Annotated in this window: 55 protein-coding genes, 1 tRNA gene and 1 other RNA gene (1 of these 57 running past the window's edge); 35 read left to right on the top strand and 22 right to left on the bottom strand. The window is 30.4% G+C overall.

Annotated features, from left to right (window positions below):
- Positions 1-642, top strand: partial view of a phosphomannomutase/phosphoglucomutase gene (locus CQA75_RS04080; protein ID WP_137623780.1) — the end only. Its footprint begins 729 nt before the window's first position; only the last 642 of its 1371 coding nucleotides appear in the window; its start codon lies beyond the left edge, outside the window; the stop codon is at positions 640-642.
- Between the two features lie 38 nt (positions 643-680).
- Positions 681-1058 (top strand): DUF1090 family protein, encoded by a 378-nt coding sequence (locus CQA75_RS04075; RefSeq protein WP_137623779.1) that lies wholly within the window; start codon positions 681-683, stop codon positions 1056-1058.
- 48 nt (positions 1059-1106) lie between these two features.
- Here the strand turns inward: CQA75_RS04075 and rsfS are convergent, their stop codons facing one another.
- Positions 1107-1436 (bottom strand): ribosome silencing factor, encoded by a 330-nt coding sequence (rsfS, locus tag CQA75_RS04070; protein ID WP_137623778.1) that lies wholly within the window; start codon positions 1434-1436, stop codon positions 1107-1109.
- A gap of 28 nt (positions 1437-1464) precedes the next feature.
- A complete protein-coding gene (gene nadD, locus CQA75_RS04065; protein WP_137623777.1) occupies positions 1465-2010 on the bottom strand; it encodes a nicotinate (nicotinamide) nucleotide adenylyltransferase in 546 nt (181 codons plus the stop codon).
- A gap of 60 nt (positions 2011-2070) precedes the next feature.
- Here nadD and gap point away from each other — a divergent pair, with 60 nt between their 5' ends.
- Genes gap through CQA75_RS04040 form a run of 5 tightly spaced genes read left to right on the top strand, consistent with a single transcriptional unit; the run spans position 2071 to position 7282 of the window.
- Complete coding sequence (gene gap, locus CQA75_RS04060; RefSeq protein ID WP_137623776.1) at positions 2071-3069, top strand: type I glyceraldehyde-3-phosphate dehydrogenase; 999 nt, start codon at positions 2071-2073, stop codon at positions 3067-3069.
- A 1-nt stretch (position 3070) separates the two neighbouring features.
- A complete protein-coding gene (locus tag CQA75_RS04055) occupies positions 3071-4270 on the top strand; it encodes a phosphoglycerate kinase (RefSeq protein WP_137623775.1) in 1200 nt (399 codons plus the stop codon).
- A complete protein-coding gene (locus tag CQA75_RS04050; RefSeq protein ID WP_137623774.1) occupies positions 4271-4942 on the top strand; it encodes a triose-phosphate isomerase in 672 nt (223 codons plus the stop codon).
- A gap of 3 nt (positions 4943-4945) precedes the next feature.
- Positions 4946-5770: an enoyl-ACP reductase FabI gene (gene fabI, locus CQA75_RS04045; protein WP_137623773.1), complete on the top strand. Its 825-nt coding sequence runs from the start codon at positions 4946-4948 to the stop codon at positions 5768-5770.
- 3 nt (positions 5771-5773) lie between these two features.
- Positions 5774-7282 (top strand): hydrogenase small subunit, encoded by a 1509-nt coding sequence (locus CQA75_RS04040; RefSeq protein WP_137623772.1) that lies wholly within the window; start codon positions 5774-5776, stop codon positions 7280-7282.
- A 32-nt stretch (positions 7283-7314) separates the two neighbouring features.
- Here the strand turns inward: CQA75_RS04040 and CQA75_RS04035 are convergent, their stop codons facing one another.
- From CQA75_RS04035 to CQA75_RS04015, 5 genes are read right to left on the bottom strand one after another with little or no spacing between them, the layout of a single operon-like run.
- Positions 7315-8646 (bottom strand): MmgE/PrpD family protein, encoded by a 1332-nt coding sequence (locus CQA75_RS04035; RefSeq protein WP_137623771.1) that lies wholly within the window; start codon positions 8644-8646, stop codon positions 7315-7317.
- An 8-nt stretch (positions 8647-8654) separates the two neighbouring features.
- The gene (gene purB, locus CQA75_RS04030) at positions 8655-10022 is read right to left on the bottom strand and encodes an adenylosuccinate lyase (RefSeq protein ID WP_137623770.1); all 1368 of its coding nucleotides are present in this window, start codon (positions 10020-10022) and stop codon (positions 8655-8657) included.
- A complete protein-coding gene (metC, locus tag CQA75_RS04025; RefSeq protein ID WP_137623769.1) occupies positions 10019-11191 on the bottom strand; it encodes a cystathionine beta-lyase in 1173 nt (390 codons plus the stop codon). Before metC ends, purB begins: the two co-directional genes overlap by 4 nt.
- A 12-nt stretch (positions 11192-11203) precedes the next feature.
- Positions 11204-12700 carry a C4-dicarboxylate transporter DcuC gene (gene dcuC, locus CQA75_RS04020; protein WP_137623768.1) on the bottom strand — a complete coding sequence of 499 codons (1497 nt, stop codon included), beginning with the start codon at positions 12698-12700 and terminating at the stop codon, positions 11204-11206.
- A gap of 2 nt (positions 12701-12702) precedes the next feature.
- Complete coding sequence (locus tag CQA75_RS04015) at positions 12703-13065, bottom strand: RidA family protein (protein WP_137623767.1); 363 nt, start codon at positions 13063-13065, stop codon at positions 12703-12705.
- A gap of 121 nt (positions 13066-13186) precedes the next feature.
- Here CQA75_RS04015 and CQA75_RS04010 point away from each other — a divergent pair, with 121 nt between their 5' ends.
- Positions 13187-13855 carry a helix-turn-helix transcriptional regulator gene (locus tag CQA75_RS04010; RefSeq protein WP_137623766.1) on the top strand — a complete coding sequence of 223 codons (669 nt, stop codon included), beginning with the start codon at positions 13187-13189 and terminating at the stop codon, positions 13853-13855.
- Here the strand turns inward: CQA75_RS04010 and CQA75_RS04005 are convergent, their stop codons facing one another.
- Both CQA75_RS04005 and CQA75_RS04000 read right to left on the bottom strand, forming a co-directional pair.
- Positions 13856-14326, bottom strand: a complete 471-nt coding sequence (locus tag CQA75_RS04005) for a Cj1386 family hemin-binding protein (protein ID WP_137623765.1) — start codon at positions 14324-14326, stop codon at positions 13856-13858.
- A 56-nt stretch (positions 14327-14382) separates the two neighbouring features.
- A complete protein-coding gene (locus CQA75_RS04000) occupies positions 14383-15807 on the bottom strand; it encodes a catalase (RefSeq protein ID WP_137623764.1) in 1425 nt (474 codons plus the stop codon).
- A 179-nt stretch (positions 15808-15986) separates the two neighbouring features.
- On the opposite strand from CQA75_RS04000, the gene CQA75_RS03995 reads away from it, so the two are divergent.
- From CQA75_RS03995 to CQA75_RS03985, 3 genes are read left to right on the top strand one after another with little or no spacing between them, the layout of a single operon-like run.
- Positions 15987-16304, top strand: coding sequence for a DUF2325 domain-containing protein (locus tag CQA75_RS03995; RefSeq protein WP_137623763.1), 318 nt, complete (start codon positions 15987-15989; stop codon positions 16302-16304).
- On the top strand, positions 16304-16990 hold the full coding sequence (locus CQA75_RS03990) for a hypothetical protein (protein ID WP_137623762.1): 687 nt from the start codon (positions 16304-16306) through the stop codon (positions 16988-16990). The genes CQA75_RS03995 and CQA75_RS03990 overlap by 1 nt, the downstream gene beginning before the upstream one ends.
- On the top strand, positions 16981-17472 hold the full coding sequence (locus CQA75_RS03985; RefSeq protein WP_137623761.1) for a flavodoxin: 492 nt from the start codon (positions 16981-16983) through the stop codon (positions 17470-17472). The genes CQA75_RS03990 and CQA75_RS03985 overlap by 10 nt, the downstream gene beginning before the upstream one ends.
- 28 nt (positions 17473-17500) lie before the next feature.
- Here CQA75_RS03985 and CQA75_RS03980 read toward each other — a convergent pair whose 3' ends face one another.
- Entirely contained in the window at positions 17501-19138 is a 1638-nt protein-coding gene (locus tag CQA75_RS03980; RefSeq protein ID WP_137623760.1) for a 4Fe-4S dicluster domain-containing protein, read from the bottom strand.
- 73 nt (positions 19139-19211) lie between these two features.
- Here CQA75_RS03980 and selA point away from each other — a divergent pair, with 73 nt between their 5' ends.
- Genes selA through CQA75_RS03960 form a run of 4 tightly spaced genes read left to right on the top strand, consistent with a single transcriptional unit; the run spans position 19212 to position 23609 of the window.
- Complete coding sequence (gene selA, locus CQA75_RS03975; protein WP_137623759.1) at positions 19212-20528, top strand: L-seryl-tRNA(Sec) selenium transferase; 1317 nt, start codon at positions 19212-19214, stop codon at positions 20526-20528.
- Entirely contained in the window at positions 20528-22330 is a 1803-nt protein-coding gene (gene selB, locus CQA75_RS03970) for a selenocysteine-specific translation elongation factor (protein WP_137623758.1), read from the top strand. The genes selA and selB overlap by 1 nt, the downstream gene beginning before the upstream one ends.
- A gap of 47 nt (positions 22331-22377) precedes the next feature.
- On the top strand, positions 22378-23088 hold the full coding sequence (locus tag CQA75_RS03965; protein WP_137623757.1) for a bifunctional thiol oxidoreductase: 711 nt from the start codon (positions 22378-22380) through the stop codon (positions 23086-23088).
- Positions 23089-23120: 32 nt separating this feature from the next.
- Positions 23121-23609, top strand: a complete 489-nt coding sequence (locus CQA75_RS03960) for a hypothetical protein (protein WP_137623818.1) — start codon at positions 23121-23123, stop codon at positions 23607-23609.
- Here CQA75_RS03960 and CQA75_RS03955 read toward each other — a convergent pair.
- The gene (locus CQA75_RS03955) at positions 23599-24894 is read right to left on the bottom strand and encodes an MFS transporter (protein WP_137623756.1); all 1296 of its coding nucleotides are present in this window, start codon (positions 24892-24894) and stop codon (positions 23599-23601) included. The two genes, CQA75_RS03960 and CQA75_RS03955, sit on opposite strands and share 11 nt — an antisense overlap.
- Positions 24895-25046: 152 nt before the next feature.
- On the opposite strand from CQA75_RS03955, the gene rdgB reads away from it, so the two are divergent.
- Complete coding sequence (gene rdgB, locus CQA75_RS03950) at positions 25047-25658, top strand: RdgB/HAM1 family non-canonical purine NTP pyrophosphatase (RefSeq protein WP_137623755.1); 612 nt, start codon at positions 25047-25049, stop codon at positions 25656-25658.
- A 42-nt stretch (positions 25659-25700) separates the two neighbouring features.
- On the opposite strand, the gene CQA75_RS03945 is transcribed toward rdgB, so the two are convergent.
- The 6 genes from CQA75_RS03945 to mqnE are packed head-to-tail and all read right to left on the bottom strand — an operon-like array spanning position 25701 to position 32298.
- Positions 25701-28154, bottom strand: a complete 2454-nt coding sequence (locus CQA75_RS03945) for an efflux RND transporter permease subunit (protein ID WP_137623754.1) — start codon at positions 28152-28154, stop codon at positions 25701-25703.
- On the bottom strand, positions 28155-28721 hold the full coding sequence (locus CQA75_RS03940) for an MlaC/ttg2D family ABC transporter substrate-binding protein (protein WP_137623753.1): 567 nt from the start codon (positions 28719-28721) through the stop codon (positions 28155-28157).
- Between the two features lie 8 nt (positions 28722-28729).
- Positions 28730-29419 carry an MlaA family lipoprotein gene (locus CQA75_RS03935; RefSeq protein WP_137623752.1) on the bottom strand — a complete coding sequence of 230 codons (690 nt, stop codon included), beginning with the start codon at positions 29417-29419 and terminating at the stop codon, positions 28730-28732.
- Between the two features lie 31 nt (positions 29420-29450).
- Entirely contained in the window at positions 29451-29894 is a 444-nt protein-coding gene (locus CQA75_RS03930; protein WP_137623751.1) for a phosphoribosyltransferase, read from the bottom strand.
- Between the two features lie 11 nt (positions 29895-29905).
- On the bottom strand, positions 29906-31225 hold the full coding sequence (locus CQA75_RS03925) for an NCS2 family permease (protein ID WP_137623750.1): 1320 nt from the start codon (positions 31223-31225) through the stop codon (positions 29906-29908).
- An 8-nt stretch (positions 31226-31233) separates the two neighbouring features.
- Positions 31234-32298, bottom strand: coding sequence for an aminofutalosine synthase MqnE (mqnE, locus tag CQA75_RS03920; protein ID WP_137623749.1), 1065 nt, complete (start codon positions 32296-32298; stop codon positions 31234-31236).
- Positions 32299-32509: 211 nt separating this feature from the next.
- Between mqnE and glmS the strand changes: the two genes are divergently transcribed.
- Together glmS and fumC are read left to right on the top strand one after the other, a co-directional pair.
- Positions 32510-34306, top strand: a complete 1797-nt coding sequence (gene glmS, locus CQA75_RS03915) for a glutamine--fructose-6-phosphate transaminase (isomerizing) (RefSeq protein WP_137623748.1) — start codon at positions 32510-32512, stop codon at positions 34304-34306.
- A 136-nt stretch (positions 34307-34442) separates the two neighbouring features.
- Complete coding sequence (gene fumC / locus CQA75_RS03910; protein WP_137623747.1) at positions 34443-35834, top strand: class II fumarate hydratase; 1392 nt, start codon at positions 34443-34445, stop codon at positions 35832-35834.
- 29 nt (positions 35835-35863) lie between these two features.
- Here the strand turns inward: fumC and CQA75_RS03905 are convergent, their stop codons facing one another.
- Both CQA75_RS03905 and ruvB read right to left on the bottom strand, forming a co-directional pair.
- Positions 35864-36907: an AI-2E family transporter gene (locus CQA75_RS03905; protein WP_137623746.1), complete on the bottom strand. Its 1044-nt coding sequence runs from the start codon at positions 36905-36907 to the stop codon at positions 35864-35866.
- Between the two features lie 4 nt (positions 36908-36911).
- The gene (gene ruvB / locus CQA75_RS03900) at positions 36912-37919 is read right to left on the bottom strand and encodes a Holliday junction branch migration DNA helicase RuvB (RefSeq protein WP_137623745.1); all 1008 of its coding nucleotides are present in this window, start codon (positions 37917-37919) and stop codon (positions 36912-36914) included.
- A gap of 89 nt (positions 37920-38008) precedes the next feature.
- On the opposite strand from ruvB, the gene CQA75_RS03895 reads away from it, so the two are divergent.
- Both CQA75_RS03895 and ssrA read left to right on the top strand, forming a co-directional pair.
- A complete protein-coding gene (locus tag CQA75_RS03895) occupies positions 38009-38419 on the top strand; it encodes a histidine phosphotransferase (protein WP_137623744.1) in 411 nt (136 codons plus the stop codon).
- Position 38420: 1 nt separating this feature from the next.
- Positions 38421-38780: a transfer-messenger RNA gene (gene ssrA / locus CQA75_RS03890) on the top strand.
- On the opposite strand, the gene CQA75_RS03885 is transcribed toward ssrA, so the two are convergent.
- Positions 38781-40865 (bottom strand): RNA degradosome polyphosphate kinase, encoded by a 2085-nt coding sequence (locus tag CQA75_RS03885; protein ID WP_137623743.1) that lies wholly within the window; start codon positions 40863-40865, stop codon positions 38781-38783.
- Between the two features lie 277 nt (positions 40866-41142).
- On the opposite strand from CQA75_RS03885, the gene nrfH reads away from it, so the two are divergent.
- The 4 genes from nrfH to CQA75_RS03865 all read left to right on the top strand — a co-directional run bounded on the left by nrfH (position 41143) and on the right by CQA75_RS03865 (position 44280).
- Entirely contained in the window at positions 41143-41634 is a 492-nt protein-coding gene (gene nrfH, locus CQA75_RS03880) for a cytochrome c nitrite reductase small subunit (protein ID WP_137623742.1), read from the top strand.
- 15 nt (positions 41635-41649) lie between these two features.
- Entirely contained in the window at positions 41650-43482 is a 1833-nt protein-coding gene (locus CQA75_RS03875; RefSeq protein WP_137623741.1) for an ammonia-forming cytochrome c nitrite reductase subunit c552, read from the top strand.
- 93 nt (positions 43483-43575) lie between these two features.
- Positions 43576-44130, top strand: a complete 555-nt coding sequence (locus CQA75_RS03870; RefSeq protein WP_137623740.1) for a hypothetical protein — start codon at positions 43576-43578, stop codon at positions 44128-44130.
- 60 nt (positions 44131-44190) lie between these two features.
- Positions 44191-44280 (top strand) — tRNA-Ser (locus CQA75_RS03865).
- 1 nt (position 44281) lies between these two features.
- Here the strand turns inward: CQA75_RS03865 and CQA75_RS03860 are convergent.
- Positions 44282-45268 (bottom strand): phospholipase A, encoded by a 987-nt coding sequence (locus CQA75_RS03860; protein ID WP_137623739.1) that lies wholly within the window; start codon positions 45266-45268, stop codon positions 44282-44284.
- Entirely contained in the window at positions 45265-45840 is a 576-nt protein-coding gene (locus CQA75_RS03855) for a molybdenum cofactor guanylyltransferase (protein ID WP_137623738.1), read from the bottom strand. The genes CQA75_RS03860 and CQA75_RS03855 overlap by 4 nt, the downstream gene beginning before the upstream one ends.
- A 61-nt stretch (positions 45841-45901) precedes the next feature.
- On the opposite strand from CQA75_RS03855, the gene CQA75_RS03850 reads away from it, so the two are divergent.
- From CQA75_RS03850 to CQA75_RS03800, 11 genes are all read left to right on the top strand, one after another.
- Positions 45902-47209 (top strand): NFACT RNA binding domain-containing protein, encoded by a 1308-nt coding sequence (locus CQA75_RS03850; RefSeq protein ID WP_137623737.1) that lies wholly within the window; start codon positions 45902-45904, stop codon positions 47207-47209.
- Positions 47210-47211: 2 nt separating this feature from the next.
- Positions 47212-47550, top strand: coding sequence for a hypothetical protein (locus CQA75_RS03845; RefSeq protein WP_137623736.1), 339 nt, complete (start codon positions 47212-47214; stop codon positions 47548-47550).
- A gap of 10 nt (positions 47551-47560) precedes the next feature.
- Entirely contained in the window at positions 47561-48286 is a 726-nt protein-coding gene (locus tag CQA75_RS03840; protein ID WP_137623735.1) for a phosphatidate cytidylyltransferase, read from the top strand.
- Positions 48283-49356, top strand: a complete 1074-nt coding sequence (gene dxr, locus CQA75_RS03835; protein ID WP_137623734.1) for a 1-deoxy-D-xylulose-5-phosphate reductoisomerase — start codon at positions 48283-48285, stop codon at positions 49354-49356. Before CQA75_RS03840 ends, dxr begins: the two co-directional genes overlap by 4 nt.
- Entirely contained in the window at positions 49356-50744 is a 1389-nt protein-coding gene (gene pgp1 / locus CQA75_RS03830) for a peptidoglycan D,L-carboxypeptidase Pgp1 (RefSeq protein WP_137623733.1), read from the top strand. The genes dxr and pgp1 overlap by 1 nt, the downstream gene beginning before the upstream one ends.
- A complete protein-coding gene (gene tsaD, locus CQA75_RS03825; RefSeq protein ID WP_137623732.1) occupies positions 50741-51748 on the top strand; it encodes a tRNA (adenosine(37)-N6)-threonylcarbamoyltransferase complex transferase subunit TsaD in 1008 nt (335 codons plus the stop codon). Before pgp1 ends, tsaD begins: the two co-directional genes overlap by 4 nt.
- Before the next feature lie 3 nt (positions 51749-51751).
- Positions 51752-52279: a prepilin-type N-terminal cleavage/methylation domain-containing protein gene (locus tag CQA75_RS03820; RefSeq protein WP_137623731.1), complete on the top strand. Its 528-nt coding sequence runs from the start codon at positions 51752-51754 to the stop codon at positions 52277-52279.
- Positions 52266-53519 (top strand): DUF2920 family protein, encoded by a 1254-nt coding sequence (locus CQA75_RS03815; RefSeq protein WP_137623730.1) that lies wholly within the window; start codon positions 52266-52268, stop codon positions 53517-53519. Before CQA75_RS03820 ends, CQA75_RS03815 begins: the two co-directional genes overlap by 14 nt.
- Positions 53506-54753, top strand: coding sequence for a DUF2920 family protein (locus CQA75_RS03810; RefSeq protein WP_137623729.1), 1248 nt, complete (start codon positions 53506-53508; stop codon positions 54751-54753). Before CQA75_RS03815 ends, CQA75_RS03810 begins: the two co-directional genes overlap by 14 nt.
- Positions 54750-56570 carry a motility associated factor glycosyltransferase family protein gene (locus tag CQA75_RS03805; protein WP_137623728.1) on the top strand — a complete coding sequence of 607 codons (1821 nt, stop codon included), beginning with the start codon at positions 54750-54752 and terminating at the stop codon, positions 56568-56570. Before CQA75_RS03810 ends, CQA75_RS03805 begins: the two co-directional genes overlap by 4 nt.
- A gap of 96 nt (positions 56571-56666) precedes the next feature.
- On the top strand, positions 56667-57671 hold a 1005-nt coding region (locus tag CQA75_RS03800; RefSeq protein ID WP_281276521.1), incomplete at its 3' end, for a flagellin N-terminal helical domain-containing protein.

Below are 57671 nucleotides of genomic sequence, written 5' to 3'. Positions count from 1 at the left end.
GATAGAATAGTGGCTTTAAGCAAAACTCATATTTTTTGCGGGGATGAGCTTTGTTATTTATTTGCTAAAAATATCCCAAATCCTAGAATTTTAGGAGAAGTAAAATGCAGCAAAAATCTTTTTGATGAGGTTGCCAAATTTGGAACTATTTTTATGGGAAAAACTGGACATTCAAATATTAAAAAAATGATGAAAGAAAAAGATATTGATTTGGCTGCAGAAGTAAGCGGACATATATTTTTCAAGCATAGATATTTTGGATATGATGATGGAATTTACGCCTTTTTAAGAGCTTTAGAACTTGTTTATAAAGGTTTTGATTTAGAGGGTATGATTAAAGAATTGCCTAAATTATACACTACGCCAGAAATTAAAATTCCAGTAAATGAAGAAGAAAAATTTCAAATCGTTAGCGAATTTCAAAAAGCAGTTGAAAAAGGTGCCTTAGAGGGTGTAAAAAGTCTTTGTGAAATTGATGGAGCAAGAATTGATTTTGGCTATGGTTGGGCCTTACTTAGAGCGTCTAATACAAGTGCATATCTTATCACTCGTTTTGAAGCAAATTCATTAGAGCAAGCAAATGAACTTCAAGATAAAGTAATGAATTTGTTTAATCAAATAAAAGCCAAACTTAAGAGTTAATTAAGTAGTATTTGAGATTTTATTTTAAGGAGTGATTGATGAAAAAAATATGGATTTTAATAGCCGCATTATGCACTATGGCGTTTGCAAATGAATGCGATAAAAAAATAGAACGCATCAATAAAGAAATAGAATTTGCAAAAATTCATAATGATAATGCGAGAAAATTAAGCCTAGAGCTTGCTTTAAAAGAAGTTAAAAATGACTGCAGTAAAGATCCTCTTTTTTACGATAAAAAGCTAGAGGCTAAAAAGCTAAAAGAGCAAGAAGTGGAAAAAATAGAAAAAGAACTTCATGCTTTAGACGAAAAAAAGGATTATATGAGTAAGGTTGAGTATAAGGCTAAGAAAAAGGCTTTAAAAGAGCAAAAACATCAAATTAAAAAAGAAATTGAAGAATATATTGATCATCTTTGATTTGAAAATTTATTCTCTATGGTTTAAAAATCATAGAGAATGTTTGTTTTAATTAGTTTTATTTTTTTTCAAACTTTCTAATAATTCTTCTATATTATAAATTCCTCTATGTTCAGGTGTTAAAAGATGGATTAAAATATCACCCAAATCAATCACACTCCATTCTTCACTACTGTCTATATTTAAAAATTCTTCACCTTTGCTTTTGAGTTTGGTTTTTAGCTCATCAATTAAAGATAAAGCGTGTTTTTCTCCCAAGGTTGCAGCTATAATAACGTATTTTACAAAATATTCTTCTTTGCTCATATCAAAAGTTTTTATATCTTCTGCTTTTTTTTCATCTAAAATTTTAACAATTAAATCAATTCTTTCTTGCATTTTTTTCCTTTAATTTTTTGAAATTGTATCAATTTTTTTGAAATTTTTTATAATAATTTCGCACTTCATCTTTAATTTTTTCACACACTTCATCAGTATTTAGGGTGTTTCTTATAAACGAAGAGGCTATTTTAATATCGGTTTTTAAATCTTTAAATTGTTCTGGAATTTCTATATTATCTCGTTTAGCGATGACAAATTCAACCAAAGAAGCTAATTTTTCAAATTGATGCCAAAGATGGAGTTTTTCTAAATGATCAGCACCAATTAAAAAATAAAATTGACTTGGCTTATAAATTTTATAAAGATATTCTACACTTTCTATGCTTGGAACTGGGCGTTTTTGCTTGATTTCAAAATCACAAATTTTTACTTTGTCTAAATTTCCCCATAGTTTGATCACCCATTCTAATCTTTTTTCCTCATCAGCAAAAAATCCTTTTTTAAATGGATTAATAAAAGTTGGCATGATAATTAATTGATCAATGTCAATGGTTTTTAAAGCTTCTTTTATGACAGCATCATGCCCTTTGTGCGGTGGATCAAAGCTGCCCCCAAAAAGTGCGATTTTCATCTATTTTTTAACCTTTTTTTAGTAGAATATTAACATAAAAAATTTGCAAAGGAAAATAAAATGGCCGTAAAAGTTGCTATTAATGGTTTTGGACGCATAGGCAGATGCGTTGCGAGGATAATTTTACAAAGGAATGATATAGAGCTTGTAGCGATTAACGATACTACCGATATAGAGCTTGCAAAATATCTTTTTAAACATGATACGGTCCATGGAGAATTCAAAGGAAGTGTAGAAAGCGAAGGTGATGATTTAATAATCAATAATAAAAAAATCAAGGTTTTTAAAAGTCGCAGTGTTAAAGATCTTGATTTTGCAAAATATGGAGCCCAAATTGTTCTAGAATGCACAGGAGCGCATTTAACAACAGAAAAATGTCAAGAATTTTTAAACATGGGCATAGAAAAAGTTATAATGAGTGCTCCCGCAAAGGATAATACCCCTACTTATGTTTTAGGTGTTAATTCTGATCTTTATCACGGCGAAAAAATTATTTCCAATGCAAGTTGTACTACAAATTGCTTAGGGCCAGTTTGTAGAGTTTTACAAGATAATTTTGGGATCAAAAAAGGCCTTATGACAACTATACATGCTTATACTAATGGACAAAGTATTATTGATGCTAAAGCTAGAGATAAGCGTCGCTCACGTGCTGCAGCGCAAAATATTATCCCAACTTCTACAGGCGCTGCTAAGGCCATGAAACTTGTTATGCCAGAGCTTGATGGAAAGCTTCATGGCCAAAGTATGCGTGTTCCAGTTGTTGATGTATCAAGCGTTGATTTAACTGTTTTGCTTGATCGTAAAGCTAAAAAAGAAGAAATTAATGACGCTTTTAGAAAGGCTTCGGATTCAAATTTAAAAGGTCTTTTAATGGTGGATGATGAAGAGCGTGTTTCAAGTGATTTTATCACTTGTTCTTATGGTGCGATTGTAGCCAGTGATTTGACTCAAGTTATAGCAGATGATTTGATAAAAGTGATTGCTTGGTATGATAATGAATGGGGTTATTCAAGTCGTTTAGTTGATATGGCCGTTTATATTGCAAATAGGAATTAAAATGAATGGCATTATTTCTATTAAAGATCTTGACTTAGATCATAAAAAAGTTTTTATAAGATGTGATTTTAATGTTCCTCAAGATGATTTTTTAAATATTACAGATGATAGACGTATTCGTTCAGCTATTCCTACTATTAGATATTGTTTAGATCGTGGTTGTAGTATTATTTTAGCTTCACATTTAGGCCGCCCAAAAGAACTTAATTCTAAATATTCTTTAGATCCTATTGCTAAGCGATTATCAAGGCTTTTGGATAAAGAAATCATAATGGCTAAAGATGTTATCGGAGATGATGCAAAAAACAAAGTTTCTACCTTGAAAGCGGGTCAAATTTTAATGCTTGAAAATTTACGTTTTGAAAAAGGTGAAACTAAAAACGACAAAAATTTAGCCAAAGAGCTTGCTTCTATGGCACAAATTTATATCAATGATGCCTTTGGGGTTTGCCATAGAGCACATGCGAGTGTTGAAGCTATCACTGAATTTTTTGATGAAGATCATAAAGGAGCGGGATTTTTACTCCAAAAAGAAATTGACTTTGCGATCAATTTGATTAAACGTCCAGTACGTCCCTTTGTTGCAGTCGTAGGGGGTTCTAAAGTGAGTGGAAAATTACAAGCTTTGACAAATTTGCTTCCTAAGGTTGATAAGCTGATTATTGGCGGAGGTATGGCTTTTACTTTTTTAAAAGCTTTAGGATATGATGTGGGAAATTCGCTTTTAGAAGAAGAGCTTTTAGAAGAAGCGCATAAAATTTTAACTAAGGGCAAGAATTTAGGAGTGAAAATTTATTTACCTGTAGATGTTGTTGCCGCTCCTTCTTGTTCTCAAGAAGCGCCTATGAAATTTTCACCCGTTCAAGAAATTCCTAGCGGTTGGATGGGACTAGATATCGGACCTGCTAGCGTAAGGCTTTTTAAAGAAGCGATTTCTGATGCACAAACAATTTGGTGGAATGGCCCAATGGGTGTTTTTGAAATTGATAAATTTTCAAAAGGCAGTATAAAAATGAGTCATTACATCAGCGAGGGACACGCTACTTCTGTTGTAGGCGGAGGAGATACGGCTGATGTGGTTGCACGTGCTGGTGATGCGGATGAAATGACTTTTATTTCAACAGGTGGAGGTGCTTCTCTTGAGCTTATAGAGGGTAAAGAACTTCCAGGTATTAAGGTTTTAAGAGCAAAGGAGAATTAAATGATTTTTGCTGCAAATTTAAAGTGTAATCATACTAGGGCAAGTTTTAAAAATTATGCTGACGTCTTAAATAAGACCATGGGTGCAAAATGTGATGATATTATCGTTTTTCCACCTAGTATTGCTTTTTTGGAGTTTCAAACCAACTTTATACAAGGAGCACAAAATTTTTATCCTTGTGTTAATGGAGCTTTTACAGGCGAACTTGGAAAAGAGCATTTAGACGAATTCGGCATTAAATGTGTTTTAATCGGGCATTCTGAAAGACGAATTTTAGGAGATGAGGCTTTGATAAAAACTAAGTTTGACTTTGCAAAAGAGCATCGTTTTAAGATAGTTTTTTGCATAGGAGAGGATTTAACAACAAAAAATTCAGGTAAAACCTTGGAATTTTTAAAATCCCAGCTTGATATAATTGATTTAAAATATGAAAATTTAATCATCGCTTATGAGCCTATTTATTCTATCGGAACAGGAGTAAGTGCAGATATTAAAGATATTAGCAGTGTTCTTGAGTATTTAGCCACTTTAACTCAAGCACCTTTGCTTTATGGTGGAAGCGTGAATGAAAGCAATATAAAAGAAATTTTAAGTATTAAAGAATGCGGAGGAGTTTTGATAGGCTCTGCTGCTTTAAAGGTTGAGAATTTTATAAAACTAATCAAAGGATAAAAGATGATAATGAAAGGTAAAAAAGGTCTGATTGTAGGAGTTGCTAACAATAAATCAATTGCTTATGGTATAGCAAAAGCTTGTCGCGAACAAGGTGCAGATTTAGCTTTTACTTTTTTAAACGATGCCTTGAAAAAACGCGTAGAGCCTATTGCTGAAGAACTTGGTTCTCATTTTGTTTATGAACTTGATGTTAATAATGAAGAACATTTATCTAGTATCGGAGATAAAATTAAAAAAGATTTGGGAAATATTGATTTTCTTGTGCATGCAGTTGCTTACGCTCCTAAAGAAGCTTTGGAAAATGATTTTTTACAAACTTCAAAAGAAGCTTTTGATATAGCAATGGGAACTTCTGTATATTCTTTACTTTCTTTAACCCGTGCGGTTTTACCCGTTTTGAATGAGAATTCTTCTATTTTGACTTTAAGTTATCTTGGCGGGGTAAAATATGTACCGCATTATAATGTTATGGGTGTAGCAAAAGCAGCACTTGAAAGTTCTGTGCGTTACTTAGCAAGAGATTTAGGTCTTAAAGGAATTCGTGTAAATGCTATTTCAGCAGGTCCTATAAAAACTTTAGCCGCTAGTGGAATAGGGGATTTTAGAATGATATTAAAATATAATGAAGTCAATGCACCACTAAAACGCAATGTTAGTATAGAAGATGTTGGAAATTCAGCGATGTATTTACTCAGCGATTTATCTCGTGGGGTTAGTGGAGAAATTCATTATGTAGATGCAGGATATAATATTATGGGAATGGGTGATGTTGAAAAAGATGAACAGGGTAATACTGTTCTTTGCTGGGATAATATAAAAGGATAAAACATGGCAAAGCTTAGCAATGAAGAATTAAAAATAATACTTCAAAATCGTATAGTTGAAATTGAAAATTCAGGTTTAAAAGATGAGAAGATTATCAATGAAGAAAGTGTAAAAACTATTGTTAAGCATTTATCTTTAGGAAATGAAATTCCATCTTTGGCTAAACAATTTTTTGAAATCGCTCCAAAAATGAAAGTAGTTTGGCTTCATCTTTGTGAGTGCACCGGTTGCAGTGAGAGTTTATTGCGTTCTGAATTACCGAGTTTTGATGAATTTATATTTGATTTTTTTTCTTTAGAATATCACGAAACTTTGATGGCTGCAAATGGAACAAAAGCCGAAGAACTTATAGAAGATATTTTAGATCAAGATTTTCTTTTGGCTGTTGAAGGTGGAGTTGCTGCGATTGATACCTTTTTCTTAACTATAGGTGCTAACGCTGAAAGTGGTTATGAAATTTTACAAAAATTAGCTAAAAAAGCTAAGGCTATTTATGCAATTGGAACTTGTTCTTCTTATGGAGGGATTCAAGCCGCATATCCAAATCCTAGTAAGACTTGTGGAATTTCTGAAGTCTTAACTCAAAAAGTGGTTAATATCCCAGGATGTCCTCCAAGCGATGTAAATATTGTTGCAAATTTGGCATTTTTTGCACTTTTTGGAATTCTTCCGGAATTAGATGAGCAAAATCGTCCTGTATGGGCATATGGTAAATGTTTGCATGATATGTGTGAAAGAAAAGCTAAATTTGAAAGCGGAATTTTTGCAGAACATTTTGATGATGAAGCAGCTAAAAATGGAGCCTGTCTTTTTAAAATAGGTTGCAAGGGTCCTTATACTTACAATAATTGTCCAAAAGTGAAATTTAATTCTAAAACCTCTTGGCCAGTTGCCTCTGGGCATGGTTGTATCGCATGTAGTGAAAAGAATTTTTGGGATGAATTCGGCAATTATGAAAAACCTATGGCAAACATTTTTTCTTATGCAAAATTGCAAAATAAAGATTTCTCAACTCAATTTATTTTAGAAGAGCAAATCAAGACTTTATCGAGTATAGATTTTGAATTTGAAACCAATATAAAGCTAATTTTGCAAAATATAGCTAAAAATAAATTAGGAGCTTTATTGGTTGAAAATTATAAAAAAAGTTTTGAAGCAAACTATGCCTTTATAGAGAAAAATTTTGACGAAAGCTCAAATATTTCAAGTGATTTTTGGAAATACCTTGAAATTAATTTTATTTTAGCTAAGGGAGAGTTTTTAAAAAATAAAGAAGATTTTTTAAATGCAGCGCAAAATTATACTTTTAAACACGCTAGTCCTTATGATTTTAAATTAAATTTAAGTGGTGAAAAACCTAAGCTTGATGTAAGTAAATCTTTTCGTATGCCTTTAATTTATCTTTGCGGTGGGCTTGATTTTGAAGGCATTGCTTTTAGTGTTTTAAAAGCTTTTGAACAGAGCGTTAAGGATGTGCTAGAATTTAACAATCCAAAAATTGTTAATCTATAAGTGGCTTTTGTTTTTTAAACAAAAGCCTTTAACTAGAGTGTAAAATCTTTTTGATTTTCTAAATTCATAATTTGTTTTAGCACATTATGAGCTTTTTCTTCTGTAAGGCTCATTTTGGCATTGTTTAAAAATTTTTCTTTTAATTCTTCAAAGCTTAAAGGGTTATCAAAATTTCCTCTATTAATAAAAACATCTTTTTGAATGACTTGTCCATTTTGCAAAGTTACTTTTATATGTCCTGGAAAATATTTTGGAAATCCTGTAGATTGTTTTTTCTCATAAGTGATTTTTTGTGCAAAATTTATAAGTTCTTTACGCGTTAAATTTTCATAAGAATTTAATGTAATTTTACCATCAAAAAAACCTAAAGCCATTAAAAAAGGTAAGGAAAATTTAGCTTCATAGGCAGTTTTTGGTTGATATTTTTTTTCAATTGGATCACAAACAAAAGAAATAGGAACCTCATCAACAAAACAATGGATATTTTTTATTTCATCGGCTTTTAAACCATCATTTTTTAAAGAAATAGCACACTCAATAAAACCATGCGTAAAATGGCAGCTTGGATAAGGTTTGATAGAAACTTGCATGATCTGCCAAAGTTGACCTAAAGCTTTATCAAGTTCTGTTTTATCTGAGTTTTCTTCTATGCCAAAGCATTTAAAAATATTATCTCTTCCTTCAAAAATACTCAAAGGCCCACTCATATTATTTTTAGCTAAATTTGCAACCAAAATACCATTTTTTACAACATTTGCTAAATGTAAAACTTTAGAATTAGATCCATTGGATAAAAATTCATTCACTCCACTTGCAAAACTTCCAGCAAGACCCAAGGCATTGATAATTTGCTCCTTGTTTAAATTTAGCAAAACCGCACTTGCACTTACACTTCCAAAAATTCCAGCAATAGCACTTGTATGAAAACCACGTTTATGAAAACTTCCTTTACTTGCGATACCCACTCTAGCGGCTATTTCCCAACCAATAATAAAAGCTTTTAAAATTTGTTTTGCGTCTTTGCAAACACTAAAACCATAGCTTAAGCAAAGTGGAGTTAAAAAAGCACTAGCATGTAAAATCGCTTCTGTGTGAGTATCATCAAAATCAAGAGCATGGGAAGCGATTGAATTAAGCATGGCTGCATTAATGGCATCTATTTTTTGCTCTTGTCCCCAAACGGTCGTATTTCCTTCGGTTTTTAAAGCATTTAAAGCATTTAAAACACATTCTTCTTTGTGGGCAGCTAAGGCTGTCCCAAAGCTATCAAGCATGAGTTCTTTAGCTCTGCAAATTACATTTTGAGGTATATCATCAAAATGTAATTTCATAATAAATTCAGCTAATTTTTCACTATAAAACATTTGCTTTCCTATTTCAAAATAGCACTATTTTTGATTTTTGCTAAAAATTCATCCACAAGTTTTGGTGCATAACCTACGTAAGTAGTTGCGTCAAGCAAAGCATCAATTTCTTTTTCTTTTAAAACCTTAGAAACTCTTTTATCGGCTAGTAAAACTTCTTTGAAGGTTTTTTGTTTTTCGATACCTAACATAGCGTTTTCATAAACGATTTCATGGGCATGTTGTTTGCCATAGTGATCACTTAGAGCAAACATAACACGTTCTGCTAAAACAAAACCATGAAGAGTATTTAAATTTTTAAGCATTTTATCTTTCTTAACTTCTAAATCACTTAAAGCAAATTTCATATTAGCTAAAACTACAGAAAGCATTAAAAACATTTCAGGCAAAAGCTTCCATTCCATTTTCCAAACCTGCCCATCTCTTTCGTGTTCGTGTCTTTCTATATCGCTAAGTATGGCTAAATTTGCTTTTAAAGCATTGCTTACCGTAACAGCATTTTCGCTGACTGCAGGATTTCTTTTATGAGGCATAGTACTAGATCCTACTTGACCTTTTCCAAAAGGTTCTGCTACTTCATCAATTTCATTGTGTGAAAGTATAAGAAGTTGATGAGCGATTTTATTGAAAGTTGCATTGATGTTACCTAAAACATATCCTAATTCTATAAAACGATCGCGTGCAGGTTGCCAAGAAATATTTGGCACACAAAGACCTAAATTTTCTAAAGTTAGTTTTTCAACTTCATTAGCCTTTTCGCTTAAGCTTGCTTTAGTTCCAACAGCCCCTACGATACTTCCAACATAAAGTCTTTTTTCAAGTTCTAATATTCTTTCAAAATGACGATCAAGTTCGCTAAGCCAAATAGAAACCTTGTGTCCAAAGGTTATTGGTAAGGCTTGCAAAGCCAAAGTTCTTCCCATCATCGCAGTATTTTTGTGAGTTTTAGCAAGTTTTACTAAGGCTTTTGCAATAGCTTTTAATTCTTGCTTAATAATTTGCATGGCTTCTTTAAATTGCAATACAATGCCTGTATCAATGATGTCTTGGGTGGTAACTCCAAAATGAACAAATTCGCCCAAATCATCTTTACAAGCTTTTTCTAAACCTCTTACTGTAGGGACTAGGGGATGCTTTGTTTTTTTAAATTCTGCAAAAATAAATTCCATGTCCATAAATTTATAATATGCTTTTTTAGCAATTTCATCGGCTGCTTTTTTAGGGATGATTCCAAGTTTTGCTTGAGCTTTTGCTAAAGCTGCTTCAACATCAAGCCATTTTTGAATGCGATTTTCTTCGCAAAAAACAGCACGCATTTCTTGAGTACTCCAAGAGTCTGCTAATAATTTATGATCAAATACACTTATTCCAGTCATTTTTTCTCCTTTTTAATTTTTTCAAAAGCTTGTTCTAAATCAGCTATAAGATCTTTAGCATCTTCTAATCCTATGTGAAATCTCACAAATGGACCTCTCTTACTCCAATCACTTGCGGTTCTAGGAGGGGTTGTTACCGTAGCTAAGCTTTCATATCCACCCCAACTTGCTCCTATAGAAAAATATTTTAAATAATCCACAAAAGCAATGGCATCATTTTGATTATATCCATCATTGAATTCTATAGTGATCATTCCATTGCTTCCTTTATGATCGCGCATAAAAATTTCATGATTTGGGTGAGATTTAAGTTTTGGATAAAAAATAGTTTTAATTTCTTTTCTAGTTTTTAGAAATTCAACTATTTCATCAGCACTTTTTTCATGGGCTTTCATTCTCACATCTAAAGTTCTCATGCCTCTAAGTACTAGATACACATCATCAGGACTTGTAGTAAAACCAAAAGCTTCTGGGAGCTCGTTGAAATTTTTCCATTCTTTTTGATTGCAAACTACTATACCCATGGTAACATCTGAATGTCCGCTTAGATATTTTGTTGCTGCGATAACAGAAATATCAACTCCAAGTTCTAAAGGATTTAAAAAATATCCACTAGAATAAGTATTATCAATGGCAACAGGGATATTATGAGAATGTGCGATTTTACAAAGCTTTGGCAAATCAATGATTTCATAAAGTATAGATCCTGGACTTTCACATAAAATAAGTTTAGTATTGGTTTTAATCTTTTCTTCCACATCACTTGCATCAGCCTTTAAAAAATCAACCTCAACTCCCATTTTTTCTAAAAATTTGCCACAAATGGTTCTAACCGGTCCATAAATTGCATCCGTAATTAAAAAATGTGCGTTTTTACTTGCATAATTTAAAAGTACCATAGCCAAGGCTGCAAGTCCAGTAGGAAAAAGCTGAGCTCTATAACCACCTTCTAATTCGCAAATGAGTTTTTCAAGTTCAAAATTAGTAGCTGTACCTCTTGCTCCATAGCTTAAAACTCTTTCAGTTTTTCTTAATTCTCTATATTTTTGCCAAGTTGCATGATCTTTAAAAAGTATAGTCGATGCACGCATTAAAGTTGGATTTACTGATCTTACTTCAGCATTTTGATCGCCTCTTCCTTGATGGATTAACTTAGTTTTTGGTTTCATTTTTTCTCCTTTTTAAAGATAAATATAAGTCATTATGATATTTACAATACTTGCTACTAGCATAGGAATAGCTGTTCTTTTTATCACTGCAAAGGGACTAACTTTTGTCATGGCAGATATAGCTAAAATTGCAGGAGCAATAGGGCTGACACATCTTCCAAAACCTGTCATGATTTGAATAGGCGCTATCATGGAAATGGTTTCAACTCCAAAATGCTTTGCTATATTTGGGATAAGTGAAGCAAAACTGAAAAATGCCGCATTTCCAGACCCCATTAAAAAAGCACAAAAAGCGAGAAGTATAGAAATAACAACAATAATAGCTAGTGCTCCAAAACCTGCATTTTTTAAAATTTCTATCAAAGTATCTACAAAACCAACCGATAAAAGTCCGCTAGCGAATACTTGACCGCAAACAATAAGCGAAACTGTAATCACAAACAAATGTCCCATGCCTTTAAAGAAAATCATTATTGAATTTAAAGTTTCAATAACGCTTTTATAGCGTATCATCTCAAAAACAATAGCTATAAAAGTTGAAATCATCATAGCAACAGAAACATTGATTTTAATGCTTGATTGATAATGAATTTGTAATAAAGCCAAAATACTATCAAGTACAGAGCTAAAACCTAGGATTAAAATTAAAGGTACGATAGGTAAAAGAGCATATATTCTAGGTGGTTTTTTGACTTCTTTTGCTTTATTTTCGTTAAGTTCTTCTTCAACTTTTTTAGGATCGAAAACAAAATGTTCTTTTTTATCAAAAAAATAATTGCAAAGATAAATAGAAATTCCTACAGCTATAATGATGGGTAAAGTTGTGGGAAGCTGATAATGAACGAAATAGAATGCAGGATCGATCTTAGCTACATTTGAAGCCATGATGACATTGCTACTTCCAGGCCCATGATCGATATATTGACAAATTGCAATGACGCTTAAAGCAGAAAGTTTGGAAACTCCCGTTCTAACCAATATCGGATACATAGTTACCATTAACAAAAGCGCTAAACCAGCATGAGAAGGTATAAAAAGAACCAAAAATTGAGAAATAAAATATGCAAGTATAAGCAAAATATAGGGTGATTTTACCATTTTTAATGGTTTTTCAAAAACTTTAAAAAGAGCATAAGAAGCACCAACATGATCCATGTAAGCAGAAAAACCTGCTATACACATCAAAGTAAGCCCAAGACCTGCTAAAGTGCTTGATAAAGTTTGATTAAAAACTTCAAAAATATTAAAAAAACCTAAATTTAAAGATCCTTTTTCAAGGATAGGGTGCCCTAATTTATAAAAATCTATACTTTTTAAATAAGTATAAATGTGAGGATAACTTATTTGAATATTTGATTCTGGAAATATACGGATTAAAAACGAAGTAATTGTTGTTATGCCAAGTAAAAAAAATCCACTTAAAAGCAATGCCATATGGGCATTGACTTTTTTATAAAGCATGAAAATAAGTAAAAAAATACTTAAAAGTGAAAAACCAAGACCTAGCATATTTATCCTTTTAAAGCGATAACTTCTATCTCCACTTTTGCTCCTTTTGGTAAATCTTTAACTGCAAACGCACTTCTTGCAGGATAGGGAGCTTGAAAAAATTCAGAATAAACCTCATTAAAAGCAGTAAAATCTGAGATGTTAGCTAAAAAGCAAGTTGTTTTTAATACTTTATCGTAAGAAATTCCATTTTCTTCTAAAATGGCTCCAATATTTTTTAACGATTGTTTGGTTTGTTCTTTTATATCTTCACTTTCTATTTCTCCAGAATTAGGATTTATAGGAAGTTGTCCTGAAATAAATAACAACCCATTAGCCTCTCTATAAGCTGAATAAGGTCCAATAGCTTTTGGATAATTTGACATTTTTTTCTCCTTGAGTATTAAATTATTATTGTTATAATAGAATATTATCATTTTAAGAATAATTTGTCAATATTTTATTATTATGATAATAAAATATTATTTATTTTTTAAAGGAAAGCTTATGGATGAAAAACAGAAGGAACAATTTATCAAATTAACAAAATTTTTAGGGCAAGTTTTAGGCAAACAATACGAAGTTGTTTTTCATGTCATAGATAAAAAAGGTGCTTATATCGCTGCTATTGAAAATAATCATATTAGCGGTAGAACCCTAGAATCTCCTTTGAGTGCTTTTGCAAGCGAACTTATACAAAAAAAAGCTTATTTAAACAAAGATTTTTTACATGATTATAAGGCTTTAATTGGAAAAAATAAACTCGTAAGAGGTTCGACTTTTTTTATAAAAAACGCTGATAAACTCGTGGGAATTTTATGTATAAATCATGATACAAGCGTTATAAGAGAGGTAATTTGCAAAATCATAGATATAGAAAAATTAGACGATATGGACGAATTTCTAAACCAAGATGAAAGCAGTAATTTAGAAATTAATGGTTTGGCCAATGTAGAAACGTTGAGTCGATCTATAGAAGAAATTTTAGCTCAAAATATTGATATGAGTTATTTAAATTCAAATTATCAACTTAGCATTACTCAAAAAGAAGAAATCGCAAAAACCCTTTATGAAAAGGGTATTTTTAATATCAAAGGTGCTGTATCTATCGTTGCAAAATTTTTAAAAATTTCAGAACCTAGCGTTTATAGGTATTTAAAAAAGTTTAAAAAATAATCATTTTCTTTTTATGAAATTCAATACAGCAAAAGAAATTTTCTTTAAGAAACTTTTTTTAGAATTTTTTAACAAAAAGGCTGAAATTTCTTTGCGTCCAAACATTAAAGCAAAGGTGTAAGGAGTCATACCCAATCCATTATTTTCATCAATATTTGCACCATGTTCTACCAAAAGCTTACACATAGGTAAATATCCTTTAAAACAAACTCCAGCAAGCGGGGTTTGTCCGCGATCATTTTTTTCATCAACCTTTGCACCTTTTTCTAAAAGCATTTTTGCGCTTTCATAAGAGTTATTATAAGCGGCTAACATAAGTAAGGTATCGCCTTTATGAGTTTTTAGATTGACATTTAATCCTGCTTCTATCATTATTTTAAGATTTTTATGGTCATTATTTCTAGCAAAATTAAAAGCCATATTGCATAATTGCTCAAATCTTTTTTCTTCTTCTATACTAAGAGTTGTCATCTTTTTTCCTTAAAATTAATAATCTTTATTTTACCGCCTAAGGCGGTAAGTAAAAATTATTTTTTTAAAGCTTTTTTAACCCCATTGGCATAATCAGGTGAAATTTTTTCAAAATGCTTTAAAGCTCTATCTATAATTTTTTCATTAACATCTTCCATGGAATTAGCAATATTTTCAAAAAGTTGTTCTTTTTGGTTTTCATTCATAAGATTAAATAAAGCTCTTGGTTGGGTGTAAAAATCTTCATCAAGCGGGGCATGTCTTTGTGCTGATCCTTCTAAAAATAAATCAGGCTCGAGATAACTTCTATCTTCTTTTGGACTATCATCATAACTGTTTGGCTCATAATAAGCTTCTTTATTTTTATAGCTATCGCTATTCATTGCTCCAGCTACATTGTAAGTGTTTGTTTCATTTCTTGGGCGATTAACGGGCAAAAGATGATAATTTGTACCTATTCTATATCTTTGCGCATCAGGATAACTAAATATTCTAGCTTGGAGCATTTTATCAGGACTAAAACCTATTCCAGGAACTATATTGCTAGGACTAAAAGCAGCTTGTTCGACTTCATTGAAATAATTTTGTGGATTTTTATTTAAAATCAATTCTCCAACATCCATTAAAGGAACAACACTATGTGGCCAAATTTTTGTTAAATCAAAAGGATTGAATCCAAGTTTATCTGTATCTTTTTCAGCTAAAATTTGAAGTTGGACTTTCCATTTTGGAAAATCGCCTTTTTCAATAGCATTGTAAAGATCTCTTTGATGACTTTCTCTATCTTTGGCGATCAATTCTTGCGCTTCTTTATTGCTAAGATTTTTGATTCCTTGTAAGGTTTTAAAATGGAATTTAACCCAAAATCTTTCATTTTTATCGTTGATAAAGCTATAAGTATGACTTCCAAAACCATGCATATGACGATAAGTTGCAGGAATTCCTCTATCACTCATAAGTATAGTAACTTGATGTAAGCTTTCAGGGCATAGAGTCCAAAAATCCCAAGCAGCATTGTTGCTTCTTAAATTACTGCGAGGATTTCTTTTTTGAGTGTGAATAAAATCAGGAAATTTATACGCATCGCGGATAAAAAAAGTTGGAGTATTGTTACCCACTAGATCCCAATTACCTTCTTTGGTATAAAATTTAACAGCAAAGCCACGAACATCGCGTTCAGCATCAGCAGCACCTAATTCTCCCGCAACTGTTGAGAAACGTAAAAAGAGCGGAGTAACTTCGCCTTTTTGAAAGACTTTAGCCTTGGTATAAGCGGATAAATCAGCAGTGATTTTCATTTCCCCATAAGCTGCACTACCTTTAGCATGTACTGTGCGTTCAGGAATTCTTTCTCTATTTTGATGCGCAAGTTTTTCAAGCAATAAATAATCTTGCAAAAGTAAAGGTCCCTTTGCACCAGCACTTAAAGAATTTTGATTATCAGCGATAATATTTCCAAAATCATTTGTCATTCTTTTCATTTTTAATTTCTCCTAAATAATAATTTTTATTAATTGATAAATTGTATTCTAATAAAAATTAAAATTAACTTAATTAATTGACAAATTTTGAAATAAAATTTATTTTGATAATAAATTTCAAAATAAATTTAGTTAAGTCATATTATAATAATAATTATCAAAATATATAAGGAGGATATATGTCGGTTTTAGTTATCGGTGCGGATGAAATTACTCCTATAAAGGCTGTTTTGCATGATTTGGGTGCTAAGAAAATTGAACATTGGGACGCGCGCAATGAAAATAGAGTTAATCGCAAACCTATTCCTTGTGATACAGAGTGTATAGTTATGCTGACAAGTTTTTTAAATCACAATACCATGAGAAAAATTAAAAACGAGGCTAAAAAAAGAAAAATTCCATTAGTTTGTGCTAAAAGAAGTGTCAATTGTGTGTATTGCGAGTATTGTAAAATTTTTAATTTAAATAAAGAAATGTGCGATTTTAAAGGATTTTAATGTTGTTTGGTTTTGAAAAAAATAGAGAAATAATTCCTGAAATCTATCGTTCTTTAGATAAAAAAGATCTTATAATGACTTTTTTAATTCAATATAATTCTTGCGTAGAAGATGAGATGAAAATTCCTCTTATTTATGGAAAACAAGCCAAAAGTATTCAAGAAGCTTTTGATAATTTTATAAAAGATATTTCCAAAGCAAAATTTGGAAAAATTAAAACTATTTTTAAATGGAATGAATTTCAAGAAAGAAGATTGATTTTTCAAACAAGAAATTTAAAAAAATACAATTTAAATCAAATTCTAAAATTTTATCGCAATGGATTATATTTTGATGCGCAAAGTTTATTTAGTGATTATGTGTATGATAAAATTTCTAGGCAAAATCCAGATGAGATGATTGATCAGCAGGGAAATATTATTGTGGTAAATAAAAAATTTGCTATTTGGGCGCTTTGTAAGAAAATTGATATCTATAATTTAGAAATTGAAAATGAAATTCAAAAAATATCAACTTTTGTTGAAAAAAATAATTTTGAAAAATTATACATTGTTTGCCCTCGCAATGAAAATTTTAAACATTTTATTGAAATAAAACATTTTTTGTATGATTTAAACAAAACTATGGTAAAATTAGTTCCGTATAAAATATCAAATCAACTTATAAGGAGAAATAAATGTCAGTAGCAGTAGTTTATGGAAGTGCTATGGGTAACACCGAAGGTGCAGCGAATATGATCGCTTCAAAATTGGGAATCAGTGATGTATTAAATATTGCAGATATTGATGCAGCTAAAATCAATTCTTATGATAAACTAATCTGTGGAACATCAACTTGGGGAAGTGGAGATTTGCAAGATGATTGGGATGGTTTTGATTTTTCAGGACTTAGCCTTAGCGGTAAAACAGTAGCTGTTTTTGGTATGGGTGATAGCGAAAGTTATTCTGATACTTTTTGTGGCGGTATGGGAAAATTAGCTGAAAATTTAAAAAATGCAGGTGCTAATTTAGTTGGAGAGGTTTCAACTGATGGCTATAGTTTTGAGGCAAGTGATGCTGTTGTAAATGATAAATTTGTAGGTCTTGCTTTAGATAATGACAATCAAGAAGATCAAACAGAAGCAAGAATCGATGCTTGGATAGAGCAAATTAGATCTTATTTTGCATAATAATTAAATATCGACTTTTAGTCGATATTTATAAATTACTCATACTTTTTATCATTATTTTTGCCTTGCATTCTGCACAGCAATAAAGTGTTTTAATTTTATTTTGATCTTCTTTAAATTTAGGTTTCATAAGTTCTGCTATTTTTTGCACAGCTTTTTTAGTAGCAAATTCTTTTCCGCATTCTATACATGCAAAAAGTTCATCTTTTGCCATCGTTTGATATTCAAAAAACCTAGGATTAAATTCCATTCCACTTCTTGTTAGCTTTAAGGTATCTTTTTCAGCACAACTCATTTCACAATACCCACAAGTAGTGCAAAGCGAAGCATTAAATTTTAAAGCATTTTCTTTATGATCTGCGATTAAAGCCCCTACGTTACAAGCTCCAACGCAAGAAAGACAAAGGGTGCAAGTTTGAGTACTTATTTCTATTTTACCATATCTTATCCAATCTCCGCTTTTTAAAGAACCAAAATCATCATTTTGTATAAGTTTTTGCATTCTTTTAGAAAAATTTTCTCTTGTGCTAAGAGTATTATTATGAAATTCAAAATATAAATCTTCTAAAAATTCTTGTTGTTTTAAATGAGTATTTAATTCTTCATTAGCAATAAAAATAGCTTTTTTATTAAATTTTCTCTCAAAAAAAGTATTTAAAAGTTCTATAGCTTCATGATTTCCTTGAGATAGTGTTTGAGTGAAAAAGACTATATTAGCACCGCTACTTTGTAAAAGAGCTAAAAAATGCATAGGAGTAAGCCATCCATCTTTTATGATTAGCGGTAAGGTATTTTTTGGAAGTTCTAAATTTAAATTTTCTAGAGGAATTTTTTCTGAAATGAGTAAAATTTTATTTTTTTTAAAAAAGTTGCAAATTTCAAAAAAGCTGTTTCTAGGTAAATTAGTACTATCAAGCGATCCGCTAGGGCAAATGCTAATACAAGAACCACACTCCAAACAATCTATTTGTGAAAAAATTAGATTTTTATTTTCATCGTCTTTTAAAATAGCTGTTGTGGGACAAATTTCAACACATTTAGCACAGTGCTCACTACGCCTTGAATGATATTGGCATATATTTAAATCATAGGAAAAATAATTTTTGTAAGTGTAATTTGGGATAATGCTATTTAAAAATTCAAGCAGAGCTTCTTTATTTTTGAAATTTTGCATATCATAGCAGCCACTTTGCCTTGAAAAATCTTTTCTTAAGCATTGGTGATTGAAAATTAAAATATCAAAATCAATTTCTATTTCATCGGATATTATCGCACATAATTCTCCTATAGTCCCAAAAATACCTTTGACTTCTTCATTTTTTAAAGCAATGACTTTAAAATCATTTTTTTTCAAAAAATCAACAAGTTCTTCTTCTAGATCGATAAGAATAATGCGTTTTTGAATGGGTTTATTTTCTTCAAAATCAAGTCCAAAATCATAAATATGATTTCTAATTTGATAGAGTTTTAAAATATTTTTAGCCTTTTCTAAAGCATCATCTTGAGAATTTCTAAGGTAAAAATTAATTTCTGGAGCGTAGATGCTAGATTTTTGTTTTTTATCATTAGAGATTAAAACTTCTATATCTTTATTTGTTTCCCAAATTTCAATTTCATCAGGCAAAGGGATTAAATCTTTGTTTTTTATGAAAACAAATTCTTTCATTAAAGTTTTTCCTCTAAAAAATATTTTTTTAAATTTTATGTTAAAATAACCAAATATTTTCTTAAGGTTTAAGATGGACAAAATAAAAAAATTCCCACAAATTGGAACTTTAATCAAGGATGAAACTTTAAAGGAATATCCTTTTTATTTAAAGGCTTATTTTTGCAAAAATATCGTAGCCAATCTTAAGGCTTTGGGTGAGAATAGCTGTGAAAAAAATATTCTTTTAGAAAAAATAAAATCAGAAATTCAAAAATATCTGCGTAAAGATTTACAAAGTGTGATCAATGCTACAGGTGTGATTATCCATACAAATTTAGGTAGAAGTGTGATTGATGAAAGTATTTTTAATCAATGCAAGGATCAAATTTGTAATTATGCAAATCTTGAATTTGATTTAGAAAATGGCAAAAGAGGAAGTCGCTACGCTTTAGTGCTTGAGAAACTTAAAATGCTTTTTGAGTGTGAAGATGCTTTAGTGGTAAATAATAATGCTGCAGCGGTTTTTTTGATTTTAAATTCTCTTTGTTTAAATGAAGAAATTATTAGCTCGAGAGGCGAATTGGTCGAAATAGGTGGGAGTTTTCGTGTGCCTGAAGTGATTAAGGCTGCTGGAGTTAAACTTAAAGAAGTTGGAACAAGTAATAAAACGCATTTAAAAGACTATGAAGAAGCTATCGATGAAAATACAAAGTTACTATTAAAAACACACAAATCAAATTTTGCCCTTATAGGTTTTCAAAGCGATGTAAGCATTGTGGAACTTGATAAATTAGCTAAAGAAAAAGGAATTTTAACCTATTATGATTTAGGCTCTGGGTGGTGTGAAAATTTAAATAAAGAATTGGCAAAAAATGAACCTATGATTAAAAAAGTGCTTAAAAATTGCGATATTTTAAGTTTTAGCGGTGATAAACTTTTTGGTTCTGTCCAAGCTGGAATTATACTGGGAAAAAAAGATTTGATTGAGAAGATTAAAAAAAATCAGCTTTTAAGAATGTTAAGAGTAGATAAAATCACTTTAGCGCTGCTTAATGAAACGCTTAAAGCTTATCTTGAAAAAGATTATAATAAAATCACTACTTTAAGACTTTTAAACGATGATATTAAACATATAGAGCAAAAAGCTTTGTGGGTGCAGCAGAGGATTAAATTTGAAAGTGAAATTAAAAATAGCAAGAGTTTAGTCGGGGGTGGTTCTATGCCTGATAGAACTTTAGAAAGTCGAGTTTTGTCTTTTAAGGGCAAGGCTTTAATATTGCAAGAAAAATTTAGAGAAAAAAATATCATAGGTCGCGTTGAAAATGATAGTTTTATTTTAGATTTTAGAACGATTAGGGAAAGTGATTTGGATACTTTGATTCAATTGATTAATTCTATGGAAGATTGATGAATTCTTTACTTATTGGAACTGCAGGGCATATTGATCATGGAAAAACTTCTTTAATTAAAGCTTTAAATGGCTTTGATGGAGATAATTTAAAAGAAGAAAAAGAAAGACAAATTACAATCAATCTAAGTTTTTCGGATTTAAAATTAAAAGATAAACACTTTTCTTTTATCGATGTTCCAGGTCATAAAGATTTAGTTAAAACTATGATTAGCGGAGCATTTGGTTTTAGTGCTTGTTTGTTTGTTATTGATATTAATGAAGGTTTAAAAGAGCAAAGCATAGAGCATTTAGAAGTGCTTGAAATCTTAGAAATTAAAGATATTATTATTGTATTTAGCAAATGCGATTTATGCAAAAATTATAAGGAACGTGGGCAAGAAATTTTAAAAAAGTTAAATTTTACCCCTTTAAATGTTTTTTATACATCTATAAAAGATCAAGCTAGTATCGATGTTTTAAAAGATTATCTTTTAAATTTAAAAGATAAAAATGCAAAAGATGATTTGATTTTTCGCTATTACATAGATAGAATTTTTTCACTCAAAGGCATTGGAACTGTTGTGACAGGTAGTTTAAATGAGGGAAAAATCAGTGTTAATGAAAAAATTATTTGCTTGGATAATCAAAAAGAACTTTTGATCAAAAATATACAAAATCATGATCAAGATTGTAAAGAAATTGGAGCTTTTAACCGTGTGGCATTGAGTTTAAATTGTGATCATGAAGATTTGAAAAAAGGTTTTGTTTTAAGCAAGAAAGGTATTTTTAAAGGATTTTTAGAATGCGATGTTTTAATCAAAGCTAAAAGAGGATTAAAAAATGAGAAAATGCTTTTTTGTGTAGGAAGCAAAAGTGTAGAATGTAAGCTTACAATTTTAAAAGAATTAGACAATGATGAATTTTTTGCCCATCTTGTTTTTAAAACCCAGCTTTTTTTATGTTTTGATGAAAAATTTATCTTACTTCAAAATAATCGTATTGTCGGGGGTGGTAGAATTTTAAATCCTGTAAGTGAGCCTTTAAAGAAAGAATTAAAAAATAAATTATTATTTTTACTTAAAAATAGAGACTTTAAAGCGGTTTTTAGTTTTTTAAAAGATATCCATAAAATGGGATTTGGTTTGCTTTCTAGTTATCAAAGATTTAAATTACTTCATAAAGAAGCTTTGGATTTGGCAAAGAAATTAAACGGGGTTTTTGTGGATGAAAAAAATCTCAATGTTTATAATCTCTTAGCTTTGGATGAATTTAAAAAAATGATTATTTTTATACTAGATAAAAATCCTTATGCTATGTTTTCTCCGACTTCATTATCTTTGAGAATCTCTTGGGCGAGTGTGGAATTTTGTGAATTTGGGCTTAAAAATATGCAAAATTTGCTCGATTTTAAAAATGGAATATATTTTAAAAAAGGGATTGACTTTGAAAAACTCAAACAAAGAAACAACAATGAACTCTATGAAATATTAAAAAAACAAGGCATTAAGCCACAAGCTCCTTATAATCTTTATGAAGATTTAGATCTTGATCGAAAAAGCGGTGATGAAATTTTAAAAAAACTCACTCAAGAAAAGTTAGTTATCAGACTTTCTCATAATCTTTTTGTAGAAAAAAAAGCTTTAGATCAAATGATGCAAGAATGTTTGAAAATTTTACAAACAACAGAGCTTGATGTGCAAAAAATGAAAGAAATTTTTCATCTATCAAGAAAATACGCAATAGCGTATTTAGAGTATCTAGACAAAGATGAAAGGGTACAAAAAAAAGAGAAAAAAAGATTTTTAAAAACAAGTATTTAGAAAATCATTATACAATAAATCTATATTTTATTTTTTAAGGAATATGAATGAGAAAATTAAGCTTAATTTTAGCTTGTTCAGCATCTTTATTTGCTGCAAGCAATAGTGAAATCAGTGATTTTTATTCAAAAAGTATCAAAATGCAGTTTCCAAATGCTACCGTAAGTGTCAAAGATCGTCAAAAAGTTGGAAATACAGGATTTGAAAGTGTGATTGTTAGCGTGAGTGTTGATGGTCAAACTCAAGATCAAATTCTTTTTACAAAGGATAATATTATAGTTCCTGATATTATTGATATAAAAACAAGAACTTCTTATGCTCAAGAATATGAAATGAAAAAATTTCAAGAAGCTAGAGAACATTTTGCTAAAAATGCCAAACCTGTGGCACAAAAGGAAAAGATGGTGATTGCTATGGGTGATAAAAATAAACCCGCAATGTATGTATTCTCTGATCCAGAATGTCCTTTTTGTAGAGAGCAGCTAGAGCAAATTAAAGATGAGCTTAAAGATTATCAAATCAATTATATTTTAACTCCAGTGCATGGAAAATCAGCTTTTGAAAAGTCAGCACTCATTTATAAAGAAGTTAAAAAAGCTAAAAATGATGATGAAAAAATAGCGATTTTAAAGAAATATTATAATCCAAATATTAAAAACTACCCGAAAGTCAGCGATGCTGAATTAAAACAGATATTCTCTCTTTATGAAAAATATCGTGCTTTAGGGCTTAGCGCTACACCAACCATCATAAAATGAAAATTTTTATTTTTATATTTTTGGCACTCCTTATGAGTGCCTGTGCTAATTCTACCTTTGTTGAAAGTTCTATACAAACTAATAATGAAGGCATATTTCTTCAAGCACATCCTAATGAAACTTTTGAAATTCTTTTTCAAAATCCAAGTAAAATTAAAAGCGAGCTAGAGTATAAATTAGCCAATAAATTGCAAAATTTAGGACTTAAACAAAGCAATCAAAATCCAACATATAAAATTTATCTCAATCTTGTGGATATGAAAAAACATTCTTATGCACAAAGGATAAGCACTTCAGCTAGATTTTTTTATGATTTTGATCCTTTGGAAAGCCAAGGAGAATGGCTTGTTGAGAATTATTACAGTATGCAATTAAATATAGAGATTATTAAAAATGGTAAAACTCAAAGAACAAGCTTAATCGCTAGAACAGCTTATTTATCAAACAAAGAGCGTTGTCAAGCTTCATTAGAAGATAAAATTCTCAATCAAATTGCGAGTTTTTTCTATTTTAAATTTTAGCTTTTAAACTTTCTTCATTTGTAATTTTACTGTCAAATTTAATAATTAAATTTTTGGAATTTTTATAAATATCTATAACCCCTATATTTTTTCCAAATTCTTTTAAATCCAAAGATGTATTTAAAGGTAGGTAGATATTTTTAAATTCAGATGGATTTTTTAAGAAAAAGAGACTAATCAACCAAAAAATAGCTAAAACAACTAAGATAATTGTTAAAAGATTTAATTGATTAAGATGTAAAAATATTCCACCAACAGAACCACCTATAAAACTTCCTGCGTAACCAAAGGCATTAAAAAGACCTAATGCTGCACCTTTTTCATGGACTTTACAAAATTTTGATGCACAACTTTGCATAATAGGCTCATGTAGGTTAAATCCGATAAAAAATATAACAATAGCAACAATAAAAAGATTGATGGAGTTAGAAAGACTAAAAAGAACATAAGAAAAAATAAAAAATACCACACCAAGTAATAAAATTTGCTTAGCCAATCCTTTTTTTTCTCCTAAACTTCCGGCAAATCCCATGGCAATAAATCCCGCAATCATAGAAGGCGTATAAACAGCCCAAAGTTTATTTTCATGAAAACCTAGATGTTTAACTAAAATAATAGGTATGCTTAAAAACGCTATACTCATAAGCATTTTTTGCATACAATTAGTAATATTCATTAGGGCTAAATTTTTTTGTCTAATAAGATGTAAAAAAGGTGTTTTTTGATTGTGATGAGTGATTTTATTTTCTTTTGGAACAACGCTATAAAGTAAAACAATACATAAAGCCGATAAAGCTGCACTCAAATAAAAAAGACTAGATAAGCCCCATTTTGCACTCATTAAAGGAGAGATAACCATAGAACTCGCAAAACTAAGACCTATAAAAGAACCCATGATAGCCATAGCTTTACCGCGATTTTCTTCTGTGATAAAATCGCTAATCATAGCTGTAGCGACGCCGCCAATAGCCCCAGCACCTTGAAGCATTCTGCCTAATAGCATCATGTAAATATCATGAGAAAAAGCACAAATTAAAGAACCTACAATAAAGACTAAAAGTCCTATAAGCATTGTTTTTTTACGACCTATTTTATCGCTTAAAATTCCAAAAGGCATTTGTAAAATCATTTGCGTAAGAGAATAAATTCCGACTAAAAATCCCACTAAGAATTCATTTGCATGTTCTAGTTTTAGAGTATAAAGACTTAAGACAGGCAAAACAATGAAAAGTCCAAAAAATCTAGTTCCAATTATAAATGATAAAGCTAAAACATTATTTAACATTGCTACCTTCCTCAATTTTAAATTGAGATAATTTTACTATCATTTAGATTAACTTATTTTTAATTTTATAGGATATTTTTCTTGTAAGCTTTTAAAAATTATGCTAGACTTTTTTCAAAGTTTTCATAGCTAAAAAAAAGAAAGGATAGGGTATGAAAATTCTTTTGGCAACAAATAACGCACATAAAGTTCTAGAATTTAAAGACATGATTAAAGATTATTCTTTATATTCCTTTGGTGATATTCTTAAGCCTTTTGAAATCGAAGAAAATGGTAAAAGTTTTAAAGAAAACGCTTTAATAAAGGCTAGGGCTGTTTTTAATGCTTTAAATCAAGAACAGAAAAAAGATTTCATTGTTTTAAGCGATGATAGTGGAATTTGCGTTGATGCTTTAGGAGGAAAACCTGGAATTTTCTCTGCTCGTTTTAGCGCTAAAGGTGATGATAAAAGCAATAGAGAGAAATTACTTTCTGAAATGAAAAAATTAAACATTTGTGAAAGTAAGGCTCATTATAAAGCTGCTATTGCTTTAGTAACTTTAAATGGGGAGTATGTAACCCAAGCAAGTATGCATGGAAAAGTCATCAATAAAGAAAAAGGAGACAAGGGCTTTGGTTATGATAGTCTTTTTATTCCAAAGGATTTTGAACAAACTTTAGCTGAACTTGAATCTAGTCAAAAGAATAAGATTTCGCATAGATTTAAAGCTATGGAGCTTGCTTTAATTATTTTAGAAATGATTAAAAGGGAAAAAGAAAGATGAAGAAATTTATAAAATACATGATTGCGGTTGTTCTAATTTATGCTATTTATGTTGGTTTTCAAGTTTGGCTTTCTTAGAATAAATACTGATTAAAAAACTAGGGAGTAAAAATAAACTCCCACTTAAAAGTAAAATCATAACAAAGACTGTTAAAACCCCAAAATAGATTGTAGGGATAAAATTACTACTCATCATAACGCTAAACCCTAATACTATGCTTATAGTAGTATAGTAAAGTGCTGATCCTATGCTAAGATGAGAGTTGATTATAGCTTCTTCAATACTTTTGCTTTTAATTTCTTCCTTAAAACGATAGATATAATGAATAGCATCATCAACTCCAATGCCAATAGCAATAGCAGCTATTGTAATACTCATCATATCAAGAGGAATTTGACACAACCCCATTAAGGCAAAAACAACACTTAAAGGAATAACATTAACCAGTATAGCTATAATGGAAAATTTTAAATCACGAAAAACAAAGATAAAAAGAATAAAAATGGCTAATATAACAAATACAAGTGTATCAAATTGCGAAGAAAAAAGACTTTGAAGCATATTATTGTAAAGCACCATAATACCTGTGATTTGTATTTGCACATCATCATTTTTTAAAAGCTTGTGTAAATTTTCATTAAGCTTGATCAAAAATTCGTTACGTCTTAAATTTGGATCAGAATCAACAATACGCATTGTAAATCTTAATTCATTGTTTTTTATATTGACAAAAGGAGAAATAAGATCTTGTTTGAAATTTTGAGGCAAATTTTCATTTAAAAATGCCAATGCAAAATCATCTAAATCCTCGCCATGATTGATATTTTTACCTAAAATCAAAAGACTGTTTAAACTAAGAACTGAACCGACAAATTTTTGATGTTCTAAAAATTCATGAACTTTTTTAGCAATACGTGTTTTTTTGGAATTAAACCAATAGGTATCTTTTTTCTCTAGATCTTCAAATTCATCTTCAAAACTATCTAAGGCTTTATTTGAGTTGGTAGCTGTTTGATTATTTTTAAAGCGTATGATTACATCTAGAGGCAAGGTTCCGCCTAAATTTTTATCAATAACAAGTAATCCTTTTTTAATCTCACTGCCATCTCTAAAATAATTCACAAAAGAATTTTCAACCCTTAGTTTAGAAATTCCAAATAAGGATACTAAAATCGCTATACAAGAAATTCCATAAATGATATAACGTTTTTTTTGATCAAGACTTATTTTTGCACAAAATTCTAAAAGATTGAATTTAAATTCTTTTTTGTGGTATTGCTTTGGCTTGAGTAAAACTAGAATACTTGCTAAAAATAAATAGCTAAAAATCAAAGCCAAACCAATGCCCACGCTCATCATAATGCCTAATTTTATAATAGGCTCTATATTTGAAAATATAAGGGAAAAAAAGCCTATCATGGTTGTAACTATAGCATAAAGGCTAGGTTTTGCTTTAGCCAGTAAGGTTTGAAGCACAAGGCGTTGAATTCTTGCATTAGGATAGGTTTGAGAGATTTCTATAAAATGAGTGATTAAATGTATAACCACGCTTAAAGTTATGATTAAAACTAGAGCAACGTAGTTAGAAGAAATAACCGTGATTTGAAAATTTAAAAGAGCAAATACTCCACTTGCCGCACTCAAACTGATAAAACATATAAAAAGGGGTAAAAGAACAAAACGCCAAGTTCTAAAAAAATAATATAATGCAATTGCTAATAAAAAAACTAAAGAAACTCCATAGATTAAAAGATCGGATTTTATATAGGTGATCATATCATCAGCTATCATACTGACACCGCCAAGATAAAGTTTATCTTGATTGGTTTCGTATTTTTTTATAATATTTTTTATAAAATCTAAATTTTGTTTATTGAGAATTTTTTGCTGATCTTGATGTTTTTTAATCGCTAAACGAATAGCATTTTTTTCTTTTTCATTTTTAGCTAAATTTCTTTTTTCTATAAGTTCATTGTAAATATAATCTGTTTTTAGATAAATGATAATTCCTGTGATTCTTCCATTTTTTGAAATAATATTATTTTTATAAAAAGGATTGTTTAAAATTTCATTTTTTGCCTTTGTTTGATTAACATCTTTGCTTTGTATATCGGGTATATTTTTTAAAAGTTCTTTAAGATCTGTGTTTTCAGAGCTTTGTAATAAGGGTGCATTGATGATGCTAAAAACGCGTTCAATCAAAGGTGCTTTTTCTAAATCATTGTGAAGTTTTTGTAATTTAGATAAATTTGTTTTTGAAAAAGGATTTTCATCTTGAGGTTTAAAAGCAAGAATCAAAAAATTATCATTTTTATAATGTTTTGAAATTTCTCTAAAGGTTTTTAAATCGGTATCATCTTCGAGCAATAAACTTTCAGCACTTGCATCAACACTTATTTTAAAAGCAAAAAAACTAAGAAATAAACAAATAAAAAAGGTTCCCAAAAAAGTAGTTTTTGGGTAAGAAATAATCAGTTTTAAAAATTTTGAAAGCATTTATTTAATGGTAATGCTTTTGAGTTTTTGCAATAAAGCATTAAATCCCTCACTCGATAAAATGTCTCCAAATTGAGAGCGATAAGTTTGAATGATGCTAACCCCTAGTACATCAACATCATAAATTAACCAATTATTATCATTGTTGTAAAATTTGAAAATAATATTTTTTTCCTCTCCATTATCCACAATAGAAGTTGTAAGAAAATATCTTTTTTCGTTTTTAAGTTCTCCATTTTTTACTTTTAGAATTTGATCTTTATAAAGACTTAATTTATCAGTAAAGCTTTTTTTAAGACTTTGCTCAAAAGCTTTTGAAAATTCTTCTTGCTCTTGTTTGCTAAGTTTATCATAGTTTTTTGAAAGACTAAGTTTTGCCATAAGTTTATAATCAATGATATCATCAAAGAGTTTAAAAATTTCATTTGCGACTAAAGTTTTATCTTTTTGAGTTTTTAAAAAATTCAAACTTTTATCAATGTTATTTTGCATAGTATTTGGGATATCGTTTAAATTTAAAGCCCAAATATTTCCTAAAAAAAAGAATAATAAAATAATTTTTTTCATTTGTTTCCTTATTTACTTAATTCTTGCCTTCTTTGTTCGTAAGCATCTCTTAAAAATGGATATAAATTTGGTGAATTATAATAAATTTCATCAATTTCATCAAGTTTGAAACTAAGTTCATTGCTAAAACCATAAGCACTGATTGCTATACTTTCCCATTGAGGATTTATATAGCTTATAGGATCTGCATACCAAATTGCAGGTAAAGTTAAAGTATCTCTTAAATTACTAGGCCCCAATACAGGCAATACTAAGTGAAATCCTCCGCCAACTCCCCAGTGTCCTAAGATGGTTCCAAGATCAGCAGGATGTTTTTTTAAACCCATTTGACTAGCTGGATCCATTAAGCCACCAAATCCCATAATTGTATTTGTTGTAAATCTTTTAAATTCCTCTCCGGCATTTTCAAATTTCAATTGTAAAACATTGCCAACAAAACGTAAGGGTGAAAATAAATTGTCAAAAAAATTCCTTACTCCTGTGCGTAAAAACTGAGGTGTAACTTCATTATAACCCTTTAAAATAGGGCGAAATCCATAAGTATATAAGGCTATATTAAAATGAGTCATGGCTTTATTATAACTTGCAAGTGGATCATTGATTTGATAACTTTTGTATTCTTGCTCAAAATCTTCAAAATTTTGATCCAACGCAAAAGAATAGCTTAATAATAACAATAATATGATTTTAATTTTCAAAATTTAAAACTCCAAACAATAACGACAAAGATTAATTAATTTTTATATCCCAAAAGAAATCTATCCATTCTTTAGCTTCTTTAACCTTGAAATCAGGTTCTAAAAGAGCCGTTTTTTTATAGAAAATCGTTGCAATTTTTAATTCTATATGAGGAAATTGTTCTTGTAGTCTTTTTTTAATTTCAGATAAGCTTTCTCCGCTATCTACTATATCATCAATGAGTAAAATTTTTTTATAATTTTTAAGATCTGGGATATTAAAAATTTCAATGGTATCGAGTTTTTTAGTATCGTCATAATGTATAGAATTGAGACTAAAAAGGTTGCGAGTATCTAGGGCAACGGCTAAAGAATGTCCTAAAGTCATACCGCCTCTAGCGATGGCAATAAGAGCATCGGGATTAAATTCTTTTTTTATTTGTGTGGCTAAAAATTTAACGTCTTCTTCAAAATAATCATAAGAATAAAAAAACATCCATCCCCTTTTTATTGTAGTGCTATCAGTAAAAAATTACCTAAAGAAATCAAGCTTAAAACAACAATGCCTAAGCTAATTTGATCCCATTGGCGTTTAAAAACTCTTATTAGTAGATAAGTGAGAAAACCAAAAGCAAAACCCGAGGTAATAGAATAGGTTAGTGGCATCATGATGATGGTAAAAAAGCTACCCACCGCTATAGCCTCATCTTTAAAATCTATATTTTTAACTTCCATAAACATTAAAATTCCAACCATAATAAGAACAGGATAAATTGCATTTGCAGGTATGGCTTTAAAAAGTGGAAGTAAAAAAAGAGTTAAAATAAAACATAAAGCCACAACAAGTGCTGCAAGACCAGTTCTGCCACCGCTTTCTACTCCGGTTGTGCTTTCAACAAAAGCTGTTACAGTGGATGTCCCAACCAAAGAACCAAGAGTAGATCCTGTAGCGTCTGCCATTAAAGTTTTTCCAAGTTTTTTTTCACCATTTTTAGCATCATCAAATATTTTTCCTCTTTCTCCTACGCCAGTAATAGTACCAATGCTGTCAAAAAGTTGAGTGATGAAAAAAGTAAGTATGATAGGAATCATACTAATATTTAAAGCACTTTTGATATCTAATTTTAAAAAGATTGCCCCTAAGCCATTGGTAGAGTCAAAAGCAGGTAGGGAGAATAGCTGAGTAGGAAATTGTGCTTGATCGATATGGAAAATCCAAGCAATGATTGAGCTGATTAAAACTCCAAAAATAAAAGCCCCTTTAAGTTTTATAGCCCAAAAAAAGATAATAAGTGCAAGGGTAAAAATTCCAAAAAGCACATGAGAGCTTCCAAAATTTCCTATTCCCACTAAGGTATCTTTATTATGCACAATAATCCCCATTTGACTCAATCCTAAAAAAGTGATAAAACAGCCAATACCTGCACAAATCGCTAGTCTCAAATCTTTAGGGATATTTCTAATAATCCAAAGGCGAAAGTGTGTAAAAGAAAGGATAAGAAAAATAATACTTGAAATAAAAACTGCTCCTAAGGCACTTTGCCAAGGAATTTTTTGTGCTCCACAAACCGCAAAGGTAAAATAAGCATTTAAGCCCATACCAACACTCATAGCAACTGGCGTATTAGCAAAAAAAGCATTAAAGGCACTTGCTACGATAGTAACTAAGGCAGTTGCTGTGATTAAAGCCTCTATAGGCATACCAGTATTACTTACAATTGCTGAATTAACAGGGATGATATAAACCATAGCTAAAAAAGTGGTCAATCCAGCAATCAACTCTGTGCGAAAATTAGTTTTATTTTCTTTAAGTTTGAACAAATTTATCTCCTAAATTAATAAATTTTTAACTCATTATATAAACTATCTCGTTCTACAGGGATTAAATTAGCAGTTTTAATCATATCTATGAAAGTTTTCAAGCTTGTTCCTTTGGCTGATTTTGCCCCTCCGGCACTTTGAATACTTTCTTTTTCAATGGTTCCATCTAAATCATTAGCGCCAAACTCTTGAGCTACCATAGCTAAATTTAAAGTCATCGTTGCCCAATAAGCTTTGATATTTTTGATATTATCAAGTACTAAACGCGAAATAGCAACGGTTTTTAAAATCTCTTCGCTGTCCATAATTTTATCAGTTTGTATAAAGCTATTATCCCTTTGCCATACTAAAGGAATAAAAGCGTTAAATCCGCCGGTTTCATCTTGTAAATTTCTAAGTCTAAACATATGATCGATTCTATGTTCTCTTTCTTCTATATGTCCAAAGAGCATAGTAGCATTACTTTGTTTGCCTTTTTGATGCCATAATTTGTGAATTTTTAACCAGTTCTCGCTGCTTACCTTTCCATGGCAAATTTTTTTACGAATTTCTTCATCAAAAATTTCAGCTCCACCACCAGGCATTGAATCTACGCCATATTCTAGCATCTTTTCAATCACTTCCTCATAACTCATTGCAAAGCGTCGGTGCAAGAAATCAATTTCAGCTGCTGTCATAGCTTTTATGTGGATATTAGGATATTTTTCTTTAATCATTTTAAAAATTTCTAAATACCATTGCCAACTTGTATCTTTATTATGAGCAGAAACTATGTGCACTTCTTTTGTGCCGCGAGTTACGGTTTCATCGACTATTTTCATAATTTCTTCATGAGTCATTATATAAGGATTTGGATTTTTGCGGTGAGCTGAAAAGGCACAAAATTTACAAGTATCTGCACAGATGTTGGTTGGATTGATATGGCGATTGATATTGAAATAGACTTTTTTACCATGAAGTTTTTCACGTCTTTTGTGGGCTAATTTGCCTAGGGTAAAAAGATCTAAATCCCAAAGTTTATTTGCTTCTTCTTGATTGATTCTTTCTTCATTTTCTAATTTTTTAAGTAAATTTTTCATTTGATGATCACTTTTTGTTTTTCAAAATTTTAAAATAAACATTATAAATTCTTACTGAAAAAAAGATTTAACTTATAAGTAAATTTCGATAAAATGGTGTTTTATCAGTATTTTTAACAAAGAAAATCATAATTTTTAGAATAAATCATTAAAAAAGATAAGTTAAAATTCATTATTTAAATATAAATTAATAATTTTTAAGAGAGTAAAAATGTGTGGAATAGTAGGTTATATAGGAAAAAATGAAAAAAAACAAACCATAATCAATGGACTTAAAGAACTTGAATATCGCGGCTATGATAGTGCAGGTTTAGCAGTAATGAAAGATAAAGAATTTAGTTTTTTTAAAGCTGTAGGAAAACTTGAGAATTTATCTAATAAATGCAGTGGTTTTTCTAGCGAAGGTTATGGATTTGCCATAGGCCATACGCGTTGGGCAACACATGGAAAACCAACAGAAATCAATGCTCATCCACATTTGGGGCAATACTCTTGTGTGATTCATAATGGAATTATAGAAAATTATAAAGAAATTAAAGACAAATTAGAGCACAATGGCGTTCATTTTCTAAGTCAAACTGATACTGAAGTGATAGTGCAACTTTTTGAATTTTATGCTAAAGATATGGATGCATTTGAGGCATTTAAAAAGACTATTGATGAGTTACGTGGAGCTTTTGCGATTCTTTTGATCACAAAAAAAGATCCTAATCGTGTCTTTTTTGCTAAAAATGCAGCTCCTTTAATTGTGGGAAAAAATGAAGAGAATGAAATTTATTTTGCTAGTGCTGATACACCTTTAATCGGACTTTGTAGCGAGGTGATTTATCTTGAAGATTTGAGTTTAGGCTATGCTAATAAAGAAGAATTGGTGATTTTTGAAAATCATAAACTCAAAATCAATTCTTTTACAAAATTGCGAGGTGATAAAGCTTTTGCTAAAAAAGATGGTTTTCGCTTTTTTATGGAAAAAGAAATTTATGAACAAAGTCGCGTTATGAGTGAAGTTTTAATGGGGCGTATTAACGGAGATGAGGTGGTTTTTGATGAGCTTGAAAATGAAAATTTAAGCAATATTGATGAAATTACTTTATGTGCGTGCGGAACAAGTTATCATGCAGCTATGGCAAGTGCTTATTTGTTTGAACGTCTAGCAAAAATTAAAGCTAAGGTTGAAATTGCAAGTGAATTTCGCTACCGCGAGGCAGTGATTAAGCCTAATTCTTTATTTATTGTAATTTCTCAAAGTGGAGAAACTGCAGATACATTAGAGGCTTTAAAAATAGCAAAGGAGCAGGGTGCAAAAACTTTTGCAATTTGTAATGTGGATAATTCTAATATGGTGCGTTTAGCACATTTAAGTCTTTTAACCCGTGCAGGTATTGAAAAAGGTGTAGCCTCGACAAAGGCTTTTGCGACACAAATTTTAACCCTTTGGATGTTGGCTATTTTTATTGCACAAAAGAAAAATTTTGATACTTCTATAGAAATTCAAGCATTACTACATACACCAAATTGTGTTAAAGTGGATACTAAATTACACGAAAAAATTCATCGCTTATCTAAGCGTTATCTTGATGGACATGGATTTTTCTTTATAGGACGTGATGTTTTTTATCCTCTAGCTTTAGAGGGTGCTTTAAAATTAAAAGAGCTTTCTTATTTGCATGCTGAAGGTTATCCAGCGGGAGAAATGAAACATGGTCCTATAGCGTTGGCTGATTCTAAGCTTTATACCATTGCCTTAATGCCTAAAAATATGCTTTATGAAAAAACAAAATCTAATGTTGAAGAATTAATTGCTAGAGATTCTACTGTACTTAGTATTTCTCCTTTGGAATTTGATTTGAGTGACGATTTTATAAAAACTAATGAACAAAATCATTATATGTGTGAATTTTTTGAAATGATGGTGATCACTCAACTTTTAGCTATGGAAATTTCTATTAGAATGGGTAATGATGTAGATATGCCAAGAAATCTTGCAAAAAGTGTAACAGTAGAATAAAAAATCATTAGTGTGCAGTTTTGAAACAAAGTTTGTTTAAATCTGTGCTTATTTATTTAAAATTTAAATTATAAGCTAATTTTATGTCTATTTTTGTTTAAATCATTGTATGAAATTAAAATTGAAGGAAAATACAATGGAGTATAGAATAGAGCATGATACTATGGGTGAAGTTAAGGTTCCAAATGATAAATATTGGGGAGCACAAACCGAGAGAAGTTTTGAAAATTTTAAAATTGGTTGCGAGAAAATGCCAAAGGTTTTAATTTATGCTTTTGCTAATCTAAAAAAATCTTTAGCTTTGGTTAATTATAAACTTGGCAAACTCGATGATGCTAAAAAAAATGCTATAGTTCAAGCTTGTGATGAAATTATTGCGGGTAAATTTGATGATAATTTTCCACTTGCGATTTGGCAAACAGGTTCAGGCACTCAAAGTAATATGAATATGAATGAAGTGATTGCAAATCGTGCCACTGAAATTATGGGCGGAGATTTTCGTAAAGAAAAACTCGTGCACCCAAATGATCATGTTAATATGAGTCAAAGTTCAAACGATACTTTTCCAACAGCTATGAGTATAGTTGCGGTTGAACAAGTTGAAAAAAAACTAATCCCTGCTTTAGATGAACTCATTGCGACTTTTGAAAAAAAAGTAAAAGAATTTGAAGGTATTATTAAAATAGGACGTACTCATTTGCAAGATGCTACACCGCTAACTTTAGCACAGGAATTTAGTGGTTATCTTTCCATGCTTTTACATTCTAAAGAGCAAATCATTGCTTCTTTGCCAAGCTTAAGAGAATTAGCTATTGGTGGGACAGCTGTAGGAACAGGTCTTAATGCCCATCCAGAGCTTAGTGAAAAAGTTAGCGAAGAATTAACTAAGCTTATGGGGACTAAATTTATTTCAAGCCCAAACAAATTTCATGCTTTAACAAGTCATGATGCAATTAATTTTACTCACGGAGCTATGAAAGGTTTAGCTGCAAATTTAATGAAAATTGCTAATGATATTAGATGGTTATCTTCTGGCCCAAGATGTGGCCTTGGGGAGCTTAGTATCCCAGAAAATGAGCCAGGGAGTTCTATTATGCCAGGTAAGGTAAATCCTACTCAATGTGAAGCTATAACTATGGTTGCAGTTCAAGTTATGGGAAATGATGCGACGATTGGATTTGCAGCGAGTCAAGGAAATTTTGAACTCAATGTATTTAAGCCTGTGATTATTTATAATTTTTTACAAAGTCTTGATCTTTTAGCTGATTCTATGCATTCATTTAATATCCATTGTGCTATAGGTATAAAACCAAATCGTGAAAAAATTGATCATAATCTTCATAATTCCTTAATGCTAGTTACTGCCTTAAATCCACATATTGGTTATGAAAATGCTGCAAAGGTAGCTAAAAATGCACACAAAAAAGGAATTTCTTTGAAGGAAAGTGCGATGGAGCTTGGTTTAGTTGGTGAAGAAGATTTTAATCAATTTGTTGATCCGACTAAAATGATAGGGCCAAAGGCTTAATTTGAATTTATCTAGCTTAGCTAGATAAATCAGATCAATTTCTTATCTTTTAAAATCACGTACATTCTAATTGTAGAAATGAAAAAGGTTAAAATTGCAGGACCTAAAATAATACCCCAAAAACCAAAGCTTGATATCCCTGCCATCATAGCTAAGAAAATCAAAAGTTCATTGATTTTTGTTGGCGTTTTAACGAGTTTTTTATTGATCCATTTTATAATTAAAGGTTTGATTAAAGTATCAGCGATAAAAGAAATAACAACGACAGAATAAATTAAAATTACAAGTGCCGAATTTAAACCATTAGACGCAAATTCATAAAGACTTACAGGTATATAAACTAAAGCACCACCAACGGCTGGTATTAAAGAGCTAATAGCAAAAATAGAACCCATTAAAATACCATCATATCCATAAAATAGGGTAATAATCCCAAAAAGAGTTCCTTGAAAAATAGCAATGATTACCATAGAATAAAGCACAACAGCCATCACATTGCCCACTTCAGATAAAACATCATCTAATTCTTTTCTATCTACTGGCACAATTGATTTTAGATAAATGACAAGTTCAGTTCCGTATAGATTAGCAAAAAAGTAAAAGACACAAATTAAAGCCATGTCTATGAGAAATTTGGCTCCAGACTTTGTAAAACTTGAGGCATAATTTAAAACTTGTTTTGAAATATTGTTTAAATCTATAGACGCTAAAAATTCTTTGATTTTTGGTTCTAAAAAATTCAGTCCTTCAGGCAAGGTAAATTGATAGTTTTTGATATAATCTAGTGTGTGAGAAATTAAATTAATATCAAAGTTTTTTAAAGTTTTAGCTAATTCTATCATAGTGTAAAAAAAAGGAGCAAAAAATAAAATCACCATGCAAGAAGTTGTTAAAATTGAAGCAAAAAATTTATGCCCTTTAGTTAAATGCAAGAATTTCGCATTTATATTTGATGTTGCTACTGCCATTAAACTTGCGATAATGATCACGAGTAAAAAGCTTTTAAAAAGATAAAGTAAAAGCGATAAAATAACCAAAATAAAAGAAATTAAAAATATTTTTCCGTTTTTCAAAAAATTACTCCTCAAATAAATTTTTTTGATATTTCATTTTTAAAGCACTAAAACTTTTATGACTTGCTATGCGTCCCTTAGCGGTGCGTTCTATATAGCCATTTGCCAATAAATAAGGCTCTATAACATCTTCAATTGTATTTTCATCTTCGCTTAAAGCTGCAGCTATACTCGCAAGTCCCATAGGTTTTTGTTTTGCTGCTGTTAAAAGTTCAAGGTATCTTAAATCCATCGCATCAAAGCCTAATTCATTTACCCCTAAAGAATTTAAAGCCTCATTAGCTCTTTTTAGAGTAATATTTTTTTCATCATTCACATCTGCAAAATCTCTTACTCTTTTTAAAAGTCTAAGTGCGATTCTGGGTGTTGATCTTGATCTTTTTGCGATTTCAAGTGCTGCATCTTCTTCGCAAGTTTTATTAAGTTTTAAGGCAGCTTTTTGAAGTATAGTTGCAAGTTCATTATCTTTATAAAATTCTAAACGAAATTGCATACCAAAGCGATCTCTTAAAGGATTGCTAAGCATACCCGCACGTGTAGTAGCGCCTATGAGTGTGAATTTAGGTAGATCAATTTTTATCGTTTGTGCTGCAGGGCCACTCCCTATAATAATATCCAAACGATAATCCTCCATAGCCGGATAAAGCACTTCCTCAATAGCAGGACTTAGACGATGAATCTCGTCGATAAATAAAACATCTCCTTCGCTTAAATTCGTTAAAATGGCAGCTAAATCCCCGCTTTTTTCTATCATCGGTGCGGCTGTTGTTTTGATATTCGCTTCCATTTCATAAGAGATTATGTTAGCTAAAGTTGTTTTTCCAAGTCCAGCTGGGCCACTAAAAAGAATATGATCTAAACATTCATTACGTTTTTTAGCTGCAGCAATAAAAACATTTAAATTTTTTTTGATACTTTCTTGCCCTATATAGCCATCAAAACTTGAAGGACGTAAGGAATTTTCATAAGTTTCATCAAAAGAATATTTTTCTATTTCTACTATTCTATCCATTTTTCATTCTTGTTTTTCTAGGAAAATTAAAATAAGATTTTAACTAAATTTTGCTAGAATTTACTTAAACTTTATAATATGGTTTAAAAATGGGAATTTTAACAAAATTAGAATTAGAATATGAAATTGACGATATAGAAAAGTTTTTGCAATTTTTTAGAACAATGTGTGATAGGTTTGAACCCTTGATTATAAAGCTAGGTAGCGATAGTGTGCGTTATAAGGAAGCAATTAAGGAGCTTGAAACCTTAGCACACAATACTGCATGGGCTGCGAGGCGTTTAGAACTTAGTGAAATCACTGATTTTTGTGTATTTTGTGAAGAAATGATGGCACAAGCAAATCGTTTTGAGGGTCCAGCTAGTGAAGAATTTACAGATTGGATGCTTTTAGTGAGTGATCAGTTTGAGAAATATTGTCGTTCGTATGAAAATGATGATTCTGTTTTAGCTGTTTTTAATCCTTTAATTGTTAATGTTCCAAATATTATTTCTAAATAATGGGAGCGACTTGGCTTCGACAGGAGTAAGTCTGCTTAGATGGCATGTCGCTTTAGGCAAAGCGTAAAAAGCCTAAATAAAATTAAACGCAAACAACGTTAAATTTGCTCCTGCTTACGCTAAAGCTGCGTAAGTTCAGTTGAGCCTGAATTTTAAGTGATACTATCTAGCTTGAAATTTGGTCATCTTAAGATAGTGTAGCTTAAAACTTGACACATTTTAAGTGAAATTAAAGTCTTAGCTATATTTTTAAGTTTTGGAAGATGAGCGAAATATAGTGAAACAGTCATCTTTGCTAAACATGTAGAGATCTTTGTGGGGTTATTTTTGGACAGGGGTTCAATTCCCCTCGCTTCCACCATTAATTCTCCTTAAATAATTTTGACGCTAATTGTGTTGCTCTAGTTTGATCCGTATCCTTTTTCAAGGTTTGATATATTTTATTGACATAATCCTCTAAGGTTTGTTGAGAATCTATGGTTTTATCATTTTGACCAACTTTGATATATTCTCCATCGCTTTGTAATTCATAAGCTAAAGTATTATCGCTAAGTTGCAAACGTAAAAATTGCGCTAATTTAGCTTTATTTCTTTCATCAAAAATTGGAGTCATCAGTTCTAAGCGACGTTCTAAATTTCTTGGCATCCAATCCGCACTTGATATAAAATAATTAGGTTCGCTATGTTTAAAATAAAACACTCTTGCATGTTCTAGATACTTTCCTATGATGCTTCTTACACGTATATTTTTACTGTATTCTTGATTGGGTTTTAAGCAGCAAATTCCTCTGACAATAAGATCAATTTGAACTCCTTGCATGCTCGCCTCATAAAGAGCTTTGATAATATGACTATCCACAAGAGAATTCATTTTAGCAATGATAACACCTTCACTACCTTTAGTGGTTTCTATACGGATCATTTCTAGAATTTTTTCTTTAATTTGATTAGGACTCATAGAAAGGGTTTTAAGCCGACGATTTTTATTAAAACCAGATAAAATATGAAAAAAGCTTGTTACATCTTGAGCGATTTCAGCTTTATTAGTAAAATAACTCATATCCGTATATATTTTTGCACTACTTGCGTTATAATTTCCCGTGCTTAAATGGATATAAAATTTAAGTTTTTCTCCTTGCTTGCGTATAACTTGAGAGACTTTAGCATGGACTTTAAAACCTCTAATTCCATAAATAACATGCGCACCTGCATTTTCTAAAGCTTTTGCCCAGTGTAGATTGTTTTCCTCATCAAAACGGGCTTTTAATTCTACCATGACTGTGACTTGTTTTCCTTCGCTAGCAGCGTCGATTAAAGCTTGGACGATATTTGAATTTTTTTCTACTCTATAAAGTGTCATTCTTATGGAAATAACTTCGGGATCCCGACTCGCTTCTTTTATAAATTTATATACAGGATCAAAACTTTCATAAGGTTGAATGATTAAGATATCTTCTTTATCAATCGCATCAAAAATAGATAAATTTTCATCAAAAGGCGGCAAAGTTTTTGGTGTATAAAGCGGGCTTAAAAGATGGGTAAAAGTCTTATTTCCTACAATTTGCCAAATTCTTGGAAGGTTTAATAAAGTCGAGTATTCATAAACATCCTTGTGAAAAATTTTCATATGAGTGCTTAAAAATTCAACGATTTGTTCATCCGCATCTTTTTGAATTTGAAGTCTAACAAAAGCCCCTTTTCTTCTTAGCTTTAAGCCTTGTTCAAGTATCATCATAAAATCATCCGCTTCTTCTTCTTCGATGACCATATCTGCATTTCTTGTAACCCTAAATGCTGCTGAAGCTAAAAGTTTATAACCAGGAAAAATTTCTTCAATATGTTGATGAACAATACTTTCAATAGGCACATAAATGTTTGAAACCACCTCATAAAAACGAGGTAACACTCTTGAAATTCTTACCATTCCAAATTTAATAAGTTCAGGATGTGATTTATCACAAATTTTAACCGCTAAAGAGAAAGACAGATTGTTTAAATGTGGAAAAGGATGTGTTGCATCAACAGCTATAGGAACGATCACAGGAAATATATTTGAGAAAAAAAACTCATCGCATTTTTGCTTTAAATTCTCATCTAAATGATCGTATTGTTTGATAAATAAATTTTCTTTTTCAAGTTCTTTAGTAATTTCTTTAAAATATTCTTCTAAAAGTTCTTTTTCTTCATGCAAATATTTACGTATAGCTTTAAGTTGTTCTAAGGGACTCATTTCATCACTACTGCTTGCATTTACACCTGCAGAAAATAATTGTTTAAGACCTGCAACGCGTATCATGTAAAATTCATCCAAATTAGTACAATATATAGCGATAAATTTAAGTCTTTCTAGTAAAGGCATCGCTTTTGTGCATTGATTTAAAACTCTTGAATTAAAACGTAACCATGAAAGTTCTCTATTTAAAAACATATCAGGAGTTGTTTGCATGAAAAATTTCCTTTTTATTTTAATTTTACCATTTGAAAATCAATGATTTTTTACAGAGTTTATAAGAATTTAATCTTTAGCAATGTTTTAAAAATCAATCTTAGTTTCAATCTTAAATGATTGATAAAATTATTTTTAATTAGGATAATATATTAAAAATAAAAAATCATTTTAATTAATTAAAAATAAATATATTTAAATATTTATTAACAATATTTACGCTACAATCTAAAGCTATTTTTATTTAAGTTTCAATGCTTTTTCAAGGAGTATAAAGTTGAAAAAAACTTTAAGTTTATTTAATATTTTTCTTGTTTTACTCTTCGTATTTTTTGTGATCGGTTTTTATACTTTTTATAATGCAAAAGGTACGTCTTATTTGAGTAATGCAAGCGAATCTTGCAATAATTGCCATATTATGAATGAGGTTTATAATGAATATATGCAAGGGCCACACTCTCAAAAGGTTAAAGGAGAGCCTAGAGCAACTTGTGTGGATTGTCATTTGCCTCATGAATTTTTTGCTAAATGGATTGCTAAAGCACAAAGTGGATTGGGTCATGCTTATGCTTTTACCTTTAAGCTTGATGAACTTCCTACAAATTTAAGCGCAAGTAATAAAACCCGAGAAACTATACAACAAAATTGTATTCGTTGTCATGCGGATTTTGCACAAACGGCAATCAATGCAACCACTAATCCCCACGCACAGAATTCTTTAAAATGCGCTTCTTGCCATAAAGATGTGGGTCATAAACATGGAATTTAATAAGGAGATTATGTCATGAAAAAAAATATTTTACGTTTAGGTATTATTATTCTTATTTTACTGATTTTAGGTGTTTTGTGGCTTAATAATGATATTGAACAAAAAAAGAAAGATGAAGCAAATAAAAATACTATCACTGCAAGCGCTGATCTTTCTTTATTAAGCGATGATGATCCTAATTATGAAAGATGGGGTAAGGTTTTTCCAGAACAGCTTGATATGTATTTAAAAGTTGAAAAAGAAAAACCACAACCGACTGAATTTGGTGGCAATTTAGCTTATTCTAAATTGATTCGTTTTCCACAATTAACTGTTCTTTGGGCGGGTTATCCTTTTAGCATTGATGCTAATGAAGAAAGAGGGCATTTTTGGGTTCAAGTTGATCAAATGAAAACCGCAAGAAATAATAAAGATTTTTTAAACGCTCATGGATTTAAAGCTTTTAAAGGGCAACCTACAGCTTGTATGAATTGTCATAGCGGATGGACTCCTTGGCTGATTAAAAATATTGCTAAAGGAGATTTTGTAGCGTTTAATTCTACAAATTATTGGACAATGATGAAAAATATTCCTGCAGCCAATGGTATAGAGGAAAATTCGCCACAACATGCTGGAGCGCACGGCGGAAAGAGAATGGGTGTAACCTGTGCGGATTGTCATAATCCAAGCGATATGAGTTTAAGAGTTACTCGAGAGGCTGCTATCAATGCTTTAGTAGCAAGAGGTTATGAAAAAGATCCTATTCAAGGCATAAAAGCTAGTAGAGAAGAAATGAGAACTTTGGTTTGCTCACAATGCCATGTGGAGTATTATTTTAAACCAACTGGAGAGAAAGTTAAAGTGATGGGAGAAAGTATTGCCGATGATAGCTCTAAAAAATGGTGGGATGGAACTCAAAAAACTTATGATGAATATGAATTTTGGAGAGATGGCAATAAGGCAAAAGAAATAGAAACAAATGGTATCATACTTACTTTTCCTTGGGATGAATGGAAAAAAGGACAACCATTTAGAATTGAAATGTTTGATGAGTATTATGATAAAGTTCGTGCGATATTTGGGGCAGATTTTACACATAAGCTTACAGGAGCTCCAATTATTAAAATTCAACATCCAGAAAGTGAGCTTTATAGTGGTGGAGTACATGCTTTAAATGGTGTAAGTTGTGCGGATTGTCATATGCCTTATATTAGAGAAGGTGCTAAGAAAATTTCTCAACACAATATTACTTCTCCTTTAAGAGATATCAATTCAGCTTGCAAGGCTTGTCATAAACAAAGCGAAGATGAGTTAAGAGCACAAGTTAAAGATATCCAAAATATAGTTGCTTCAGAGCAAAGAACAGCTGAATATGCTTTGGTAAGTTTTATTATGGATGCTAAAAAATTGCGTGAAAAACTAGGCACTATGGAGAAATTCCAAACTGATAATAAGCCAGATGAAGCTAAGATCAGTGCAGAATTAAAAGATGTTTTAGAGCTTCATAGAAAATCTCAAATGAGGGTTGATTTTGTCAATGCTGAAAATTCAACCGGTTTTCATAATCCACGCGAAGCTTCAAGAATCATTTTTCAAGCTATAGATATGGCAAGAATGGGACAAGCTAAGCTTTTAGAAATTGCAAATGCTAATAATATAAAAGATTTTAAAATTTCAAATTTAGGTTTTGAAGATATCCAAAAATTAAACCCAGGTGAGCTTTATTATAAAGTTGATGTTAATGGACATAAGGCAGGAGAACGTTATTATGGTGATGAAGAAGATGTTAATGGAAATCTTCCAAAAGAACTTTTAGAAGAAGATAAAAATCTTTCTCCTTATAATTATAAATTCATAGATAAAAAATGATTTACAAATCCCGCTTTGGGATTTGTATTTTTTTCACATTCAATTCACATTATTTTTTTATAATTGCTCAAAAATTACTCAAAGTTGGAAAAAATGATTCATAAAAATAAATTATTCAGACAAATTCATATTTATATAAGTTTGTTTTTCTTGCCTTGTGCTCTTATGTTTGCAATTTCAGGCATTACTTATATTTTAGGTTTTGATCAAGATGTAGGTTTGAAAGTGCAAAGCTATAAATTAAATCAACATATACAAAAAGGCAAAGAAAGAGAAGCTTTAATCGAATATCTTGTAGAAAATAAATTAAAACTCCCATCAAATACAGAAATTATAAAAAGCAAAAACAAAGGAGTGAGTATAGGTACAATACACTATAGTGCCAATATAGCACCCATGAGTGAAAATGAATATCTTATTACTCTTAAAACCAGATCTTTATTAGGCGATATGATTATGTTGCATAAAGATAAGGGTTTGTGGTATTTTTCTATTCTTAGTGTCGGGTTTGGAATCACTTTGTTTTTACTTTATATTTCAGGGCTTATCATTACATTTTTTGCAAGTAAAAAAGATAGAAAAAAGCAATTATTTGTTTTAATTTTAGGATTTTTAATCACTTTTATTTTAGCTTATATCAGTCTTTAAATTTTTTATTTTAAGCTAAGTATTATTTAAATTACTATATAATCATACTTTTATTTTTAAGGACAGATGGGTGAGTGGCTGAAACCACACCCCTGCTAAGGGTGCAGATCTTAACGGGTCTCGAGGGTTCAAATCCCTCTCTGTCCGCCACTTAATAAGAAATCAAAAATCCCGTAGAAAGTCTTTGTAATTTTCTGTTATAATCGATTAAACTTTCTCCATAACCATTAAAATATTGTAAATACCAATAAATTCCGTTATTAAAAATATCATATCCTACATCGACTTGAATTGCACCTTTATTATGGCGGAAATCAAGGTTATTTCTTAGCATAATATTAGCAAAATAATCTTTACCTAAATATCCTAAATTCAAATCAAAATTTCCCAAATAATGCGTGATATCAGGATTATCATCTTTTTTTCTTTCTTCAGGAATTCTATACCATATTCTAGGAACAAATAAAAAGCGTTTATAAAAAATAGCAGTTGAAGCATAGATTCTATTCCATGAGCGAGATTCTAAATTCTCATCCCCTTTGCCATTGCTTTCATGTAAAATTCCTAAGCGAAGATTATTAAAAAAGGGATAGTTTTTAAGATAAAGAGGAAAATCTACGAAAAATTCAGGCTGATAATTCGTCTCCCTAAAAGGAGAGGAATGTTTATAATTTTGCCACCAAGAAGTTTGCGTATAGCCTATATAGTATTTTTCATTGAGTCCAAATAAATTTTCAAATAATCTTTTTTTAATGCTAAGTTGAAATTTCATTTCCATTTTACGATTATCATTACCAAGGGAGCCAAAACTATAAGCAAAAGGTAAAAAATAATTCATTTTATAAGCTGTAATGCCAAGTGGATTAAAACCCGTATCTTCATCAAGGTAGTTTGCTAAGGCAAGTTTAGAAAAATCCTCTTTATCTTCTGGATTTTTTTGAGAAGTTTGGGTATTTGAAACCGCTATTTTTTCAGGCTTATCATCAACAAAAGATTGAGCTTGATTTTTTAAAAGTAAGCTTTTATAAATTTGCATAGCTTTTTTATAATCACCTTTTTTTTCAAATTCCAAAGCTTCTTCAAAATTTTCAGCCCATACTAAATTGCAGATTAGGAAAAATAAAATTATTTTTTTCATTTAAACTCACTTTTGAATTTTTCATACTCTTGATAAAAATTTAAATTTAAAAAGGCATCTTCATTTTCAAATTCTACAAATTTAGTCTTAACTTGAGAAAACAAAAGTCCAATTTTATGTTCATTTTTTTTCAAATACTCTTCACATAAATTTTTTAAAGAACTGTGATAAAACCCGCATAAAGGATGCTTATAGGATTTTGTTTTGGCTATAATGATACGATAATCTTCTTTTAAAAAAGAATGAAGTTTTAAAATTTCATTTTCGCTGATATTAGGACTATCCACACTTAAAATAAAAACAAATTCATCTTTAAAATAGGAAAATATAGAATATAGCGCAAGCATAGGGGAGTAAAATTGAAATTTTAAATCATCTTTTATGAGAGAAAATTGCTGGTTAAATTTATCTTCTTTGGCGCTTATATAAACTTTTTTAAAAAAATGTGACATTTTTTTGACTTGAAATTCGCTTAAAGTCTCATTTTTGATTTTTAATTTGCTTTTATCTTCACCCATGCGACTTGATTTTCCGCCGCATAAAATCACACAATTTAATTCTTTAAGTTCCAAATTTTATTCCTTTTTTAAAAACTCTACCATAAATTCGCTAAAATATCTTATAATTTTTATTATGAAATATACAGAGCTTTTGCAATTAAAAGATTTTTTTAGTGATTTTAAAAAAGTCGATTTTATAAAACGCATCAATGATAATGTTTTAGAGCTTAGTCTTGAGAGACAAAAATTTATTTTTGATTTGAGTCGAGGAAATAGTGCGATTTACACGGCTAAATTAAATGCTAAGAACTATAATGCCCCTTTTGATTTTATGCTTAAAAAATATTTTAGCAATGCCTTGTTAAAAGATGTAAAAGTATTGCAAGATAATCGTATTTTGTGTTTTCATACCCTCGCAAATAAATCTTATAAAAGTTATGAAAATAAAATTTATTTTGAATTTACAGGTAAAAATACTAATGTGATTATCACAGATGCAAATGAAATGATTATCGAGGCTTTAAGGCATATTGATAAAAGTTATCGTATTGTAAAACCTAATGTCATTTTAGAGCCTTTAAAGCCTTATAAAATGGATGATTGTTATGAAAAAATCGTCGATTTTGATCTCTATTTTGACAATAAATTTAAATCCATCAATCAAAACAAAATTCATCAAATCAAGATTTCAAAACTTGCACAAATGGATAAAAAAATACAAAATTTAAATGAAATTATATCAAGTTTAGAACAAGAAGATTTTTTGATCGAAAAGGCTTTGGAGTTTAGAAAAAAAGCAGACGTTTTGTTTGCAAATTTGAGTGTTTTAAAAGAGCATGAAAGAGAATTTGAACTCAATGATTTTGAAGATAAAAAAATGCATTTTAAACTTGAAACAAGTCCTAAAGAGAGTGCTAATTTATTTTATAAAAATGCCAAAAAATTGGAACAAAGAGCTAGAAATTTAAACATACAAAGGGATAATTTAGAAGAAAAATTAGATTTTGCTTTAAATTTAAAAGCTTTGTTAGCCAAGGCTAAAGATGAGTTTGAGCTTGAAATTTTATTGCCTAAAAAGAGCAATAAGAAAAATAACGAAAATAAAGAAAGTGATCATATTGCATATTTTTATTTTCAAGATTTTAAAATTTGTGTGGGGAAAAATGAAAAAGGAAATGAAATTTTATTAAAAAATGCAAAAAAGGATGATTTATGGTTTCATGTAAGAGATATTCCAAGTTCTCATGTGATTGTTATCTCAAACAAGAGAAACATTAGCGAAGATGTGATAGAATTTGCCGCAAAACTTTGCGTGAGTTTTTCAAAGTTAAAAAAAGGTTCTTATTGGGTCGATTATACTTTAAGAAATTTTGTCAAGGTTCAACAAAAGGCATTTGTCAATTATGTCAATTTTAAAAGCATTAATATTACAAAGGATTAAATATGCCAGTAAGCCCTTTAGGAAACATGAATTTTATCAATCAAAATATGGCTTATCCAGCGGCTCAAGCGAGTAATGAGCTTGCAAAAGAAGGTGTTAGCGCTGCTTTAAATATGGCAGCTGTTCAAGAAGAAGAAAAAGTGATCGATAAGCTTGAAAAAGTCAATGAAACGCATGATATAAAAGAAGAAATCAAAGAAAAAGCAGAGCAAGAAGAAAAAAAGAAAAAACACAAACAAGAATTAGAAAAAAGCGATCAAGAGGATGCTAGCGAAGAAAATGAAGAAGAAGAAAATTTTAAAAACGCACAAAGTATCCATCGTATCGATATGAGTATTTAAAGGATGAGAAATGTTTAATTCAACTAGGATTATTTGGGGTTTATTGATGGTTGCAGCGGTGATTATCGTTGCATTGATTGATCAATTTTTTATCAATTTTATCATTTTTGGAATTTTATTGTTTTTGGCTTTTAATGAAGCAAAAAAACTTTTTAATTTAGAAAAAGTAAGCATTATACCTTTGGCTTTGGCTTTTATTTTGGGTACTATGATTTCAAAGCCTTTGTTTTTAGGAATTTTAGCTACACTTTTGATTCTTGGATATCAAGTGTATAAAAAGTCAAATTTAAAACCTGTTTTGATTTATTTGTATCCTAGTTTGCCTATTTTAGCACTTTGGCAAGTGTATTTAGGCCATGGAATGTTTGCTTTATTTTGGCTGATTTTAATTGTAGCAAGTTGCGATAGTGCCGCGTATTTTATAGGAAAGCTTATGGGAAAAACCCCTTTTTCTCCTACAAGTCCTAATAAAACCTTAGAAGGCGTTATAGGGGGACTTGTTTTTGCTAGTATATTTGGAACTTTGATAGGAATTTTTGTTTATGGTTTTTGGCTTTCTTTATTTTGTTCTTTCTTTTCAGCTTTTATGGCGGTTATAGGGGATTTATTGGAAAGTTATTTTAAAAGAGAAGCAGGGATAAAAGATAGTGGAGATCTAATCCCAGGGCATGGTGGTTTGCTTGATAGAATTGATGCGGTGATTATCGCCGCTTTTGTTATGGTTAGCTTTTTATGATCGTTTTTGGAAGTACTGGAAGTATAGGAGTTAATGCTCTTAAGCTTGCCGCTTTAAAAAATATCAAAATTTCAGCCCTTGCTTGTGGAGAAAATATTAAGCTTTTAAATCAGCAAATTCAAGCTTTTAAGCCTCAATTTGTCGCGATAAAAAATGCCAAAGATAAGCATTTAGTAAAGCATGATAAGGTTTTTATAGGGCAAACTGGTTTGGAAGAAATTTTGCAAAATTGCCAAGATGATTTTTTGCTTAATGCTATAGTAGGATTTGCAGGATTAAAAAGCACTATTAAAGCAAAAGAATTAGGCAAAAAAATTGCTCTTGCTAATAAAGAAAGTTTAGTGGTAGCAGGAAATTTTTTAAAAGGGGCTAAAATTATCCCTGTAGATAGCGAGCATTCAGCTTTAAATTTTTTACTTCAAGATAAACAAAATATTAAAAAACTTTATATTACTGCAAGTGGTGGGGCTTTTCGCAAAAGTAAAATTAAAGATCTAAAAAATGTTACTCCTAAAGATGCTCTCAAGCATCCAAATTGGGCAATGGGAGCTAAGATAACTATAGATAGCGCAACCATGGTAAATAAGCTTTTTGAAATCATAGAGGCGTATCATTTGTATGATTTTAAGGATATTGATGCTCTAATAGAGCCAAAATCCATCATTCATGCAATGTGCGAATTTAGAAATGGTGCGACTACGGCATATTTTTCAAAAGCCGATATGAAACTCGCTATTTCAGAAGCTATTTTTTCTACTCATGAAACTCAAATTTTAGATCCTATTGATTTTGTTAAACTTTCTAGTTTAAAATTTTATGAAATCAGTACAAGAAAATATCCTGTTTTTAAACTCAAAGATTGGCTTTTAAAAGAACCTCATTTAGGCGTGATTATCAATGCGGCTAATGAGGTTGGGGTGGAAAATTTTTTAAATTATAAGGGTAGTTTTTTGGATATTTCAAAGACGATTTTTAAAGCGCTTGATCATTTTGGAGTTCCTAAAATTTCAAGCATTGAAGAAGTTTTTGAATACGATGATAAAACAAGGAAATATTTAAAAGGTGTTTGATGAAATTTTTTTTAGTTGTATTGTTTTTATATACGAGTGTCTTTGCTTTGGATTTTAGTGTAGGGGAGAATGGAAAAAGCTTAGATGATAATAATACGGTTTTGATTTTTGGTGGGATTCAAGGTGATGAGCCTGGTGGTTTTCATGCTGCAAGTTTGCTTTTGAGTGATTATAATATCACCAAGGGTAAGATTATCGTGGCGCCTAATTTGGCCTTTGATAGTATTATCAAGCGTTCTCGTGGAAATAATGGCGATTTAAACCGAAAATTTGCGAGTATTAGTCCAAAGGATCCTGATTATAAAACGATTGAGCGTATTAAAAAGCTTATTTTATTACCTGAAGTTAGCATGGTGATCAATCTTCATGATGGATGGGGATTTTACAAACCTACTTATGTGGATGCTTTGCAAAATCCTAAAAGATGGGGAAATTCTAGCGTAATCGATACAAGCGAAATCAATGCAAGTAAATATCCCGATCTTGAAAATATCGCTACGCAAACGGTTAATAGCGTTAATTCCTCTTTAGCTGATCCTAAACATGCCTATCATTTAAAAAATACCAAAACTCAAGAATTAGGCGATACAGAAATGCTTAAGGCTCTGACTTATTTTGTTATTTCTCATCATAAAGCCGCTTTTGCTAATGAGGCGAGTAAAAATTTACCCGTTAATTTAAGGGCTTATTATCATCTTTTGGCTATTGAAAATTATTTAAAAACAGCTGGCATTGAATTTACAAGAGATTTTGAATTAACCCCAGAAGGTGTAAAAGAAGCGATCAATCGCGAACTTGAAGTGAAGCTTTTTGATGATAGAATTTTACTCTCTTTAAAAAATCCAAGAAAAACGATCAAATATTTGCCTTTTCCAGTCAATAAAGAGCTAAACTACAATACAAGCAATGAACTTACAGCTGTTATTGCTGATGGCTCTTCTTTTTTTGTCCAGTATGGCAATCGTTTTCAAACAAGAATTTATCCTGAGTATTTAGAATTTAGTGATCCTTTTGATGAGGTGGCTATAAAGGCAGATCAAAAAGATCTCATCGTGCATTTTGGCACCAAGGTTAAAGTTAAGGAAAATTTTTTCATTCCTAGTATTAAAGGAGTGCGTGTTAATATCATAGGTTTTGATCATGGTAAAGATGAAAGTAATATTTTTGTGCATAAAAAAGATATGCAACAAGCTTATTCTTTAGATATGGCGGGTAAAATTTATCGTGTAGAATTTTATGAATTAAGATGGGCAAATTTACAGCAGCTTTTAGAAAATACTACGGATGCAAAGTTGATTAAAAAAGCAAAAATTCTAGATCCAAGTATCTTAAAAGCGGCAAAAACTAAAGATAAATTCATCGGTTCTATTTTAGTGGAATTTGAATGAAAAATTTGATTTTAGCTATAGAGAGCTCTTGTGATGATAGTTCTATTGCTATCATCAATAAAGATAATTTAGAATGTGTGTTTTATAAAAAAATTTCTCAAGAGCTTGAACATAGTGTTTATGGTGGGGTTGTGCCAGAGCTTGCGGCGCGTCTTCATAGTGCAGCATTGCCTAATATCTTAGCACAATGTAAAGATTATTTTAGCAAACTTTGTGCTATAGCCGTTACCAATGAACCAGGACTTAGTGTTTCTTTACTTGGGGGTATTACTATGGCTAAGACTTTAGCGGTAGGTTTAAAATTGCCCCTCATTGCTATCAATCATCTTAAAGGACACATCTATAGTCTTTTTTTAGAAGAAGAAGTCAATCTTGACATAGGAATTTTGCTTGTAAGTGGTGGGCATACTATGGTACTTTACATCGACGACAAAAGAGAGATACAGATTTTAGTTAGCACAAACGATGATAGTTTTGGAGAAAGTTTTGATAAAGTAGCTAAAATGATGGGTTTGGGTTACCCAGGTGGTGTGATTATAGAAAATTTAGCCAAAAAAGCTAAAGATAAAAATATAAAATTCAGCATTCCTTTAAAGCATTCTAAAGAATTAGCCTATAGTTTTTCAGGACTTAAAAATGCGGTGCGTTTAGAAATTTTAAAGTATGAAAATTTGGATGAAAATATAAAAGCAGAAATCGCTTATAGCTTTGAAGAAGCTGCTTGTGAGCATATCTTAGATAAATTAGAAAAAATTTTTAAACAATATTCTTTTAAGCAATTTGGTATTGTTGGGGGTGCGAGTGCGAATTTAACCTTGCGTTCGCGTTTGCAAAATTTATGTGAAAAATACCATACTAAATTAAAATTAGCTCCTTTAAAATACTGCTCTGATAATGCTTTGATGATAGCAAGAGCTGCAGTAGATGCCTATAAAAGATCTGAATTTGTAAGCATAGACGAAGAAATTCTTAGTCCAAAAAATAAAAACTTCTTAAGGATATAATTAATGAAAAGAGCTTTTACTATTTTAGAGCTTGTCTTTGTTATCATTATTTTGGGAATTTTAGCAGCCATTGCTTTGCCAAAATTAAGCTCAAGTAAAGATGAGGCAGAATTAAGCAAATCTTTAAATAATCTTAAAACTTTGATCAATGATATTAGTATCTATGCTTTAAAAAATGATGCTTTAAGCACGATCAATTCTATGAGTAATGTCAGCGGAGTTGAAAACGTTGATCTGAAAGATTTTAGTGGAATTAAAGAAGTGAATTTCAAAGTGGGCGATGATGAGAGGTGTTTAAAGCTTATATTTATCAATAAATCAGACTTTATTTTAATGGGAATTTCAAGTAATGAAGTAAGCAAAAGAGCTATAGAAAGTATAGCCAATGGCTCTAGTAATGATTTAGAAAATGTAGATTTTACAAGTACTTCTAAAAATAAAGCTTGTATAGCCTTAAGCAAAAGTGAAATTTTTAAAAATCTAGCTTCAAAAACTTATACTTTAATAGGGGTGAATGATGTTAATGAGTAAAACTTATGAAATCGATTCTTGTGATGATGTAGAGCTTGGCATAAAAAGAGAATCAAAGCTTGAATTTAAATTGTGGCATGATGATGAAAAAAATCCCGAAGTCTTAGTGTTTTTTATACAAGGTGTTGGATCTGATTGTCATGATAAAATGCTAAATATTGTTGCTGAAAATTTAATTCAAAAATTTAATATAGCCTTTGCGAGTGTAAATTATCATTGTATAGGAAATCGTCCTCAAACAGGCTCTACTTTTTATTTGGATGAAATCGATAAACTTATTTTAGATGCTACCACTCAAGCAGCAGGTATTAAACTTCCTTATGGTGTAGATAAAATTCAAAATTATGAACAGATGAGTGAAATTTTTCATTTTATCAATCAAAGTTTGATAGAAGGAAAAAAAGAGGGTAGATTTAGAATGGATTATTTTTTAAATTTACATGTGAGTTTGCAGCCTACAAAAAATGAGTATCAAAATTTTGGTATTATGCAAGCTCAAGATCTTATAAATGTAGCGCTTTATCTAAAAAACAATGCTCCTTTTGATACAATGGGGGGGGGTATTCCTGTGATCATGATCGGTACTTCTAGAGGAGGATATTTGGCACATTTAGCGGCTAAAATTGCTCCTTGGCTTATAGATGGAGTGATTGATAATTCTGGCGGTGCTAAATTTTTGTGGAGAACGATTGGATTTGGCAAAGAGATCGATTTTACGCAGTATTCAGAATTTTCAACTTTCGATTTTTTTCAGCATATAAAAGTTTTTTGTTCTACAAAAACTTTTTGGACAAGCAATAGTGCTTCGCCTTATTTTTTCTCTCCAGCAAGATGTGTTATTCGCAATATCTTAGAGCCGACTCATCTTGAGATTTGTGCTAAATTTCCTAGTAGTCATTATGTAAGTTACCATGCTATTAAGGATCAGTATGATCCTTTGGAAGAGAAAATAGCTCTTTATGATTGTTTAGAAAAATTGGGTTTTGATGTAAAGTTAAATTCTATCACCAAAGAGTCTCAAATCGATGGAAAATTTATAAAAAGTTTAGAGCATGGTATGGGAATACCTATAAAACTTATGATTGAAAAAGAACTTCCTATTATGCTTGAAAAGATTAAAAAATATCCTAAAAAAGAATGCAAAGATAAAAGTATAAGTTATCCTTGTGAAGATTTGCTTTATAAATTCACTCAAAAAGAAGATAAGATATTGCTAGAGGTTAAAAATGCTAATCAATAAAATTTATGAAATTGATTCTTGTGATGATGTTGAACTTAATATAAAAAGAGAGTCAAAGCTCGAGTTTAAATTGTGGTATGATGATAAAAAAAATCCTGAGGCTTTGGTATTTTACACTCAAGGAGTTGGATCCGATTGTCGTGATAAAATGCTAAATATTGTTGCTGAAAATTTAATTCAAAAATTTAACATAGCTTTTGCAAGTGTGAATTATCATTGTATAGGAAATCGTCCACAAACAGGTGCAATTTTTTATTTAGATGAGATAGATAAACTCATTTTAGATACTACTACTCAAGCAGTGGGCATAAAGCTTCCTTATAGTGTGGATAGAATTCAGAATTATGATCAAATAAATGAAATTTTAAATTTCATTAATCGGTATTTAAGTGTAAAAAAAACAGAAGGATTTTTAAGTTCAGATTTTTATTTACATTTGCACATGAGTTTGCAACCTACAAAAAATGAGTATCAAAATTTTGGTATTATGCAAGCCCAAGATCTTGTAAATGTAGCTCTTTATTTAAAGAAAAATGCTCCGTTTGATACTATGGGGGGGGGTATTCCTATAATTATGATTGGCACATCTAGGGGAGGATATTTATCACATTTGGCTGCAAAAATCGCTCCTTGGTTTATAGATGGAGTGATTGATAATTCTGGTGGTGCTAAGTTTTCATGGAGAATGGTAGGATTTGGAAAAGAGATTGACTTTGTACAATATTCCGAATTTCCAAATTTTACATTCCCGCATATAAATCTTCATTGCTCTAATAAAACTTTTTGGACAAGCAATAGTTCTTCACCTTATTTTTTCTCTCCGGCAAGGCGTATGATTCGCAATATTTTAGAACCAAGTCATCTTGAAATATGTGCTAAATTTCCAAACACTCATTATGTGAGTTATCATGCTATCAGAGATGATCTTGATCCTTTGGAGGAAAAAATAGCCCTTTATGATTATTTTGAAAAATTAGGTTTTGATGCAAAATTAAATTCTATAACCAATGAATCTCAAATTGATGGAAAATTTATAAAAAATCTAAATCATGGCATGGGTATACCTGTAAAACTTTTGATTGAAAAAGAACTCCCTGTTATACTTGCAAAGATCAGAAAGCATCCTAAAAAAGAATATAAAGAAAAAAGCATAAGCTATCCTTGTGAAGATTTGCTTTATAAATTCACTCAAAAAGAAGATAAGATATTGTTAGAGATTGAAGGAATTAAATGAGTATTTTAGAAAAAAACATTCAAGCTTTGGTAAGCGGAGTTAATGAACCCTTGGCTAGAAAGCTTATAGATTTTTTTCAAAATTCAAAACATGTTCGTTTTAGCTTGGATGAAAATTTAAATATTTTTGATCAAAAAAATCAAGTTTTTATGTATAGTGATATTGAGCAAGAAATTGCTTTTTTTCAAAAGAGTATTTTAGAAAAAACCTTAAGATATCCTTTTGTTTGTATCTATGGTGTAGGCAATGCTTTGCTTATTAAAAATTTAACTTTATTTTATAAGCATATTTTTATTTTTGAGAGCGAAATAGAACTTTTTGTTTTAGCTTTAAGCGTGATTGATCTTAGTGAAGAATTAAGAAGTGGTAAAATCTATCTTGTGGATACCAAAGAAGAAAAAATTAATGCACAATTAAGCTTACTTTTTGATCAAAATGATATGTTTGAATATCTTGGTCTTTATGAAATGTTTATGAATTCTTATTATAAAAAATATTTTATAGATGAAATTGCAAAAATAGATCGTATTATTTGTGATAATATTAATCTTGTGATTAGAAATCTAGATCCAAGTTCAATGATACCTTTAAAGTGTTATGATAATTTTATACAAAATATCCCAGCAATGCTTAAAAATATCTCTTTTCAAAGAATCATTCAGGAAAGAAAAAATCAATTTAAAAATTGTATAGTAGTATGTGCAGGACCAAGCCTTGAAAAGCAAATTCCACTTTTAAAAAAATATCAAGAAAATTTTGTGATTTTTTGCGCTGATGGAGCTTTTCCTTTACTTCATAAAAACGATATTACTCCGGATTATGTTTTAAACTTGGATTGTCAAGATAAAACTTCGGTTTTTTTTAAAAATATAAAATCATTAGATAAAACCTTATTTGTTTTTTCTCAAAGTACCCATTTTGATGTTATTAAGTTGGTATGCGAAAGTAAATTAAATTTTTCTATAGTTTTGAGTGATTCTTTATATTGTAAAAATATTAATATGCATGATTTTGGGCATTTAGATACTGGAACTCATGTGGGTCATATGTGCTATGCTTTGGCTTTGGCTTTAGGATTTAAAAATATTGTTATTATAGGTCAGGATTTAGCTTATAATAAGGAAGGCAATTCACACTTTAATGATTTTATTTTAGGAAAAGATTTAGATAGTACTTTAAATATCCCTAGTTTAAAAATTTTAGCTTATGGTGGAGAAGATGAAGTTTTGACTCATTTAGCTTGGGATGATTATAGAAAAAAATTAGAATTTTTATTTGCTAACAATACTCAAGCAAAATTTTATAATGCCACTGAAGGTGGTGCTAGGATAGCCTTTACAAAAGAATTAAGTTTTGAAGAGTGTTGTTTAAAATTTGGAGATGAAAAGAAAAAAAGTTTAGAAATGCCAAAGATTTTAACTTTAAATAGAAGCGATAAACTTTTAAAAAAAGTTTTAGAAAATTTAAAAAAGGACCTAAATATTATCAATCAAACTTTAGAAGATGCTAAAGTGTTAAAGGACGCTTTAGAAAAGATCCTTTCAAGCAACAAAGCTCTTCCTTTGGAGTTTTTATTGAGTGTTTATAAAAATATAGAACATTTTAATTCTTTTATGGATAACAATTCACTTTTTCAAGATAGGGTTTTAAAAGGAGTGTTTTTTAAAAGAGGACTTGAAATAAGTAAAATTATATTGGCAAAGATTGCAGAAGAGGAAAAATATCTATTTTTAATCATCACAGCTTATAAAGTTTGGCTTGTTTTGTTGATTGAAAAATTAAATATAAGAAAAGAGAGTTTGCAAAAAATTATTTAAATTTTTATCAAAAAGCTATAAAGATTTTTTATAAGCAAACGATATAGTGTTTAACAAGTTCATGGATGAGCTTGAATTTATTTAAAAGGATTTAAAATGGGATTTCGTATAAATACAAACGTTGCAGCTCTTAATGCTAAAGCAAACTCAGATCTAAATGCTAAAAGTTTAGATAGTTCGTTGGCAAGACTTAGTTCAGGTCTTAGAATCAACTCAGCAGCAGATGATGCTTCAGGGATGGCGATCGCAGATTCACTTCGCTCTCAAGCTAACACTTTAGGTCAAGCTATATCTAATGGTAATGATGCTTTAGGTATCTTACAAACTGCCGATAAAGCGATGGATGAGCAACTTAAGATCTTAGATACCATTAAAACTAAAGCAACTCAAGCAGCTCAAGATGGACAAAGTCTAAAAACAAGAACTATGCTTCAAGCTGATATCAATCGTTTGATGGAAGAACTTGACAATATCGCTAATACTACTTCATTTAACGGTAAGCAACTTTTAAGTGGTAATTTTACCAATCAAGAGTTTCAAGTTGGTTCAAGTTCAAATCAAACTGTAAAAGCAACTATTGGTGCTACTCAGTCTTCAAAAATCGGTGTGACAAGATTTGAAACTGGTTCTCAAAGTCATAATTCAGGAGTTGTAAGTCTTACTATTAAAAACTACAATGGTATTGAAGATTTTAAATTTGATAGTGTAGTGATCTCAACTTCAGTAGGAACGGGTCTTGGAGCTTTGGCTGAAGAGATCAATAAGAGTGCTGATAAAACAGGTGTTAGAGCAAGTTTTGATGTAAAAACTACAGGAACTTTTGCGATTAAAGCAGGTGAAACTGGAGATGATTTTACAATCAATGGTGTTAATATTGGTAAGGTAGCTTACCAAGATGGTGATGGTAATGGTTCTTTAGTTTCTGCGATCAATGCGGTTAAAGATACTACAGGTGTTACTGCTTCTAAAGATGAAAATGGACGCTTGGTTCTTACTTCAGCCGATGGTAGAGGTATTAAAATAACTGGAGATATAGGTGCAGGTGCTGGTATCTTATCTACTCAAAAAGAAAATTATGGAAGATTATCTTTAGTGAAAAAT

This window comes from Campylobacter taeniopygiae (assembly GCF_005406225.1).
In the GTDB taxonomy this organism is placed as follows: Bacteria; Campylobacterota; Campylobacteria; order Campylobacterales; family Campylobacteraceae; genus Campylobacter_D; species Campylobacter_D taeniopygiae.
The sequence above is the reverse complement of the archived record's forward strand: the minus strand, read 5'-3'. Positions and strand labels throughout refer to the sequence as shown.

Excerpts from the sequence above, each read along its gene's own strand:
- pgp1 (WP_137623733.1), top strand. The coding sequence starts at position 49,356 with ATGAAATTTTTTTTAGTTGTATTGTTTTTATATACGAGTGTCTTTGCT.
- CQA75_RS03870 (WP_137623740.1), top strand. The coding sequence starts at position 43,576 with ATGATTCATAAAAATAAATTATTCAGACAAATTCATATTTATATAAGT.
- dxr (WP_137623734.1), top strand. The coding sequence starts at position 48,283 with ATGATCGTTTTTGGAAGTACTGGAAGTATAGGAGTTAATGCTCTTAAG.
- CQA75_RS03820 (WP_137623731.1), top strand. The coding sequence starts at position 51,752 with ATGAAAAGAGCTTTTACTATTTTAGAGCTTGTCTTTGTTATCATTATT.
- CQA75_RS03955 (WP_137623756.1), bottom strand. The coding sequence starts at position 24,894 with ATGTTAAATAATGTTTTAGCTTTATCATTTATAATTGGAACTAGATTT.
- CQA75_RS03940 (WP_137623753.1), bottom strand. The coding sequence starts at position 28,721 with ATGAAAAAAATTATTTTATTATTCTTTTTTTTAGGAAATATTTGGGCT.
- CQA75_RS04075 (WP_137623779.1), top strand. The coding sequence starts at position 681 with ATGAAAAAAATATGGATTTTAATAGCCGCATTATGCACTATGGCGTTT.
- fabI (WP_137623773.1), top strand. The coding sequence starts at position 4,946 with ATGATAATGAAAGGTAAAAAAGGTCTGATTGTAGGAGTTGCTAACAAT.
- CQA75_RS04040 (WP_137623772.1), top strand. The coding sequence starts at position 5,774 with ATGGCAAAGCTTAGCAATGAAGAATTAAAAATAATACTTCAAAATCGT.
- mqnE (WP_137623749.1), bottom strand. The coding sequence starts at position 32,298 with ATGAAAAATTTACTTAAAAAATTAGAAAATGAAGAAAGAATCAATCAA.
- CQA75_RS04050 (WP_137623774.1), top strand. The coding sequence starts at position 4,271 with ATGATTTTTGCTGCAAATTTAAAGTGTAATCATACTAGGGCAAGTTTT.
- CQA75_RS04035 (WP_137623771.1), bottom strand. The coding sequence starts at position 8,646 with ATGTTTTATAGTGAAAAATTAGCTGAATTTATTATGAAATTACATTTT.
- CQA75_RS03875 (WP_137623741.1), top strand. The coding sequence starts at position 41,650 with ATGAAAAAAAATATTTTACGTTTAGGTATTATTATTCTTATTTTACTG.
- CQA75_RS03845 (WP_137623736.1), top strand. The coding sequence starts at position 47,212 with ATGCCAGTAAGCCCTTTAGGAAACATGAATTTTATCAATCAAAATATG.
- CQA75_RS03965 (WP_137623757.1), top strand. The coding sequence starts at position 22,378 with ATGAGAAAATTAAGCTTAATTTTAGCTTGTTCAGCATCTTTATTTGCT.
- selA (WP_137623759.1), top strand. The coding sequence starts at position 19,212 with ATGGACAAAATAAAAAAATTCCCACAAATTGGAACTTTAATCAAGGAT.
- nadD (WP_137623777.1), bottom strand. The coding sequence starts at position 2,010 with ATGAAAATCGCACTTTTTGGGGGCAGCTTTGATCCACCGCACAAAGGG.
- CQA75_RS03985 (WP_137623761.1), top strand. The coding sequence starts at position 16,981 with ATGTCAGTAGCAGTAGTTTATGGAAGTGCTATGGGTAACACCGAAGGT.
- ruvB (WP_137623745.1), bottom strand. The coding sequence starts at position 37,919 with ATGGATAGAATAGTAGAAATAGAAAAATATTCTTTTGATGAAACTTAT.
- CQA75_RS03810 (WP_137623729.1), top strand. The coding sequence starts at position 53,506 with ATGCTAATCAATAAAATTTATGAAATTGATTCTTGTGATGATGTTGAA.
- rsfS (WP_137623778.1), bottom strand. The coding sequence starts at position 1,436 with ATGCAAGAAAGAATTGATTTAATTGTTAAAATTTTAGATGAAAAAAAA.
- CQA75_RS04010 (WP_137623766.1), top strand. The coding sequence starts at position 13,187 with ATGGATGAAAAACAGAAGGAACAATTTATCAAATTAACAAAATTTTTA.
- CQA75_RS04005 (WP_137623765.1), bottom strand. The coding sequence starts at position 14,326 with ATGACAACTCTTAGTATAGAAGAAGAAAAAAGATTTGAGCAATTATGC.
- CQA75_RS03945 (WP_137623754.1), bottom strand. The coding sequence starts at position 28,154 with ATGCTTTCAAAATTTTTAAAACTGATTATTTCTTACCCAAAAACTACT.
- glmS (WP_137623748.1), top strand. The coding sequence starts at position 32,510 with ATGTGTGGAATAGTAGGTTATATAGGAAAAAATGAAAAAAAACAAACC.
- CQA75_RS03980 (WP_137623760.1), bottom strand. The coding sequence starts at position 19,138 with ATGAAAGAATTTGTTTTCATAAAAAACAAAGATTTAATCCCTTTGCCT.
- CQA75_RS03995 (WP_137623763.1), top strand. The coding sequence starts at position 15,987 with ATGTCGGTTTTAGTTATCGGTGCGGATGAAATTACTCCTATAAAGGCT.
- CQA75_RS03840 (WP_137623735.1), top strand. The coding sequence starts at position 47,561 with ATGTTTAATTCAACTAGGATTATTTGGGGTTTATTGATGGTTGCAGCG.
- CQA75_RS03895 (WP_137623744.1), top strand. The coding sequence starts at position 38,009 with ATGGGAATTTTAACAAAATTAGAATTAGAATATGAAATTGACGATATA.
- purB (WP_137623770.1), bottom strand. The coding sequence starts at position 10,022 with ATGACTGGAATAAGTGTATTTGATCATAAATTATTAGCAGACTCTTGG.
- CQA75_RS03960 (WP_137623818.1), top strand. The coding sequence starts at position 23,121 with ATGAGTGCCTGTGCTAATTCTACCTTTGTTGAAAGTTCTATACAAACT.
- CQA75_RS03860 (WP_137623739.1), bottom strand. The coding sequence starts at position 45,268 with ATGAAAAAAATAATTTTATTTTTCCTAATCTGCAATTTAGTATGGGCT.
- tsaD (WP_137623732.1), top strand. The coding sequence starts at position 50,741 with ATGAAAAATTTGATTTTAGCTATAGAGAGCTCTTGTGATGATAGTTCT.
- dcuC (WP_137623768.1), bottom strand. The coding sequence starts at position 12,700 with ATGCTAGGTCTTGGTTTTTCACTTTTAAGTATTTTTTTACTTATTTTC.
- CQA75_RS04015 (WP_137623767.1), bottom strand. The coding sequence starts at position 13,065 with ATGTCAAATTATCCAAAAGCTATTGGACCTTATTCAGCTTATAGAGAG.
- CQA75_RS04055 (WP_137623775.1), top strand. The coding sequence starts at position 3,071 with ATGAATGGCATTATTTCTATTAAAGATCTTGACTTAGATCATAAAAAA.
- CQA75_RS03930 (WP_137623751.1), bottom strand. The coding sequence starts at position 29,894 with ATGTTTTTTTATTCTTATGATTATTTTGAAGAAGACGTTAAATTTTTA.
- rdgB (WP_137623755.1), top strand. The coding sequence starts at position 25,047 with ATGAAAATTCTTTTGGCAACAAATAACGCACATAAAGTTCTAGAATTT.
- CQA75_RS03850 (WP_137623737.1), top strand. The coding sequence starts at position 45,902 with ATGAAATATACAGAGCTTTTGCAATTAAAAGATTTTTTTAGTGATTTT.
- CQA75_RS03885 (WP_137623743.1), bottom strand. The coding sequence starts at position 40,865 with ATGCAAACAACTCCTGATATGTTTTTAAATAGAGAACTTTCATGGTTA.
- selB (WP_137623758.1), top strand. The coding sequence starts at position 20,528 with ATGAATTCTTTACTTATTGGAACTGCAGGGCATATTGATCATGGAAAA.
- CQA75_RS04000 (WP_137623764.1), bottom strand. The coding sequence starts at position 15,807 with ATGAAAAGAATGACAAATGATTTTGGAAATATTATCGCTGATAATCAA.
- fumC (WP_137623747.1), top strand. The coding sequence starts at position 34,443 with ATGGAGTATAGAATAGAGCATGATACTATGGGTGAAGTTAAGGTTCCA.
- gap (WP_137623776.1), top strand. The coding sequence starts at position 2,071 with ATGGCCGTAAAAGTTGCTATTAATGGTTTTGGACGCATAGGCAGATGC.
- CQA75_RS03990 (WP_137623762.1), top strand. The coding sequence starts at position 16,304 with ATGTTGTTTGGTTTTGAAAAAAATAGAGAAATAATTCCTGAAATCTAT.
- CQA75_RS03815 (WP_137623730.1), top strand. The coding sequence starts at position 52,266 with ATGTTAATGAGTAAAACTTATGAAATCGATTCTTGTGATGATGTAGAG.
- CQA75_RS03805 (WP_137623728.1), top strand. The coding sequence starts at position 54,750 with ATGAGTATTTTAGAAAAAAACATTCAAGCTTTGGTAAGCGGAGTTAAT.
- metC (WP_137623769.1), bottom strand. The coding sequence starts at position 11,191 with ATGAAACCAAAAACTAAGTTAATCCATCAAGGAAGAGGCGATCAAAAT.